The sequence below is a fragment of the Streptomyces sp. NPDC031379 genome, assembly GCF_055569615.1.
On sequence record NZ_JBVIIT010000015.1, the window covers coordinates 1 to 55,897 of the forward strand.

42 protein-coding genes are annotated in these 55,897 nt (G+C 70.8%); 14 read left to right on the top strand and 28 right to left on the bottom strand.

Going from position 1 to position 55,897, the window contains the following annotated elements; all coding sequences use genetic code 11:
* Positions 1 to 443: 443 nt before the first annotated feature.
* The 3 genes from ACZ5CW_RS21910 to thyX all read right to left on the bottom strand — a co-directional run bounded on the left by ACZ5CW_RS21910 (position 444) and on the right by thyX (position 4,137).
* Positions 444 to 2,129, bottom strand: coding sequence for a ribonuclease J (locus ACZ5CW_RS21910; protein ID WP_468603812.1), 1,686 nt, complete (start codon positions 2,127 to 2,129; stop codon positions 444 to 446).
* 156 nt (positions 2,130 to 2,285) lie between these two features.
* The gene (gene dapA, locus ACZ5CW_RS21915; RefSeq protein ID WP_468603814.1) at positions 2,286 to 3,185 is read right to left on the bottom strand and encodes a 4-hydroxy-tetrahydrodipicolinate synthase; all 900 of its coding nucleotides are present in this window, start codon (positions 3,183 to 3,185) and stop codon (positions 2,286 to 2,288) included.
* A 211-nt stretch (positions 3,186 to 3,396) separates the two neighbouring features.
* A complete protein-coding gene (gene thyX / locus ACZ5CW_RS21920) occupies positions 3,397 to 4,137 on the bottom strand; it encodes an FAD-dependent thymidylate synthase (protein ID WP_468603816.1) in 741 nt (246 codons plus the stop codon).
* 175 nt (positions 4,138 to 4,312) lie between these two features.
* On the opposite strand from thyX, the gene ACZ5CW_RS21925 reads away from it, so the two are divergent.
* Both ACZ5CW_RS21925 and ACZ5CW_RS21930 read left to right on the top strand, forming a co-directional pair.
* Positions 4,313 to 4,549, top strand: a complete 237-nt coding sequence (locus ACZ5CW_RS21925) for a hypothetical protein (protein WP_468603817.1) — start codon at positions 4,313 to 4,315, stop codon at positions 4,547 to 4,549.
* A 90-nt stretch (positions 4,550 to 4,639) separates the two neighbouring features.
* Positions 4,640 to 5,209 carry a hypothetical protein gene (locus ACZ5CW_RS21930; protein ID WP_468603819.1) on the top strand — a complete coding sequence of 190 codons (570 nt, stop codon included), beginning with the start codon at positions 4,640 to 4,642 and terminating at the stop codon, positions 5,207 to 5,209.
* Between the two features lie 178 nt (positions 5,210 to 5,387).
* Here ACZ5CW_RS21930 and ACZ5CW_RS21935 read toward each other — a convergent pair whose 3' ends face one another.
* The 5 genes from ACZ5CW_RS21935 to rpsO all read right to left on the bottom strand — a co-directional run bounded on the left by ACZ5CW_RS21935 (position 5,388) and on the right by rpsO (position 10,861).
* A complete protein-coding gene (locus tag ACZ5CW_RS21935) occupies positions 5,388 to 5,840 on the bottom strand; it encodes a hypothetical protein (RefSeq protein ID WP_468603821.1) in 453 nt (150 codons plus the stop codon).
* 25 nt (positions 5,841 to 5,865) lie between these two features.
* Positions 5,866 to 6,618 carry a 4-hydroxy-tetrahydrodipicolinate reductase gene (gene dapB / locus ACZ5CW_RS21940; protein WP_468603823.1) on the bottom strand — a complete coding sequence of 251 codons (753 nt, stop codon included), beginning with the start codon at positions 6,616 to 6,618 and terminating at the stop codon, positions 5,866 to 5,868.
* A gap of 43 nt (positions 6,619 to 6,661) precedes the next feature.
* The gene (locus ACZ5CW_RS21945) at positions 6,662 to 8,041 is read right to left on the bottom strand and encodes a M16 family metallopeptidase (RefSeq protein ID WP_468603825.1); all 1,380 of its coding nucleotides are present in this window, start codon (positions 8,039 to 8,041) and stop codon (positions 6,662 to 6,664) included.
* Positions 8,038 to 10,263, bottom strand: coding sequence for a polyribonucleotide nucleotidyltransferase (locus tag ACZ5CW_RS21950; RefSeq protein WP_468603827.1), 2,226 nt, complete (start codon positions 10,261 to 10,263; stop codon positions 8,038 to 8,040). The genes ACZ5CW_RS21945 and ACZ5CW_RS21950 overlap by 4 nt, the downstream gene beginning before the upstream one ends.
* Positions 10,264 to 10,573: 310 nt before the next feature.
* The gene (gene rpsO / locus ACZ5CW_RS21955) at positions 10,574 to 10,861 is read right to left on the bottom strand and encodes a 30S ribosomal protein S15 (RefSeq protein WP_361246393.1); all 288 of its coding nucleotides are present in this window, start codon (positions 10,859 to 10,861) and stop codon (positions 10,574 to 10,576) included.
* A 266-nt stretch (positions 10,862 to 11,127) separates the two neighbouring features.
* On the opposite strand from rpsO, the gene ACZ5CW_RS21960 reads away from it, so the two are divergent.
* Positions 11,128 to 11,421, top strand: a complete 294-nt coding sequence (locus tag ACZ5CW_RS21960) for a DUF397 domain-containing protein (RefSeq protein ID WP_468603829.1) — start codon at positions 11,128 to 11,130, stop codon at positions 11,419 to 11,421.
* A gap of 46 nt (positions 11,422 to 11,467) precedes the next feature.
* On the opposite strand, the gene eccD is transcribed toward ACZ5CW_RS21960, so the two are convergent.
* Positions 11,468 to 12,970 (bottom strand): type VII secretion integral membrane protein EccD, encoded by a 1,503-nt coding sequence (gene eccD / locus ACZ5CW_RS21965; protein WP_468604133.1) that lies wholly within the window; start codon positions 12,968 to 12,970, stop codon positions 11,468 to 11,470.
* 300 nt (positions 12,971 to 13,270) lie between these two features.
* Here eccD and eccCa point away from each other — a divergent pair, with 300 nt between their 5' ends.
* Positions 13,271 to 17,236 (top strand): type VII secretion protein EccCa, encoded by a 3,966-nt coding sequence (eccCa, locus tag ACZ5CW_RS21970; protein ID WP_468603831.1) that lies wholly within the window; start codon positions 13,271 to 13,273, stop codon positions 17,234 to 17,236.
* 114 nt (positions 17,237 to 17,350) lie between these two features.
* On the opposite strand, the gene ACZ5CW_RS21975 is transcribed toward eccCa, so the two are convergent.
* The 8 genes from ACZ5CW_RS21975 to ACZ5CW_RS22010 all read right to left on the bottom strand — a co-directional run bounded on the left by ACZ5CW_RS21975 (position 17,351) and on the right by ACZ5CW_RS22010 (position 27,160).
* Positions 17,351 to 19,444 (bottom strand): protein kinase domain-containing protein, encoded by a 2,094-nt coding sequence (locus tag ACZ5CW_RS21975; protein ID WP_468603833.1) that lies wholly within the window; start codon positions 19,442 to 19,444, stop codon positions 17,351 to 17,353.
* 33 nt (positions 19,445 to 19,477) lie between these two features.
* Complete coding sequence (locus ACZ5CW_RS21980) at positions 19,478 to 21,706, bottom strand: protein kinase domain-containing protein (RefSeq protein ID WP_468603835.1); 2,229 nt, start codon at positions 21,704 to 21,706, stop codon at positions 19,478 to 19,480.
* Positions 21,707 to 21,714: 8 nt separating this feature from the next.
* A complete protein-coding gene (locus ACZ5CW_RS21985; RefSeq protein WP_468603837.1) occupies positions 21,715 to 22,677 on the bottom strand; it encodes a protein kinase family protein in 963 nt (320 codons plus the stop codon).
* A 119-nt stretch (positions 22,678 to 22,796) separates the two neighbouring features.
* Entirely contained in the window at positions 22,797 to 23,099 is a 303-nt protein-coding gene (locus tag ACZ5CW_RS21990) for a WXG100 family type VII secretion target (RefSeq protein ID WP_468603839.1), read from the bottom strand.
* A 38-nt stretch (positions 23,100 to 23,137) separates the two neighbouring features.
* Positions 23,138 to 23,479 carry a WXG100 family type VII secretion target gene (locus ACZ5CW_RS21995; RefSeq protein ID WP_468604135.1) on the bottom strand — a complete coding sequence of 114 codons (342 nt, stop codon included), beginning with the start codon at positions 23,477 to 23,479 and terminating at the stop codon, positions 23,138 to 23,140.
* A 112-nt stretch (positions 23,480 to 23,591) separates the two neighbouring features.
* A complete protein-coding gene (locus ACZ5CW_RS22000) occupies positions 23,592 to 24,848 on the bottom strand; it encodes a S8 family serine peptidase (RefSeq protein ID WP_468603841.1) in 1,257 nt (418 codons plus the stop codon).
* Positions 24,849 to 24,899: 51 nt separating this feature from the next.
* A complete protein-coding gene (locus ACZ5CW_RS22005) occupies positions 24,900 to 26,714 on the bottom strand; it encodes a hypothetical protein (RefSeq protein WP_468603843.1) in 1,815 nt (604 codons plus the stop codon).
* Positions 26,711 to 27,160: a hypothetical protein gene (locus ACZ5CW_RS22010; RefSeq protein WP_468603845.1), complete on the bottom strand. Its 450-nt coding sequence runs from the start codon at positions 27,158 to 27,160 to the stop codon at positions 26,711 to 26,713. Before ACZ5CW_RS22010 ends, ACZ5CW_RS22005 begins: the two co-directional genes overlap by 4 nt.
* A gap of 433 nt (positions 27,161 to 27,593) precedes the next feature.
* Between ACZ5CW_RS22010 and ACZ5CW_RS22015 the strand changes: the two genes are divergently transcribed.
* From ACZ5CW_RS22015 to ACZ5CW_RS22030, 4 genes are all read left to right on the top strand, one after another.
* On the top strand, positions 27,594 to 28,112 hold the full coding sequence (locus ACZ5CW_RS22015) for a hypothetical protein (protein WP_468603847.1): 519 nt from the start codon (positions 27,594 to 27,596) through the stop codon (positions 28,110 to 28,112).
* Positions 28,113 to 28,181: 69 nt separating this feature from the next.
* On the top strand, positions 28,182 to 30,509 hold the full coding sequence (locus ACZ5CW_RS22020; RefSeq protein ID WP_468603849.1) for a hypothetical protein: 2,328 nt from the start codon (positions 28,182 to 28,184) through the stop codon (positions 30,507 to 30,509).
* Positions 30,510 to 30,513: 4 nt separating this feature from the next.
* Positions 30,514 to 31,137, top strand: a complete 624-nt coding sequence (locus tag ACZ5CW_RS22025; protein ID WP_468603851.1) for a hypothetical protein — start codon at positions 30,514 to 30,516, stop codon at positions 31,135 to 31,137.
* A 215-nt stretch (positions 31,138 to 31,352) separates the two neighbouring features.
* Positions 31,353 to 31,868, top strand: a complete 516-nt coding sequence (locus ACZ5CW_RS22030) for a hypothetical protein (protein ID WP_468603853.1) — start codon at positions 31,353 to 31,355, stop codon at positions 31,866 to 31,868.
* A gap of 96 nt (positions 31,869 to 31,964) precedes the next feature.
* Here ACZ5CW_RS22030 and mycP read toward each other — a convergent pair whose 3' ends face one another.
* Complete coding sequence (gene mycP / locus ACZ5CW_RS22035; RefSeq protein WP_468603855.1) at positions 31,965 to 33,206, bottom strand: type VII secretion-associated serine protease mycosin; 1,242 nt, start codon at positions 33,204 to 33,206, stop codon at positions 31,965 to 31,967.
* 11 nt (positions 33,207 to 33,217) lie between these two features.
* Positions 33,218 to 34,750, bottom strand: coding sequence for a type VII secretion protein EccB (eccB, locus tag ACZ5CW_RS22040; protein WP_468603857.1), 1,533 nt, complete (start codon positions 34,748 to 34,750; stop codon positions 33,218 to 33,220).
* Positions 34,751 to 34,947: 197 nt separating this feature from the next.
* On the opposite strand from eccB, the gene eccE reads away from it, so the two are divergent.
* From eccE to ACZ5CW_RS22055, 3 genes are all read left to right on the top strand, one after another.
* Positions 34,948 to 36,285, top strand: coding sequence for a type VII secretion protein EccE (gene eccE / locus ACZ5CW_RS22045; RefSeq protein ID WP_468603859.1), 1,338 nt, complete (start codon positions 34,948 to 34,950; stop codon positions 36,283 to 36,285).
* Complete coding sequence (locus tag ACZ5CW_RS22050; RefSeq protein WP_468603861.1) at positions 36,282 to 37,064, top strand: hypothetical protein; 783 nt, start codon at positions 36,282 to 36,284, stop codon at positions 37,062 to 37,064. The genes eccE and ACZ5CW_RS22050 overlap by 4 nt, the downstream gene beginning before the upstream one ends.
* Positions 37,065 to 37,431: 367 nt before the next feature.
* The gene (locus ACZ5CW_RS22055) at positions 37,432 to 40,776 is read left to right on the top strand and encodes an SCO5717 family growth-regulating ATPase (protein ID WP_468604137.1); all 3,345 of its coding nucleotides are present in this window, start codon (positions 37,432 to 37,434) and stop codon (positions 40,774 to 40,776) included.
* Between the two features lie 96 nt (positions 40,777 to 40,872).
* On the opposite strand, the gene ACZ5CW_RS22060 is transcribed toward ACZ5CW_RS22055, so the two are convergent.
* The 9 genes from ACZ5CW_RS22060 to rimP all read right to left on the bottom strand — a co-directional run bounded on the left by ACZ5CW_RS22060 (position 40,873) and on the right by rimP (position 53,231).
* Positions 40,873 to 41,820 carry a bifunctional riboflavin kinase/FAD synthetase gene (locus tag ACZ5CW_RS22060; protein ID WP_468603863.1) on the bottom strand — a complete coding sequence of 316 codons (948 nt, stop codon included), beginning with the start codon at positions 41,818 to 41,820 and terminating at the stop codon, positions 40,873 to 40,875.
* A gap of 136 nt (positions 41,821 to 41,956) precedes the next feature.
* The gene (locus ACZ5CW_RS22065; RefSeq protein WP_468603865.1) at positions 41,957 to 45,781 is read right to left on the bottom strand and encodes a trypsin-like peptidase domain-containing protein; all 3,825 of its coding nucleotides are present in this window, start codon (positions 45,779 to 45,781) and stop codon (positions 41,957 to 41,959) included.
* Between the two features lie 264 nt (positions 45,782 to 46,045).
* Complete coding sequence (gene truB / locus ACZ5CW_RS22070) at positions 46,046 to 46,951, bottom strand: tRNA pseudouridine(55) synthase TruB (RefSeq protein ID WP_468603867.1); 906 nt, start codon at positions 46,949 to 46,951, stop codon at positions 46,046 to 46,048.
* On the bottom strand, positions 46,948 to 47,418 hold the full coding sequence (gene rbfA / locus ACZ5CW_RS22075) for a 30S ribosome-binding factor RbfA (protein WP_468603869.1): 471 nt from the start codon (positions 47,416 to 47,418) through the stop codon (positions 46,948 to 46,950). The genes truB and rbfA overlap by 4 nt, the downstream gene beginning before the upstream one ends.
* Before the next feature lie 120 nt (positions 47,419 to 47,538).
* The gene (locus ACZ5CW_RS22080) at positions 47,539 to 47,832 is read right to left on the bottom strand and encodes a DUF503 domain-containing protein (RefSeq protein ID WP_468603871.1); all 294 of its coding nucleotides are present in this window, start codon (positions 47,830 to 47,832) and stop codon (positions 47,539 to 47,541) included.
* 256 nt (positions 47,833 to 48,088) lie between these two features.
* On the bottom strand, positions 48,089 to 51,169 hold the full coding sequence (infB, locus tag ACZ5CW_RS22085; protein ID WP_468603873.1) for a translation initiation factor IF-2: 3,081 nt from the start codon (positions 51,167 to 51,169) through the stop codon (positions 48,089 to 48,091).
* A gap of 145 nt (positions 51,170 to 51,314) precedes the next feature.
* Positions 51,315 to 51,611 (bottom strand): YlxR family protein, encoded by a 297-nt coding sequence (locus ACZ5CW_RS22090; RefSeq protein ID WP_468603875.1) that lies wholly within the window; start codon positions 51,609 to 51,611, stop codon positions 51,315 to 51,317.
* Positions 51,612 to 51,732: 121 nt separating this feature from the next.
* Positions 51,733 to 52,719, bottom strand: coding sequence for a transcription termination factor NusA (gene nusA, locus ACZ5CW_RS22095; RefSeq protein WP_468603877.1), 987 nt, complete (start codon positions 52,717 to 52,719; stop codon positions 51,733 to 51,735).
* 2 nt (positions 52,720 to 52,721) lie between these two features.
* Positions 52,722 to 53,231, bottom strand: coding sequence for a ribosome maturation factor RimP (gene rimP, locus ACZ5CW_RS22100; protein WP_468603879.1), 510 nt, complete (start codon positions 53,229 to 53,231; stop codon positions 52,722 to 52,724).
* A gap of 216 nt (positions 53,232 to 53,447) precedes the next feature.
* Between rimP and ACZ5CW_RS22105 the strand changes: the two genes are divergently transcribed.
* The 3 genes from ACZ5CW_RS22105 (at position 53,448) to ACZ5CW_RS22115 (ending at position 55,658) form a co-directional block, all read left to right on the top strand.
* On the top strand, positions 53,448 to 53,951 hold the full coding sequence (locus ACZ5CW_RS22105) for a hypothetical protein (RefSeq protein WP_468603881.1): 504 nt from the start codon (positions 53,448 to 53,450) through the stop codon (positions 53,949 to 53,951).
* Positions 53,952 to 54,021: 70 nt separating this feature from the next.
* Complete coding sequence (locus tag ACZ5CW_RS22110; RefSeq protein WP_468603883.1) at positions 54,022 to 54,516, top strand: ferritin-like domain-containing protein; 495 nt, start codon at positions 54,022 to 54,024, stop codon at positions 54,514 to 54,516.
* Between the two features lie 233 nt (positions 54,517 to 54,749).
* Positions 54,750 to 55,658, top strand: coding sequence for an aminoglycoside phosphotransferase family protein (locus ACZ5CW_RS22115; RefSeq protein ID WP_468603885.1), 909 nt, complete (start codon positions 54,750 to 54,752; stop codon positions 55,656 to 55,658).
* The last annotated feature ends 239 nt before the right edge of the window (positions 55,659 to 55,897 follow it).

Below are 55,897 nucleotides of genomic sequence, written 5' to 3' on the forward strand. Positions count from 1 at the left end.
TCCCCTCGCACTCAGCGTCCTCGCTGTGTTTTTTCAAAGGAACCTCGACCATCGGATTGTTCCGACGGACGGGGTATCAACATATCTGGCGTTGATTTTTGGCACGCTGTTGAGTTCTCAAGGAACGGTCGCTTCCTTTGTACTCACCCTCTCGGGCTTTCCTCCGGGCTTCCCTTCGGTGTTTCCGACTCTATCAGATCTTTTCTCGATCCGATTTCCTCGGTGCTTTCCAGGTTCCCGCTCTCGCGGTTTCCTTTCCGGCGGTTCCGACTTTATCAGAAGTTCTGAGTCGGTTTTCCCGCCCCTCCGGGGCACCTGTTGTCCAGCACGTGAAGTACTGGGGTTCCCGGTCGGGCAGAGCCGTAAACGTACTGGAGCGGGGCGCCCCGATGCAAATCGAGGGCCCCGCTCCGTGTTCGCGCGGACGAGCGGTCGTTGGACCGTCAGACCTCCACGACCACCGGGAGGATCATCGGCCTGCGGCGATAGGTGTCCGAGACCCACTTGCCGAGGGTGCGGCGGATGAGCTGCTGGAGCTGGTGCGGCTCCACGACCCCGTCCTGGGCGGACCGCTCCAGGACCTCCGTGATCTTCGGGAGGACGGCGGTGAAGGCCGAGTCCTCGATGCCGGAGCCACGGGCCTGGACGTGCGGGCCACCCGTGATCTTGCCGGTGGAGGAGTCCACGACCACGAAGACCGAGATGATGCCCTCGTCGCCGAGGATCTTGCGGTCCTTGAGCGCCGGCTCGCCGACATCGCCGACGGAGAGACCGTCGACGTAGACGTAACCGGCCTGGACCTTGCCGGAGATCTTGGCCTTGCCCTCGATCAGGTCCACCGCCACGCCGTCCTCGGCGATGACGATCCGGTCGTGCGGGACACCCGTCAGGGCGCCCAGCTCCGCGTTGGCGCGCAGGTGGCGCCACTCGCCGTGGACCGGCATCAGGTTCTTCGGACGGCAGATGTTGTAGAAGTACAGCAACTCGCCCGCGGACGCGTGGCCGGAAACGTGCACCTTGGCGTTGCCCTTGTGGACGACGTTGGCGCCCCAGCGGGTCAGGCCGTTGATCACGCGGTAGACCGCGTTCTCGTTCCCGGGGATCAGCGAGGACGCCAGGATGACCGTGTCGCCGTCGACGATGCGGATCTGGTGGTCGCGGTTGGCCATGCGGGACAGGGCCGCCATCGGCTCGCCCTGGGAGCCCGTGCAGACCAGGACCACCTCGTGGTCGGGCAGGTCGTCCAGCGTCTTGACGTCGACCACCAGGCCCGGCGGGACCTTCAGGTAGCCGAGGTCCCGGGCGATGCCCATGTTGCGGACCATGGAACGGCCGACGAAGGCGACCCGGCGGCCGTACTCGTGGGCGGCGTCCAGAATCTGCTGGATGCGGTGGACGTGGCTGGCGAAGCTCGCCACGATGATCCGCTTGCGGGCGCCCGCGAAGACCTGGCGCAGGACGTTGGAGATGTCCCGCTCGGGCGGGACGAAGCCCGGGACCTCGGCGTTCGTCGAGTCGGCGAGGAGCAGGTCGATGCCTTCCTCGCTCAGCCGCGCGAACGCGTGGAGGTCGGTGAGGCGGTTGTCCAGCGGGAGCTGGTCCATCTTGAAGTCGCCGGTGTGCACGACCATGCCGGCGGGGGTGCGGATCGCGACCGCGAGGGCGTCCGGGATGGAGTGGTTGACCGCGACGAACTCGCAGTCGAAGGGGCCGATGCGCTCACGGTTCCCCTCCGCCACCTCCAGCGTGTACGGGCGGATCCGGTGCTCCTGGAGCTTGGCCTCGATCAGGGCGAGGGTCAGCTTGGAGCCGATCAGCGGGATGTCCGGCTTCTCGCGGAGCAGGAAGGGGACACCGCCGATGTGGTCCTCGTGGCCGTGCGTGAGGACGATGCCCTCGATGTCGTCGAGGCGGTCCCGGATGGACGAGAAGTCCGGCAGGATCAGGTCGATTCCGGGCTGCTCCTCCTCGGGGAAGAGCACTCCGCAGTCGACGATCAGCAGACGGCCGCCGTACTCGAAGACCGTCATGTTTCGGCCGATCTCGCCGAGACCGCCGAGCGGGGTGACCCGCAGGCCGCCCGCGGGGAGCGGCGGAGGCGTGCCGAGTTCAGGATGCGGATGACTCAAAAGACTCTCCTCACCACACGCGCCACGTACCGGTACGGCACGTGGCGCGCATGACGTTCGTGCAGAAGCAGTTGTCGTTGTGGGGTGCGGGCGCCGGTGGCCCGCTGTGTTCAGTTGTTCTTCGGTTGTGGGGTTCGGGTGGTGCCAAGTCTGTTGTCAGAGCTGTACCCCGCCTGCAGCAAGATCGATCTTGAGCTGGGCGATCTCCTCGGGTGAGCACTCCACCATGGGCGCGCGCAGGGGACCGGCGGGCAGACCCTGGAGGGCGAGGGCGGCCTTGGTGGTCATGACGCCCTGGGTGCGGAACATGCCGGTGTAGACCGGGAGCAGCTTCTGGTGGATCTCGGTGGCCTTGACGACGTCACCGGAGGTGTACGCGTCGACGAGGGCGCGCAGGTCGGGGGTGACGACGTGCCCGACGACCGAGACGAAGCCGACCGCGCCCACGGAGAGCAGGGGCAGGTTCAGCATGTCGTCGCCGGAGTACCAGGCGAGGCCGGACTGTGCGATGGCCCAGCCGGCGCGGCCGAGGTCGCCCTTGGCGTCCTTGTTGGCGACGATCCGGGGGTGCTCGGCGAGGCGGACGAGCGTCTCGGTGTTGATCGGGACGCCGCTGCGGCCGGGGATGTCGTAGAGCATGACCGGCAGGCCGGTGGCGTCGGCGATGGTGGTGAAGTGCCGGTACAGGCCCTCCTGCGGGGGCTTGTTGTAGTACGGCGTGACGACCAGGAGGCCGTGGGCGCCGACGCGCTCGGCTTCACGGGCCAGCTCGATGCTGTGGCGGGTGTCGTTGGTTCCGACACCGGCCACCACGTGGGCTCGGTCGCCGACCGCCTCCAGTACGGCTCGTACGAGGTCCGATTTCTCCGCGTCGCTGGTGGTGGGGGACTCGCCGGTGGTGCCGTTGATGATCAGGCCGTCGTTGCCTGCGTCCACCAGGTGGGCGGCGAGCCGCTGCGCGCCGTCGAGGTCGAGTGCGCCGTCCGCCGTGAAGGGCGTGACCATGGCGGTGAGGACCCGCCCGAAGGGGGTCTGCGGAGTGGAGGTCGGAGCCATGGGTAACACGCTACTCGGTGCTCCATGCGTGGTCTGCCCGTGGGGTGCCAGGAAAGTCAGGACAAATGAGGAACCCGGCACTGCCTGCTCGGGGGTTCAAGCAGTGCCGGGTCCGTTTGATCAGGCTAGATGAACTTCTCTAAATGCCGCAATACGGACACTTCGCCAGGCTGACCCGTACATCCGTTCCGGGTGGGGGAACAGGGCTTCGTTACGGGGCCACACGCCCGTTCGCGTTGAAGGCGGCGTAGGTCAGCGGCATGAGCTTCGCCCACTCCGCCTCCATCTTCTCGCCCACCATCTCGATCTCCCGCTGCGGGAAGGACGGCACCTTGGCCAGCTCGTGCTGGGTGCGCAGGCCGAGGAAGTGCATGAGCGAGCGGGCGTTGCAGGTGGCGTACATCGAGGAGTACAGGCCGACGGGGAGGACCGAACGGGCGACCTCACGCGCGATGCCCTGCGCGAGCAGGTCCTGGTAGGTCCGGTAGGCCTGGCGGTACGACTCCTCCATGGCGCTCCCGAGCAGGCCGTGCTGCTCCTCGGTGCCCTCCACGAAGACGTACTTGCCCGGCCGGCCCTGCTGGACGAGCTTGCGGTCGGCGTCGGGCACGTAGAAGACCGGCTGCAGCTCCCGGTAGCGGCCGGACTCCTCGTTGTACGACCAGCCGACCCGGTGCCGCATGAACTCGCGGAAGACGAAGATCGGGGCGCTGATGAAGAAGGTCATCGAGTTGTGCTCGAACGGGCTGCCGTGCCGGTCGCGCATCAGGAAGTTGATCAGACCCTTGGAACGCTCCGGGTCCTTGTCCAACTCCTCCAGGGACTGCTCCCCGATGGTCGACACACGGGCCGCGAAGAGCACGTCGGAGTCGGCCGCGCTGTGCTTGACCAGTTCGACGGTGACGTCGCCGCGCAGATCGATCTTGAACTCGTCGTCCGGGGTGCGGGTCACAAGGGTCCTTCCATCACTTCAGGGGTTCGCGCCCACTGTATCCGGGCACCCGCCGCCCACCCGAACGGCAACCTCGCCGCACGAGTTTTCACGACATGGGCACCTTTTGTGTCACTAGAGCGTCTGTACCGGTGAGGACCTCACATTCGATCCCCGAGAGGAGAAGTGCTTCCCCATGTTCCGTCGGCGCGAGCCCGTACCCTTCGCCTTCCTGGCCGAGGCGGACCGGTTCCGCAGCAATGTCACTCCCCCGCCCCGCCGGCGCGCGTCCATCGGTGAGATGACCGGGCGCTGGCTGTTGGGCCTGACCCTCGTCGCCGGGCTGGTCGGCGCCCTGATCCTGGCCATGCCGGCCCTGTCCACGCCGTCCAGTACGCCGGTGCAGCAGTCACAGGCGTCCCAGGGGCACTGACCCTTCCGGACGCCCACGGCTGGTGAGCGGCATCCGGGCCGGATAGCCTCACCGGGCACAGCCCACGCGAGGACCGAGTGAGGACCAGCCGTGCCCCTGCCCTTTCTGACGGCCGACCGCACCTTCGAGGCGGCATCCGAGAGCGCGCTGCCGTACGACGACCGGGAGCGCTGGCGCCGCCCGTACCGGCCCGGCCCCTGGCGTGTGGCCACGGCCGCTCTGTGGCTGCTGCTCGCCTCGTTCGTGCTGTTCGCGGCGGTCCTGATCGCCCTGAGCGGCTCGGTGTCCTCCTCCGGCTCCTCCTCCGCCGGGGTGATCCTCGGCCTGGGTCTGGCCGTCATCGCCGGTGCGCTGCGGCTGCTGCGCATGGGGGTGTGGGTGAGCGGGAGCGGGCTGCGCCAGGTCGGTTTCCTGGTGACGCGTACGGTGCCGTGGGCGCGGGTCGCCTCCGTACGGACGGTGCAGCAGCCGGTGCGCTGGCTGGGGCTGCCGCGCACGGTGCAGGGGCAGGCACTGGTACTCGTCCGCAAGGACCGGCGCGCCGAGGACCCGGCGCCCCTGATGACCACGCACGATCTGGATTTCCTGGGCCGTCCGGTGGGCTTCGACCGGGCGGCGGACACGGTGGAGGCGTGGGCCGCGGAGTACCGGCGCAGCTGACCCGCCCCGGATACGGCGAAGGGGCCGGCTGCGATGTGCGGACCGGCCCCTTCCGCGTATCGGTCGGGTGCCCCGTACAGCTCCGCCCCGTGGCGTGTAGGGCTGCGGCGGCGCGTGAGACCGCGCCGGCGCGCTCGTACGGCCGGCTCGTACGGGCGGCTCGTACCGCTGGGCGTGGCTAGGCCTGGACCGTCCTGCCGTCGTGCAGGGCGATGGCGCGCTGCATCGCCTTGCGGGCGCGCGGGGTGTCGCGGGCGTCGTGGTAGGCGACGGCGAGCCGGAACCAGCAGCGCCAGTCGTCGGGGGACGCCTCGGTCTCGGCCTTGCGCTTGGCGAAGACCTCGTCGGCCGAGTCACGGTCGATACGGCCGCTCGCGGTGCGCTGCAACTCGTCGGGGGGCAGGCCGCCCTCGGCGTCGAGTTCGGCGGCGAGCTGGTTGGCCCTGCGGACGAACTGCGTGTTCTTCCACAGGAACCACAGGCCGATGACCGGCAGGATCAGCACCGCCACACCGAAGGTGACGGTGAGGACCGTGCCGGACTGGATGAGCATGACGCCGCGGCTGCCGACCAGGACGAAGTAGAAGACGAGGACGGCGGCCGTGACGAGGTAGGTGATCTTCGCGCGCATGACGTGTTCGGGCTCGGCTCGGTTCTCAGCTCAGGTCCAGGAAGTGCTCCAGGCCGACGGTCAGGCCCGGAGTGGTCACCACCCGACGGGCGCCGAGCAGGATGCCCGGCATGAAGCTGCTGTGGTGCAGGGAGTCGTGTCGGATGGTCAGGGTCTCGCCCTCGCCGCCGAGCAGGACCTCCTGGTGGGCCAGGAGACCGCGCAGCCGGACGGCGTGCACCGGGACCCCCTCGACGCTGGCGCCCCGCGCGCCGTCCAGGGCCGTGACCGTGGCGTCCGGCGCCGGAGCCGTGCCGGCCGCCCGGCGCGCCTCGGCGATGAGCTGGGCCGTGCGGGTGGCCGTACCGCTCGGGGCGTCCACCTTGTTCGGGTGGTGCAGCTCGACGACCTCGACCGACTCGAAGTACGGCGCGGCGATCTGCGCGAACTTCATCGTCAGGACGGCGCCGATGGAGAAGTTCGGCGCGATGAGCACGCCGGTCTCCGGGGACTGGGCGAGCCAGCCCTTCAGCTGCGCGAGGCGCTCCTCGGTCCAGCCCGTCGTACCGACGACCGCGTGGATGCCGTGGCGCACGCAGAAGTCGAGGTTGCCCATGACGGAGGCGGGGGTGGTCAGTTCGACGGCGACCTGGGCGCCGGTCTCCGCCAGCGTCTCCAGCTTGTCGCCCCGGCCGAGGACGGCGACGAGTTCCATGTCCTCGGCGGCCTCGACCGCCTTGACCGCCTCGGACCCGATCCGGCCCTTGGCACCGAGGACCGCCACGCGCAGCTTGCTCATGTTTGCTTCCTTACCGACTTACCGAATCCGACGACGGAGGGGTTCAGGCGACAGCATCGTGCAGCCGCGCCGCCTGTTTGTCCTTCAGCGGGCCGATGACCGACAGCGACGGGCGCTGTCCCAGGATGTCGCGGGCGACCGAGCGGACCTCGTCCGGGGTGACCGCCGCTATCCGGGCCAGCATGTCGTCCACCGACATCTGCTCACCCCAGCACAGCTCACTCTTGCCGATGCGGTTCATCAGCGCGCCGGTGTCCTCGAGTCCGAGGACCGTGGAGCCCTGGAGCTGGCCGATGGCGCGGCCTATCTCGTCGTCTGAGAGGCCGTTGGCGGCGACGTGGTCGAGTTCGTCCCGGCAGATCCTCAGCACGTCGTGCACCTGGCTCGGGCGGCAGCCGGCGTACACGCCGAACAGGCCGCAGTCGGCGAAGCCGGAGGTGTACGAGTACACGCTGTAGGCGAGGCCGCGCTTCTCCCGGACCTCCTGGAAGAGGCGCGAGGACATGCCGCCGCCGAGGGCGGTGTTGAGCACGCCCATGGCCCAGCGGCGGTCGTCGGTGCGGGCGAGGCCCGGCATGCCGAGGACGACGTGCGCCTGCTCGGTCTTGCGGGCGAGCAGGTCGACCTGGCCGGTCGTGCGGATCTTGCGGTGGCCGTCGCGCGGGGCGACGGGCCGCGCGTCCATGGTCTTGAAGGCGTCCGCCTTCTCGAAGGCCGCGCGGACCTGTCGTACGACCTTGTTGTGGTCGATGTTGCCGGCGCAGGCGACCACGAGGTGCGTCGGGTCGTAGTGCTTATTGTAGAAGCGGCGGATGCGGTCGGCGGTGAGGGCGTTGACCGTGTCGACGGTGCCGAGGACCGGGCGGCCGAGGGCGTTGTTGCCGAACATGGTGTGCGCGAACAGGTCGTGCACGCAGTCGCCCGGGTCGTCCTCGGTCATGGCGATCTCTTCGAGGATCGCGCCGCGCTCGACGTTGACGTCCTCTTCGAGGATGAGCGAGCCGGTCAGCATGTCGCAGACGACGTCGATGGCGAGCGGCAGGTCGGTGTCGAGCACGCGCGCGTAGTAGCACGTGTACTCCTTGGCCGTGAACGCGTTCATCTCGCCGCCGACCGCGTCGAGGGCGGCGGAGATGTCCAGCGCGCTGCGCCTCGAGGTGCCCTTGAAGAGCAGGTGCTCCAGGTAGTGCGTGGCGCCGTTCAGGGCGGGGGTCTCGTCGCGGGAGCCCACGTGCGCCCAGATGCCGAAGGTCGCCGAGCGCACCGAGGGCAGGGTCTCGGTGACGATGCGCAGGCCGCCCGGGAGGGTGGTCTTGCGGACCGTGCCGATGCCGTTGGTCCCCTTGATGAGGGTTTGGGTACGGGCAACGGCCCGCGCCTCCGAAGAGGTGCGGGCCGTCGCCTTGGAGCTACGGGACGTCACTGGTCGGCGTCGTCCTTCTTCGTCTCGTCGGAAGAGCCTTCCTCGCCCTCGATCACCGGAACGAGGGAGAGCTTGCCGCGGGAGTCGATCTCGGCGATCTCGACCTGGACCTTCTGGCCCACACCGAGGACGTCCTCGACGTTCTCCACGCGCTTGCCGCCGGCGAGCTTGCGGATCTGCGAGATGTGCAGCAGACCGTCCTTGCCGGGCAGCAGGGAGACGAACGCACCGAAGGTGGTCGTCTTCACGACCGTACCGAGGTAGCGCTCGCCGACCTCGGGCATCGTCGGGTTGGCGATGCCGTTGATCGTGGCGCGGGCGGCCTCGGCGGAGGGGCCGTCGGCGGCACCGATGTAGATCGTGCCGTCGTCCTCGATCGTGATCTCGGCGCCGGTGTCCTCCTGGATCTGGTTGATCATCTTGCCCTTGGGGCCGATGACCTCACCGATCTTGTCGACCGGGATCTTGACGGTGATGATCCGCGGGGCGTGCGGGCTCATCTCGTCGGGCCGGTCGATGGCCTCCATCATCACGTCGAGGATGTGCAGGCGGGCGTCGCGGGCCTGCTTGAGGGCCGCGGCCAGGACGGAGGCCGGGATGCCGTCCAGCTTGGTGTCGAGCTGGAGGGCGGTGACGAACTCCTTGGTGCCGGCGACCTTGAAGTCCATGTCGCCGAAGGCGTCCTCCGCACCGAGGATGTCGGTGAGGGTGACGTAGTGCGTCTCGCCCTCGATCTCCTGGGAGATCAGGCCCATGGCGATACCGGCGACCGGGGCCTTCAGGGGCACACCGGCGTTCAGCAGCGACATGGTGGAGGCGCAGACCGAGCCCATGGACGTCGAGCCGTTGGAGCTGAGCGCCTCGGAGACCTGGCGGATCGCGTAGGGGAACTCCTCGCGCGTCGGCAGGACCGGCACGAGGGCGCGCTCGGCGAGGGCGCCGTGGCCGATCTCGCGGCGCTTCGGGGAGCCGACGCGGCCGGTCTCACCGGTGGAGTACGGCGGGAAGTTGTAGTTGTGCATGTAGCGCTTGCGGGTCACCGGGGAGAGGGTGTCCAGCTGCTGCTCCATGCGGAGCATGTTGAGGGTGGTGACGCCCAGGATCTGGGTCTCGCCACGCTCGAACACCGCGGAACCGTGCACCCGCGGGATGGCCTCGACCTCGGCGGCCAGCGTGCGGATGTCGGTGACACCGCGGCCGTCGATGCGCTTCTTCTCCTTGATCACGCGCTCACGGACCAGCTGCTTGGTGAGCGAGCGGTACGCGGCGGAGATCTCCTTCTCGCGGCCCTCGAACTCCGGCAGGAGCTTCTCGGCGGCGAGCGCCTTGACGCGGTCCAGCTCGGACTCGCGCTCCTGCTTGCCGGCGATGGTGAGCGCCTGGGCCAGCTCGGGGCGGACGGCCGCCGTCAGGGCCTCGAGGACGTCGTCCTGGTAGTCCAGGAAGATCGGGAACTCGGCGGTCGGCTTGGCGGCCTTGGCGGCGAGGTCGGCCTGGGCGCGGCACAGCACCTTGATGAAGGGCTTCGCGGCCTCGAGACCGGCGGCGACGACCTCCTCGGTCGGCGCCTCGGAGCCGCCCTCGACCAGCTTGATGGTCTTCTCGGTGGCCTCGGCCTCGACCATCATGATCGCGACGTCGCCGTCCTCCAGGACGCGGCCCGCGACCACCATGTCGAAGACGGCGTCCTCGAGCTCGGTGTGCGTCGGGAAGGCGACCCACTGGCCGCGGATCAGCGCGACGCGGACGCCGCCGATCGGGCCGGAGAAGGGCAGGCCGGCCAGCTGCGTGGACGCGGACGCGGCGTTGATCGCCACGACGTCGTACAGGTGGTCGGGGTTGAGCGCCATGATCGTGGCGACGACCTGGATCTCGTTGCGCAGGCCCTTCTTGAAGGACGGGCGCAGCGGGCGGTCGATCAGACGGCAGGTGAGGATCGCGTCCTCGGAGGGGCGGCCCTCACGGCGGAAGAAGGAACCGGGGATCTTCCCGGCCGCGTACATGCGCTCCTCGACGTCGACCGTCAGCGGGAAGAAGTCGAGCTGGTCCTTCGGGTTCTTGGAGGCGGTGGTGGCCGACAGCACCATGGTGTCGTCGTCCAGGTACGCCACGGCGGAGCCGGCGGCCTGCTTGGCCAGGCGGCCCGTCTCGAAGCGGATGGTACGGGTGCCGAAGGCGCCATTGTCGATGACGGCCTCGGCGTAGTGGGTCTCGTTCTCCACTAGCGTTTTCTCCTCGTCTTCGTCCCTCGGCTGCCCGTGTGGCAGGGGGACGGTTGCGGAGAAGCGCTCCGGGCTGTGCGGGCCGGTCTTCGATCGAAGCACCCGGGGCTCGCTTCCCCCGGGGGCCACTACCGAGGACCGGCGGCGGCGAGGTGCGCTTCTCCTCGTTCTCAGTCCTACGTGTTCCGTGTCGTGCGTATTGCGTTGTGCTACCACACTACAAAGCGTGTGTGACACTCCGCACGTTTCCGCACGTACGGCAAAGGGAGCGGCCCCCGATCGTCCCGGGAACCGCTCCCTTCACGGCGTCTTACTTGGCGCCCGCCGCACCACGGCGGATGCCGAGGCGGTCGACCAGCGTACGGAAGCGCTGGATGTCCTTCTTCGCCAGGTACTGCAGCAGGCGACGGCGCTGACCGACCAGGATCAGCAGGCCACGGCGGGAGTGGTGGTCGTGCTTGTGGGTCTTGAGGTGCTCCGTCAGGTCGGAGATCCGACGGGAGAGCAGAGCGACCTGGACCTCGGGGGAGCCGGTGTCACCCTCCTTGGCACCGAACTCGGCGATGATCTGCTTCTTCGTAGCGGCGTCGAGCGACACGCGTACTCCTCATAGTCTGTGACTGGCCCACGAGTGCCCCTGGTCTACGTCTCAGGGGAGCTTCCGTGACTCGGGAGGCCGGGATCCGCTGGGCGCGGCCTCCAGAGCACTGGGCTCCGGGGGTGCGTACACAAACGGCCGTCGACCAGAGTACCAGGCAGTGGCGGGCACCCTCGCCTTGATTCCGGAACGCCACGGGCCCGAGGGGGGCGGCCACTAGGGTGAGCCTGCTGATCGTACGCACGTCGGGAAGGGGTCGCCGCGGCATGGCGGAGACGGAAGCGGAACTCAGGGCGCGCAAGGACCGGGAGCGGGACGAGCTGTACGCGCTCGACATCTCCGGTGCCGAGTGGCAGAGCGCGCCGGGCACGGAGGAGCACGAGGAGCGGGTCGAGATCGCGTACCTGCCCGGGGGCGCCGTGGCGATGCGTTCCTCCCTCGACCCCGGCACCGTGCTGCGGTACACGGAGGCGGAGTGGCGGGCGTTCGTGCTGGGGGCTCGGGACGGGGAGTTCGATCTTGAGCCGGGGAAAGCCGGTGGGGGGATGGGGGCGGAGTGAGTGGCGGCAGGAAGCCCCGGCTCATTCCGGGCCGGGGCTTCTTGCGTCACTTGCTCGTCATCGACCGCGCGGTCGCGTACACGTCGAAGACCGCGAGGGTGAGCGGGATCAGCGTCAGCAGGACGAAGCCCTCGCAGATCTCCAGGAAGCGGCCCCAGAACGGGGTCAGCCCACCGCGCGGCAGGATGAGACCCAGCGCCGTCACGAGGGCGGTGGCCGCGGCGATGACCGCGATCAGCCAGATGGTGCGGATGTCCAGGTCGGTGCGGTCGCCGGATAGCGCCGCGAGCATCACGTGCCGCGGCGGGTTGAGGGCGAGGCCCAGGCCGAGCAGGACGAGGGAACCGAGACCGGCGGCCAGGACGGGCGCGACCTGGGCCGTGTAGCGGAAGAGGCCGGCGCGCATCAGCATCGCCACGCCGGTGGCGAGGGCGAGCAGCTGGGCCCAGATGTCGTCGGAGAAGCCCAGTACGGCCGAGGCTCCGACGGCGAGGAGCGCACAGCCGCCGACCAGGCCGACGAGGAGTTCGTGGCCGCGCCGGGCCTGCGCCTCGATGCGCTCGGTGTCCACGGGCTCGGCCGCGGCGGACTCGTTGCCGTAGGCGGAGCGGGAGGCGCCGCTGCTGGGGTTCTCGAAGCCGATCGGCAGCCGGGCGAAACGCATCGACATGCCGGGCAGGAAGGCGAGGGCGCCGACGGCGACGGGCGCGCACAGGCCGGCCATCTCGGTGGGGGCCCAGTCGGTGAGGGTGGCGACGAAGACGACGACCAGGGCGATGGCCGAGGCGAAGACGAAGGCCACGAAGGGGCCGTCGCCGTGCGGCGAGCACAGGGTGAGGATCAGCGCGGCGACGAGGACGGCCGCGCATGCCAGCAGAAACTGCAGTCTGCCGATGCCCTCCCCGCCGTTCAGGGGCAGCAGTCCGCTGCCCGCGACACCGATGTTGGGCAGTGCGCCGAGGCCGAGGGCGACGGCCGAACCGCGGTCGTCGTAGACACGGGCGCGGACCGCGGAGAGCACGACCAGGAGGACGCCGGTGACGGCGGCGAGGATGCCGGCCAGGCCGTGCATGTCGTGGCGCGGGTCGGCGGTCCAGGCGACGAATGCGAGCAGCGCCGGCAGTACTCCGCCGCCGACGAGACCCGCGGCTCGGGTCAACTCGCCGCTCCACAGCTTGTGCTGTGCGGTGACGGCGGAGGCGACGGCCTCGGCGACGTCGTCGAAGACGGCCGGCGGCAGGGACTCGGCGAACGGGCGCAGGGTGAGGAGTTCACCGTCGAGAATGCGCTGCGCGGCGAAGGAGCGGGCGCTGTCCAGGACGGTGCCGTCGGTGCGGACGAGGTGGTAGCCGACCGGGGCGCCCGCCTCGGAGCTTTGCTGGGACAGCCGGAGGATCTCCGGATAGAGGTCGGCGACCGGGACGTCGTCAGGCAGTGCGACGTCGATACGGCTGTCCGGCGCGACGATGGTGACCCGGCAGAAGCCGAGTCCGGTGCCGGACCCGGAAGGGGCTCCCGTCCCGGGTCCGCCGGTGGCGGCGGCCGTCATGCTCACCTGCTGCTCCCCCTCAGTGGTGGTGGTGCGTCTATGTCGTGAAGGTCTCGTGCCGGTTCGCGCCACGCACGGCGGCACGGGTGCCGTGGGGCCGGATTTCGAGGCTCTCCCGCTCCGACATCGGGCGGGTTGACCCGGTTTGCCCAGCCTGCTCGGCGTGTGCTCACGCGAACATCCGGCACCCTACCGCTCACCCGTGTTCCGTGAACTCAGTAGGATCACGCGGCGGCCTGCGCCCGCCGGACACGGGGCGGTGGGCGGAAAGCCTGGGTCGGGCAAGGGAATTGGTGAGCGGTGAGCCAGATTGTCGTCAAGCGCCCTGCTAGGGCGCTGCCGTCCGAAGTGCCCACGGAAGAGGTCGTTGTCCAGCCACCGCCCGAATTGCCGCGGGGGCCCCAGGAGAGCGTGCTGATGCAGCTCCTGCCCACGCTGGGCATGGGCGGCTCGGTGGTGTTCTTCTTCACGAACGGTCAGCCGTTCATGAAGATCATGGGCATGATCATGATCGCGTCGACGGTGGCGATGTCCATCGCGATGGTGGTCCGCTTCCGCCGCGGCTCGCAGGGCCAGTTGGCCGACATGCGGCGCGACTACCTCAGTTATCTGTCGCAGACGCGCAAGTCCGCCATGGAGACGGCGAAGGCCCAACGGGACGCGCAGTACTACCTGCACCCCTCCCCCGAGCAGCTGTGGGCGCTCGTCGCCGAGGGCAGCCGGGTGTGGGAACGGCGGCCGGGGGACGAGGACTTCGCGCATGTGCGCATCGGCCTGGGCCCGCAGCCGCTGGCCACCCCGCTCATCGCCCCGGAGACCGGGCCGGTCGAGCAGCTGGAGCCGCTGACCGCGGGCGCGATGCAGCGGTTCCTCGCCACGCACAACACCGTCGGCGACCTGCCGATGGCGGTGTCGCTGCGCGCCTTCTACCACGTCACGGTGAGCGGTGAACCGCAGTCCGTACGGGCCTCGGCGCGCGCCCTGGTCGGCTCACTGGCCTCGCTGCACTCCCCCGAGGATCTGGTCATCGCGGTGGCCGCGGGGCGGGAGGCGCTGCCGCACTGGGAGTGGGTCAAGTGGCTGCCGCACGTGCAGGCGTCCAAAGAGGTGGACGGCGCGGGTTCCCGCCGGCTGATCAGTCCCGACCCTCGCGAGCTGGAGGACCTGCTCGCCGCCCGGCTGACGGGCCGCCCGCGCTTCCATCCCGGCGCCGCGCCCCTGCTGGACGAGCCGCACATCGTGCTCGTCCTGGACGACCTGTCGTTGCTGCCGGACTCGGTGCTCGCCAACCCCGAGGGACTGCAGGGCGTCACGGTGGTCGAGGTGGTGGCGGGTGAACTCACCACAGCGGGCGGCGACCTGTCCGTCGTCGTACAGCCCGGTGCCCTCCGCCTGGACTCCGGGCACGGCATGGTCTACGAGGGCGCCCCGGAGTCCCTGTCGTACGAGTCCGCCGAGGCGCTGGCCCGGCAACTGGCACCGCTGCGCATGGCGTCGGGTGGCGACGACGATCAACCACTGCTCGCCAACCTGGAGTTCACGGACCTGCTCGGCCTCGGCGACGCTGCGTCCGTCGACACCAAGCGGACCTGGCGGCCGCGTGCCCTCGCGGAACGGCTGCGGGTGCCGATCGGTCTCGGCGAGGACGGCCGCCCCGTCATGCTGGACCTGAAGGAAGCCGCCCAGGAGGGCATGGGCCCGCACGGACTGTGCGTCGGCGCGACGGGCTCCGGCAAGTCGGAGCTGCTGCGCACCCTGGTGCTGGGCCTCGCCGTCACGCACTCCTCGGAGACCCTGAACTTCGTCCTCGCGGACTTCAAGGGCGGTGCGACCTTCGCCGGCATGGCACAGATGCCGCACGTGGCAGCGGTCATCACCAACCTGGCCGACGACCTCACCCTGGTCGACCGCATGGGTGACTCGATCCGCGGTGAGCTGAACCGCCGCCAGGAAATGCTCCGCGACGCGGGCAACTACGCCAACATCCACGACTACGAGAAGGCGCGCGCGGCCGGTGCCCCGCTGCAGCCCATCCCCTCCCTGGTCCTGGTGATCGACGAGTTCAGCGAGCTGCTGACCGCGAAGCCGGACTTCATCGAGATGTTCGTGCAGATCGGCCGCATCGGCCGATCCCTGGGCGTGCACCTGCTGCTGGCCTCGCAGCGGCTGGAAGAGGGCCGCCTGAGGGGCCTGGAGACCTATCTGTCGTACCGCATCGGTCTGCGCACCTTCTCCGCGGCGGAGTCCCGCGCGGCGCTCGGTGTCCCCGACGCCTACGAACTCCCCAACGTCCCCGGCTCCGGTTTCCTGAAGTACGGCACGGACGAGATGGTCCGCTTCAAGGCGGCGTACGTCTCCGGGGTCTACCGCTCGGGTACGCAGCGCGCGGCACTGGGCGGCGGGCCGCTGCCGGTGGACCGACGGCCTGCGCTGTTCACGGCCACCGAGGTACCGGTGCAGTACACGGCCATCCCGCAGCAGCGCCAGGAGCCCCAGCCCCAAGTGGACGAGGCGCTGGCCGACACCGTCCTCGACGTCATCGTTCGACGGCTCGAGGCGCAGGGCCCGGCGGCCCACCAGGTGTGGCTGCCGCCGTTGGAGAGCCCCCCGTCACTGGACGCCCTGCTGCCCGGACTGGCCGCGGTGGAGGGACGCGGGCTGACCCAGCCCGGCTACGAGAGCGCGGGCCGCCTGATCGTGCCGGCCGGTCTGGTCGACAAGCCGTACGAGCAGCGCCGTGACCGCCTGATGCTCGACTTCTCGGGCGCGGCGGGCCACATGCAGATCATCGGCGGCCCGCAGTCCGGCAAGTCCACATTCCTGCGCACGCTGATCTGTTCCTTCGCTCTCACACACACGCCGCACGAGGTGCAGTTCTACGGCCTGGACTTCGGTGGCGGCGGCATGGCGGCGCTGGACGGCCTGCCGCATGTCGGCGGTATCGCCTCCCGTCTGGATCCGGAACGCGTCCGGCGTACCGTGTCCGAGGTCTACGGCGTCCTGACCCGTCGCGAGGAGTACTTCCGCTCTGCCGGCATCGCCTCGATCGCCGACTACCGTGCGCGCCGCGCCCGAGGCGAGATCTCGGTGACGGACCAGCCCTGGGGGGACGTCTTCCTGGTCGTCGACGGCTGGGGCAACTTCCGCACGGACTACGAGGCCCTGGAATCCGCGGTCCTGGACATGGCCGCCCGTGGTCTCGGCTACGGCATCCACGTCGTCATCACGGCGTCGCGCTCGATGGAGGTCCGCGCGAACCTGAAGGACCATCTGATGAACCGCCTGGAGCTGCGCCTGGGTGACGTCATGGACTCGGAGATCGACCGCAAGGTGGCGGCGAACGTGCCCACCGGCGTTCCGGGCCGTGGTCTGTCCCCCCAGAAGCTGCACTTCATGGCGGCGGTCCCACGCATCGACGGCCTCACCTCCGACACCGACCTGGCCGAGGCCACGGCAGCGCTGAGCACCGAGGTCGGCCGTCACTGGCAGGCACCAGGCGCCCCCAAGGTACGGCTGCTGCCGCGCCAGCTGGAGGCTCTCCAGCTGCCGCCGGGCGACCGCTTCCCGAACCGTGGCGTCGCCTTCGCGCTGGACGAGGAGAACCTGGAGCCGGTGTTCCTGGACTTCGAGCAGGACCCGTTCTTCCTGATCTTCGGCGAGAGCGAGTCCGGCAAGTCCAACCTGCTGCGGTTGCTGATCAAGCAGCTGACGCTGCAGTACGGGGGCGACGAGGCGAAGTTCTTCGTCGTCGACAACCGCCGCTCGTTGCTGGACATCACCCCGGCCAGTCACCTGGCGGAGTACATCCCCATGTCCAGCCAGATGGACCATCACATGGTGGCGCTGGCCGACCTGATGCAGCGCCGTACCCCGACCGCCGACGTCACCGCGCAGCAGCTGCGGGACCGGAGCTGGTGGCGCGGCCCGCAGGTGTTCGTGGTCGTCGACGACTACGACCTCGTCTCCACGTCCAGCGGCAACCCGCTCAGCGGCCTGACCGAGATGCTGCCCTTCGCCCGTGACGTCGGCGTCCGCTTCATCATCGCCCGTTCCTCCGCGGGCGCGGGCCGCGCCTCGTACGAGCCCTTCATGCAGCGCATGAAGGAACTCGGCGCCCAGGGCATCGTCCTGGCGGGCGACCCGGCGGAGGGCGACATCCTCAACGGCGTCCGGCCCCGGCCGATGCCTGCGGGGCGGGGCGTCTTCGTGTCCCGGAAGCGGGGGAAGCCGTTGGTTCAGACCGGCTTGGTGGATGTGGAGTACTGAGGCGCGTTGGCGGCGGCGGACCTGGTGTCCGCCGCCTCGGCCGGACACGGCGGCGGGTTCGGCCGCCGCCGTGTCCTGAGGGCTCCCCTCAAAGAGGCGAGACCGGTTCAGGCGTCAGAACACCGGGAAGGCGTACAGGGAATCCCCGGCTCTGACGAAGGCTCGGTTGCCGGCGGTCGCGAGGCTGAGGTCGTTGCCGGCCAGGGCGATTTTGTAGGACCAGACCTCGTCGCCGTCCTCGAGACCCAGGGTGTGCACGGTGACTCCGTTCTTGTCGTCGATCACCCATGCTCCGCTGCCCTGGACGAGGACGGGAGACTCCTGTCCGCCCTCCATCGAGAACCACACCTGCCGGCCGTTGCGGAGGTCGTGCCGTACGGCGTTGCCGCCGACGGAGGCGTACACCGAGTCACCGAAGACGCTCGGGCGACTGTATTCCGGTGGATCCGCGTATTTGTTCGTCTCCTGCCACAGTTCCTTGCCGTCCGAGATCCTGCGCGCGGAGAGCGATTTGCCGTTGAGGTAGACGACGCCGTCCCGTGCGGCCGGGACGAGAGCACGCTTCCTCGCCTGGTTGTACAAGGTCCACGTGACACGTCCGGTCCTCCCGTTCACGGCGAGGGCGTGCCCTGTGGTGGTCGAGAGGACGAGCGTTCCGCGGTCCGCCACGGCGCCTCGGGGGTAGAGAGCGGTCCGGAAATCCTTCGGCAGCGACACGGTCCAGCGGACCTTCGCATCGGAGCGGCCCACCGCACGCAGCCGGTGGTCCCGGGTCACGAGGTATACCGCCTCCGCGTCGGCGGCCAGCAGCGCCTTGGCGTCGGCCTTCGCCGTCCACTTGGGCTCACCGGTGGACGGGACGAAGGTGTGCAGCGTCCCCTGCTTGTCGGCGGCCGCGACCAGGCGGTCGGACAGCGAAACGTAGCGGCTCGTCATCTGCATGTCCGAAGCGGCCCAGCGGCGCTTGCCGTCCACGACGTTGAAGGCCGCGAGGCCGCCCGACATGTCACCGGCGACGATGACGTCCCGTATCGGGAGCGGCGCCGGCGACCCGGTTCCCACCAGGCCGTCGTGGGCCCAGAGCGGCTTGGGGGAGCCGCCGACGATGAAGTCACCGTCGTCGGCGGAGAGAATGCGTGCCGCCGGTGTCTTCGCGGCGGCCGGGATGGTGAACGGGTCCTTCGTCCTTTGGCCGCCGCCTCCGCCGCGCAGCAGCCACCACCCTGTGCCGCCGCCACCCGCGACCAGCAGCGCACCACCGGCCGCAACGCCGGTGATCAGCCCGCGCCGGGACGGTCCGGTACCGGTCTGCGTCGTCGACAGCGGTGCGGAAAGCTCCCGTACCTCGCGCTCCCGCTCCTTGATCGCGTCGGCCACGGGTCCGCGTCTCCACACCGCGTCGGCCTTCTTGGGGGCTGCGAACGCGGTGGCGATCTGCTCCGGAGTGGGCCGGACCGCCGCGTCCTTGGCCAGGCAGGGCGCGATCAGCGCATGCTGGTCGGGGGTGACGCCCTGCCAGTTGGGTTCGCCGTGGACGACCTCGTACTGGACGGCGGCCACGTGCGCGCCCTCGAACGCGCGGTGTGCGGTGGCCGCGTAGACGAGGACGGCGCCGAGCGAGAACACGTCGGCGGCGGGAGCGACGCGCCGGCCCAGCACCTGTTCGGGCGCGCCGTACCCCGGGGTGACCGGGATCTGGCCGGTGGTGGTCAGGGTGAGGCCGTGTTCGGGGCGGGCGATGCCGAAGTCGATGACCCTCGGGCCGGCCGCGGTGAGCACGATGTTCGGCGGCTTGAGGTCGCGGTGGACGAAGCCGGCGGCGTGGATGTCGCGCAGGGTACGGGCGATCGAGGCGGCCAGGGCGCGCAGCCTCACGTCGTCGAGCGGGCCGTGCCGGTCCACGATCTGGTCGAGGGTGGGCCCCGCAAGGAACTCGGTGGCGATCCAGGGCCGTCCGCCCTCGGTCTGGGCTCCCAGCACCGCCGCCACACCGGGGCTGCGGACGGCCTGCGCAGCCAGCGCCTCGCGCACGAACCGCTGGGCGAGACCGGTGTCGTGGGCGAGTTCGGGCCGCAGCACCTTGACGGCGGCGACGGTCCCGGTCTGGTCCTGGCCGACGTACACCTTGCCCATGCCGCCCTCGCCCAGCACGCCGAGCAACCGGTACGGGCCGAGGCGGATGGGGTCACCGGTCCCCAGGGGTCTCATCGCTGATCGCTTTCTCTTCTCATCACCGGCACCTCACCGCAGCGGGAAGGCCGCGAGGAAGTGACCGCCGAGCGCGATGGTCAGCTCGGCCTTGTCGTGTGCCATGAAGCGGTCGCCGGTCGTCTTGTAGGAGTGGGCCGGGGTACGGGAGGACAGGTCGATGCCCCACAGCCGGGACCCCCGCTTGCTGTACGCGTAGCCGGTGCCGATGACGGGCGCGGCCTTCAGGTCCGCCTTCGCGCCCTGGCCGCCCTTCTCCTGCCATCTGGCACGGCCGCTCGACGGGTCGAAGGCGATGAGTCCGAGCCCCTGCTCGACGGCGTAGAGAGTGCCGTCCTTGACCACCGGAAGACCGTACGTACGCCCCGGCCGCTCGGACTTGGAGTCCCATACCGTCCTGCCGTCACTGAGCCGCAGGGCCCTGAGCCGGCCGGCGCCCACATAGAGATGCCGCTCGTCGGCGGCCAGCGGCAGGCGGACCCGGTCCGGTTTGATTCCGTCGAGTTCGTGGTCCCAGCGAACGGCACCGGTGCGGTTGTCGCGTACGACCGCGTGCACGCTGCCGTCGTTCGCCTCCTGGAACGCCACGAGGTGATGTCCCACCACCCCGGCAGCGACGAAGTACAGGTTCCGGGCGCCCTGGCGTCGCGCGGGCAGCGGCGTCTTCCACAGCCGCCTGCCCGTGTCGATGTCCACAGCGAGGAGGTACCAGGACTGGGAGGCGAGGAAGCCGTCGAGGGTGAACTTGCCCTTGCCCGCCACCACATAGGCGACTCCGTCGGCGACACAGACCATCTGGGTCTCCGTGAGGGCGCCGTTGAGGTCCTCCAACTGCGCGAAGGGCTTCTTGGCCTTGCCGGTGAAGAGGTCCACCGAGGACAAGGCCAGGGGGTACGACTTGGCATCCTTGTAGGGGACGCCGTCGAGGATGGACGCCACTCGGATGAGGCGATCACCGTCGGAGGCCGTCTGCCAGACCACTTCGTCCACGTCCGACGCCCACTGCTTCTGCCCCGTCTGCGCGAGGACACCGGTCAGGCCGTCCCCCGCCACCAGCGCCACCAGGTTCGCGGCGGGATTCAGTTGTGCGGGGAGGTATCCCAACGGCCACTGGACCCAGCCGGGGTCCGGGTCCGCGACCTGGATCTGCCACAGGGAGTCCAGATCCTTCTTCGGCAGCAGGCTGTTGCTGGGCCCGGGATGGGGCTGTGGTTGCGCGCCTCCGGTCGCCTCGTACAGGGCCCATGCTCCGCCCCCTGCGGCCGCCACCGCCGCTGCCGCGCCCGCTCCGGTGAGCAGCAGTCGCCGACGCGACCATCGCGTGGGCTCCGTCGCCGAGGCCGTCTCCGGCTCGTCGACCGGCGCGGGCAGCCGCTGCGGCGTGACCTGCCAGACCTCGGTCGCCCGCCGTCCGATGTCGGCCAGCAGCGCTTCCGGCAGATGATCCGCGAACTCGCCTGCACCGTCGTGCAGTTGAACGCCGAGCCAACCGGTCGTCGGACGCCGGAACGGATTCTTGTCCAGGCACTGCGCGAGGACCGGTACGAGACTGCCGGGTACGCCGCTCAGATCCGGCTCGGCGTACTGCACCCGGTAGAGCAGGTCCGCTGCCTGACCATGCCCGAAGGGCGGATGCCCGGTGGCGGCGAAGACGAGCAGACCGGCGAGGGCGAAGACGTCACCCGCGGCCGAGTGCTCCTGTCCGCCCGCCTGTTCCGGCGACATGAAGGCGGGGGTTCCGACCGCGACCCCGACCCGGGTGAGGTGCTCGTCCCCGGCCGCGCGGGCGATGCCGAAGTCGATGACCTTCGGACCGTAGGCGGTGATGAGGATGTTGGAGGGCTTGAGGTCGCGATGGACGACATCGGATGCGTGCAACTGGCCCAGCGCCCCGCACAGCGCCGCGCCTAGCGCCCGTACGGACCCCTCAGGCAGCGCACCGAACAGCTGGACAGCCTCGTCGAGGGGTGGCCCGAGCACGTACTCGGTGGCGAACCAGGGCGTCTCGGCCCGCGGGTCCGCGTCCACGACACCGGCGCCGAACCGCTCGCCCACGACCCGGGCCGCGTCGGTCTCCAGCCGGAACCGGGTGCGGAAGGCCGGGTCGGAGGCGATGCGGGCGTGCATCGTCTTCAGTGCGACGGTACGACCGCCGGGGGTGCGGGCGAGGTAGACGGTGCCCATGCCGCCGCTGCCGAGGCGGGCGACAGGCCGGTACGGGCCGAAGGCATGAGGATCGTCATGGATGAGGGGGGAAGGCATGACCGTCGTCAGTTCTGGCTGTGGGAGGGGTGGACGGGAGCGGGCCCGACGATGATCTCCGCGGTGAGGACGGTCGCCGACTGATGGGCGAGGGCGGCGATCACCCGGCCCGGTAGCCAGCCGGGGACGAGCAGAGCGGTGGAGCGGGTTTCCCCGCCGGTGCCGGGCGCAGTCGGGTCGCCCGCCAACACGTCCAGTACCTCGGCGAGCTGCGGTCGATCACCGGGATCGCGCGAGAGACACCGGGTGATGATCGAACGGAAGGGCGCCGGGAGTTCGTCGCGCTCCGGAGTCGTGTGACCGGTCGCCGCGTAGGCGAGGGTCGCGCCGAGGGCGTACACATCACCGAGGGGACGCGGGCGTCCACCGGAAGCCTGCTCCGGCGGCAGGCTGCCCGGCTCGAGACCCGGCAGTCCGGAGCGGGGCGTGTCGTCCGCAGCGACCGCGCGTACCGCGCCGAAGCAGGAGAGGCGAGGTCCGTCGGCGGCGAGCAGGACGGCCGCGGGTGACACCCCGGCGAACGTCAAGCTCTGCCCGTGGACGATCGTGAGTGTTTCGGCGAGAGCCACGCCGAGCGCGCGTACCGTCCGTTCGGGCAGTGGGCCGCCATGTACCGCGAGGGCGGTCGGCAGCGGTAGGACGGGCAGGTAGGGGCGGGCGTACCAGGCGGGCTCGCCCGGGCCGGCGAGGGCCGTGGCCGGCGCGGCGCAGGGGCCGAGGAGGTAGCGGGAGGCGTCGGCTTCCGCCAGGAAACGCTGGGGATCGGTGCCCGACTGCGGGAGGGAGAGCAGAACGGTGTGCCGGCCGTCGGCGCTGCGGGCGATGTACCGCCGTTCGGGAACGGGGACCTTGGTGCGGGGGTCGTCCAGCGCGGTGATCAGGGTGTACGGGCCCAGTTGCCGCCGCGGTCCCGCGGCTCTGCCCGGTCCTCCCCCGGCGGCCACGCCTGTGGCACCACCTGTGGCGTGCATTCCCTGTCCCGATTCTTCGTTCTTCTGTGGCCGTCCGTCCAGGCAAGACAGGGGGTGGGCACCTCCCGTGCGTGCCCACCCCGCTGCTGCGTCCTGCCTGTCAGCTCTGTCTGCGAGCCTTACATGAAGTAGCTGGCGGCCTTACGGTCGCCGCCCTGGTAGTCACCGCCGGCCGCGTGCACGACCTTGCCGATCTGGACCAGGGCCTCGTGGATGCCCTTGGCCTCGCGGTCCCAGGCGGCCTGGTTCTCGGTGTACGCGTTGTGGGCCTCGCCCTCCCACATGCTGGCGACGCCGGCGACCTTCTGCTTGATGGCCTCGAGGCCCTCTTCGAGCCGACGCGCGTGGTTGGCCAGCTGGGTGGCGGTCTCGTCGAGGCTGCCGTACGAGACTTCGAGTTCGCCGCTGTTGTTGACGCCCATGATTGCTCCGTTGCTGAGAAGTGGTGGCCTGGCGGGGATCAGTAGCTGGACAGCGCCGAGTGCGCGCCACCGAGGTCGACGTCGATGCTCTGGACCTGCGAGCGGATCTCGTCTTCCGTGCCGTCCTTGATCTTGCGAGTGGTGCTCATGGCCTCGATGAACTTGGCGAGGATGTTGCCGATCCGGACCATGCGCTCGTTGATCTCGGTCTGCTTGGTGTTGAAGGCACCGGCACCGATGCCCTTCCAGTTGCCCTCGAGGCTGTCGATGAGGGCCTGCAGCTCCTTGAGCTGGCCCTTGATGCCCTCGAAACGGTGCAGAAGCTCCTTTTCGAGGACGATGATGTCCTTGTCACTTACCTTCTGGCGCTGAGTCGCCATTTCCATGCCTTTCTTTGTGAACTGACCTTGCCGAGCGCTGAATTCAGGGTCAGCACGGTTGGCAAGCGGGCTTCTGCTCACTCGGCGAATGAACAGGTATGCGGGAGACCGCTCAGGCGTTACGGCGTGCGCGCAGCACGGCGAAACCGGCGCCTCCGATGACTAGTACGGCGGCTACGGCACCGATGATCACCCAGGTCTGGGTGTCGCTGCCGGAGTCGGCGTCCTTCGCCGCGGCGGAGGTGGGGCCACTGGAGGAGCCACCCTCCTTTGCCGGCGCGCCGGAAGAGGGCGCTACCGAGAGGCTCGGCGTGGCCGTGACGTCCTCGTCCGGATCCGTTCCGTTCTCGGCGGCGAGGGGGTCCCTGTTGGCCGGGCCCGGATCGATGTCCTTGTTGATCAGCACCCGGCGCGGGCGCATCAGGCCGTAGCCGAGGTACTTGCTGGGGTCGTCCTTCGCCCAGGAGCGGCCGGCGGTGTCGATGAAGCTCCGGAGGACCTGGTTGGCCGTCCAGTCGGGGTGCGCGGACCAGACGAGGGCGGCGGAGGCGGAGGCGATGGCGGAGGCGGGGCTGGTTCCCTGCGTGGTGCAGTACCGGGTGAACTTGTTGTCACACCAGCCCGGAATGTCGAGGCCCGGTGCCGAGAGGTCCACGTAGTTTCCGTACGAGGAGAACTTGCCGACCTTACCGGCCTTGTCGACGGCGGCCACACCGACAGCGTAGGGATCGCTGGCCGGATAGCTGCGCTTGTTTCCCTTGTCCCCTTCATTACCGATAGCGGCGAAGAGCAACTTGCCCTTGGAGGCGGCATACTTAATGGCGTCCTCCTCCTCGGAGCTGTAGTACTCGCTCCCGAAGGACATGTTGATGATCTTGGCGTCGCTGTCAGCGGCAGCCCTGATCGCCTTCTCGGTGGAGATTTCCTTCGCCTGATCGCCCGCGTCTTTCGACCCAGGCAGCGAAATGTTGATCGGGATGATCTTCGCTCCCGGGGCAAGCCCCTTCATGCCACCGCCTGCTCCGGTGCCGGCGATGATCTCGGCCATCGATGTGCCATGGCCGTCAGAGTCCCGGGTCGCGTGGTAGGCCGCAGATTTCGGCACCTCGTCAACCAGCACCTGTCCTTTGAGAGAAGAGGTCGCCGGGTTCACCCCGCTATCGATGACAGCAACCTTCACCCCCTTTCCGGTGCTGTGCTTCCACATCTCGTCGGCGCCCATCGCGTCCAGATACCACTGCTTGGACTGAACATCCGAGGCCGCGGCTCCGGGGGCCAGCCCTGTCGACGCGATGACCAGCGTGCCCAGTGCCGAGCACACGGCAGACAGCCTTCTCGCGTTGCGCCTCGTCAGGAGGACAGTCCTCATGCCGCGTCGGCCGGTCCCTGGCTTCATGCCTGTGTACGTCCTCGCTCGTGTTCAGTCGCTCTTCTGTGGCACATCACGCCGCCGCTGAGACGGGCGGTGCTGTTCGGTCTCGGCGGCCCCACCGGCGCGGCCGGTCTCGCCGCCCGCACTCTGTCGACCGCCCACCGCACCGCGGCCGACCCCCGTGGCGCCGCCCTCGGAGCCCTTGAGCGGGGAACCGGGCGCGTTGCGAGGTGCGCCGATCACACCCTCGGGGTTGCTCGCCGAGCGCAGTACCGCCTGGCCCGCACCGGGTTCCGCCTTGGCCATAGGGGCACCTACGACTCCGCGCTGCCCGAGAGCGCCCTTCGACGGCGTCGAAGAGGCCGGTTCCTCGGCGCCGACGACCATACCGCGCGGTACACGGGGATTGGCCGTACCACCAGAGGAACGACCCGTCACGGGCTTGCCGCCCACGACACCGTTGCGCACCGGACCGGAGGGACCCGTCGCTCCGGTACGTCCGCCAGACGTGTTGGTCGTTCTCGGCGTCGGCGTCCCGCCGGTGACAGGGCGCCCTACCGGCGAGCGGCCAGACTGAGCGGAGCGCCCGCCCTGGACGGGGCCCCGGGCACCCGGCTGACCCGCCGGGGTCGTGCGTCCCATGGCCCGAGCGGGCTGTCCCATCGGGCCCTGCGGCCCGCGCCCGCCGGCGACGGTGCGCCCCGGCTGGCCAGCGGGACCCTGCGGCACTCGGCCGCTTCCGGTGCCCGAAGGGCCGGTGCGTCCCTGCGCGGTGACGGGCAGCCGGCTGGTCGGCCCATAGCTGGGGTTACGACCGGCGGTCGGCGTGAGGGGAGGCGCCATCGGCCCCGGGGGCAGCGGGGGCGTCTGCCCTCCGCCGGTGGTCGGCAGCGTGGGCGCCGGGGTGCTGGGCGGTGTGGCAGGCGCCTGGGGAGGCAGGGTGGTTGTGGTGTTGATTTCCGTGCCGACCTCGTGGCCGGAGGGCGCCGTGGGCTCATGGACGTCCTTGAGGGGCGGTACGTGCCCGCCGCCCCCGGGTCCGTTCGAGGTAGCCGTCCCGTGGTGGCTCTCCGCCGTACTTTCGTGGCTTCCCGCCGCACTTCCCCGGACGGCGGTCGGAGTGGACGAGGACGATCCCGAATCGTCCCACCTCCTGTCGTCAGTGAACCCGCGCGGCTTGGGCACCCCCACATCCGGAATCGCCGTGTACGGCTGCGGGTCGGTATCCATCGCCGCCCCCAAGGCGGTAGCGGACACCGAATAGAACGACGCCAACCGGTTCACCTGGTTGATCGCCTCTTGCCGGTGCTTCTCGACCGCCACCGCAGCCGCATAGTCCGCATTGCTCTCGACCTGCTTGGTCTTGGGCAGCTCATGGGGGCGCTTCTGCTCGCCGGCCGGCCTGGGGTCCCGGGGCGGCATGGAGTTGCGCACGGAGGCCAGACCCGTGGCGGCAGCCGAGATCTCGGTGGCGGCGACATCGGCGAAAGTCGCCAGTCCCTTGGTCCACTTGACGAGGCCGTCGGTCCACTTGTGGAAAGCCTCGGCGCCATCGCCTTCCCAGTCGACGCCGGCGAGGTGGGTCTCCAGATCCGTCGCCGCGTCGTGGATGGCCGTACGGGCATCCCACAGGGCCTTGCTGGCCGTCTCCAGGTGCTCGGGGTTCGAGTGCTTGACCAGGTCGATCATCGCGTTGAGATCGTGGTCCTCGAAGTCGGTCCTGCCAAGGGACAGAGCCGCTCCGATCGGCGTACCCCTGAACCCGTTCTGCAGACGACTGAGCGCGTTGACCACGCCGACCTGGCGGTTCGCCTGCTGGACGTCGTCCTTGTACTCCGGCTTCTGCTGCCAGTTGTCGCTCACTGGAAGGTCTCCCCCACGGACGTGTGGCCGTTGTTGCGCTCAGGAACCTTGGCGGGCTTCTCCTTGGGTTGCGTCGCCTTCCGGTGCTCCTCGTCGAGATGCGCCCGGATCGCCCAGAACCGGCGTCGCACCTCGTCCTCGGTCCCGTCGTACGTGACATCGGCCGCATGCGACGCGAGCGTCAAAGCCTCGATCTGCAGGCCCAGGTTCTTCGACAGCGAGGTGAGGCGCTCGTGCACCTGCTCGTACTTGCCGTGCAGCTCGGTCGCCTCACTGAAGGGGATGTTCGAGCCGCTGAACGAGCCCGCGCTGAGCCTGTGCTCCGCAAGCCTGGACGGACTGCCTGGAGCACCTTCGAAGGCTGTCAGCGCGTCGTCCACTTTCTTCTTGAACTTCGACAGCGCATCGATCCCACGCCTCATGCCCGAGCCGCCACCGTTGGCCACTGCGACCCCTTCCCCGTTTCCCCGTTGGTACAGCTGGACAGACCAGGCGGCACACAGCCGCACCCCCGATCTATCGCCGACCACTGTAGTCACTGTGTAAATCGCGGCCAACTGAACTCTGCGACGGTTCAGTTGCAATGGCGTCCCGAAGTGACCGGCTCGCGACCACCGAAGACCGACAAGGCGGTCAATAACGACAGAAGGGGCCCGCCATCTGCGCAGAAGCTTCACACGTGCATGGTCGACGGGACGCCGAAGGCACCCTGGGTCAAATCTTTGCGACCACAAAACCTCATCCGGGGTACCGGGGCGCGCCTCCGCTGAATTTTCACGTCTGGCAAACCACGCATAGCAGACATGGTGCAAATTTTCCTCAGTCTGGGTTGCTAACTTGGCCCGGCATCGGTGTATCCGCGGGGGAAGGGACCCTTCCATGGCATGGGACGAGTGGGAGCAACTCAAGGCGCAGGCCGCCGAGGGGCAGTCGGCACACATGCAGCTCAACCATGTCGACCCTGGCGGCGGCACCTACGGGCCCTACGTCACACCCAGCAAGACCGGTGACCTCAAGGTGGGGCACGCCGACCTGGTCAAGATCGGCAGCGCCGCGCACCATCTCTACGACCAGCTCTGGGACAAGGCCCGCGTGGCGACCCCCAGCAGCGACTCCGCGGCCGGAGACCTTTCCAAGCAGGGCTTCGCGCTCGGTACCGGGCTCCAGCACGTCTCCAACCGCTGGGAAGAGCAGCTGAAGTCCCTGATGGACGCCTGCGCGCAGATCTCGAACCACATGCAGGTCACCAAGGCCGTGCACTCGAACGACGAGAACTACATCGCGCGACAGATGAGCAGCATCGACGCGCTGGACGCCGGGTTCGACGAGCGGGTCGGGGCGCCGGGCAAGAAGAACTCCGTCTACGGCGACAAGGACAAGAGCGAGAAGAAGGAGTAGCGGCGTCGGGGACACGACGAAGCCACAGTCCGCACCCGACACCGCCACTCGCGAGGACGACGACACCGCATGGACTTCAACGCTCTGTTCCACGCCAACTTCAAGTTGCTCGACGACGCCGTCACCGACTGGTCGACGCTCGTCAAGCACCTCGCGGACCTGAAGAAGGACGCCGAGGACGGACTGCACAAGGCTGCCCTCAAGGCGGACTGGGCCGGGGTGAACGCCCAGGTCTCCAGGGAGTTCATCGGCAAGACGGCCGGCGAGTTCGGCGATGCCCACACGCAGGCCACCAGCATCCACAACATCCTGCGGGACACCCGGGACGAGCTGAAGAAGTACCACCAGCAGCTGACGGACGCCGTCTCACGCGGGCAGAAGCAGCACCTGACCGTCGTCGACACCGGCAGTGGCAAGTTCACGGTCATGGGCAACACACGGCCGGACTGGTCCTCGGACCCCAGCGGCAACACGAGCGCGACCGACCAGAAGGACGTCGACAGTCTCCGCAACGAGATCCAGGGCATCCTCAGCAAGGCCACCGAGAGCGACACCACTGCCAGGGACGTCCTCAAGGCGATCGTCGACCAGACCGCGATGGGCTTCTCCGATGCCGGCTACAAGGACCGGGATTCCGCGGCGCTAGCCGTCAAGGAGGCAGACGAACTGGCGAAGCTCGCGAAGAAGGACCCCTCCAAGCTGTCGGTCGAGGACTTCGACCGGATCAACGAGGGCCTGAAGAAGTACGCGAACGACCCGCTGTTCGCCGAGCGTTTCGCCACCGACCTCGGGCCGCAGAAGACCCTGGAGTTCTGGACCGGGATCAGTGATCCCCACAGCGGCAACTACGAGTTGGGGCGGAAGCGTCTCGACCAGTTCGACGACCTCCAGCGGAACCTGGGCCTGACGCTGGCCAACGCCACTCAAAGCGATTCCACGGACATGGCCGCGTGGAAGCGCAAGATGATCGACATCGGTGACGAGCCGCTCCGAGGCGACCGGGGTGGCCCCATGGGCTTCCAGGTCATGAGCAACCTCATGCGGACCGGTGACTATGACGACCAGTTCCTGAAGGACTACGGAACCCAGCTCATGGCCACCGAGCGGAAGCTGACCGGCAGCGGCGAGCACGACAACCTGATGTGGCGGCTCACGGGCGCGAGTTCGTGGCTGAACCGCATCGGTGACGACAGCGGCAACGATCCACTCACCGGCTATCTCAAGGGGCTGTCCAACAGCCCGGACGCGGCCACCGACTTCTTCAACCAGCAGTACGTCTCCAAGGACGACGAGGACAACCCCTTCGAGCGGGACACGGACGGCAACGGCAAGAAGGGCAAGGTGTCCCTGTCGAACTTCCAGTACCTGTTCGAGGAGCGGGACTGGCCCAAGGAGACGGACTCCCACGGGGACGACCTCGTCACGGGCCAGAACAACCTCGCCCTGGCTCTGGAGGCCGCCACGACGGGGCACCCGGCCGGCGAGATGCCCACGGCGGACACCCCGCCGCACGACGCGGGCCAGGCGAAGCTGGTGGAGAGCCTCTTCCAATCGGTGTCCGAGAAGCCGGATCGGCTGACCGGCCACAGCTACATGTCGGACAGCATGGGTCAGATCGCCGCCGAGTACATGCCCGATATCCACCGAGGGCTGCACGCGGGCGGCGCCAGCGAGAAGACGCTGTTCCCCGTGGCGGGTACGGCGGCCAATCTCGGCGAGCGGGACATCACGAGGTTCCTGTACTCCGTCGGGCAGAACCCGGAAGGCTACGCCGCGGTCAACCTCGGTCAGCACAGCTACACGGCGCAGCTCATGCAGCATCACTTCGCGGATCCGTCGGCGTACGTCGAGGACCCCTCCTTCTCCAAGGCCGACAACCTGAAGCAGGGCGCCGACCACATCGCTCGCACGGCGGGCGAGATCGAGGGACTCATCGGCGCCGGCCGCGCCTACCAGGGTGAACTGGATGGCGGCGCGAAGGACGCCGAGTACAACGCCGCGATCGAGAGCGCCGGAAGCTGGGGCGGCACGGCCATCGGCATCGGCATCGGGATGGCCACGGAGCCGATGACCGGTCCCGGCGGCGCCATCATCGGTGACGTGGCTGGTACAGCAGCCGAGGAAATCATCGGCAAGATCACCGAAGGGGCCATGCGAGACAGTTCCGGGGAGATCATTTACCGCAATGGTGAGAGCTTCCAGGACACTTCCGACTCGACCTACAAGATGGTGGAGCTCGCCGCCCAGAAGGCAGGCCAGAACTCCGGTCACCGCTATCCGATGATCGAGGCATCGGTGGCCACTTCCGCGCAGGACGGGTTCGACACCTCCGGCCGCCTGGTCCACCAGTACCTCGACGGTGAGGGAATTCCCCGGCAACTCGACACGGAAGACTGAGACGTTGGCATCCACTCGTACGAGATCCCTGCTCGCCGCAGGAACGGCGCTGTTGCTCTGCCTCGTCGGAGGTGTCCTTTACGCATGGGGACTTCCGCCCTTCGAAGAGGAGAAGGGCGAGATCAAGGCGTCCGAGGTGTGCAGGACGCTGGGCGACTCGTCCGGCAGCGCCGCCGCATTGAAGAGCGTCGTGCCCGACAAGTCGTCGTACTCGTTCGACGACGACATCACGGATCCGCGCATCGATGACGCGGATCGCACGTACGACACGTCTTGCTTCGTCAACGGCGGCGGGAAGATGCTTGTCGCGGCTCGGGCTCAGATGCTGCAGTACGAGAACGCCGACAGTTGGGTGCAGGAAGTGGTCACCCAGTTCGCTCCGGCTTCCTCCCTTGTTTCCTTCGACGCCGGGGACAAAGCGGTCACGTCGACCAAGGTTGCCGGTATCTATGTCCCGTGCCGTCGAAAGGGCGCCGGGGAACACCTGAGCGTGGTCGTGGAACTCAAGCAGCACGGCAATGCCACGGAGACGGAACTGCGTGACGGCCTGGCCTCCCTCGCCCGGAACGCAGCCCTGTTCGCACATCAGAGGGCGAAGTGCGATGCACCGTCCAAGGTGACGGGATGAGCCTGGGCTCTCGGGCCTCGGTGGCACCGCCGCCATGACACGGGTCTCAACCATCTACACATTTGCCATTGGGCGGTGCCATGAATGTTCGTAAGGCGGCCCTGGCTGCCGCAACCTCTCTTGCGCTGCTGAGCGGATGCGGGAGCGGGGGCTCCGGGGAACCTGCCGCACTCGACGCCGGTCAGGCGCGGGCAGTACTGCCAGATGCCGCATCCATGCCCGGCTGGGAAACCACCTTGGAGCCGGTCGCCTACTCGTTGGAGAAGGCCAAGGCGATGGGGCCCGCTCGGTGCTACGGACGGGGCGCAACGGATTCCTGTGCGCACGTCCTTTTCGCCGGCGCCTCGGGCTTTCACCGGCAGCACGGGCCGCTCATCTCCTTCCTCCTCCAGACATACCGTGACGAGGACACGGCCCAGGACGCCTACGGAGTCGTCTGGAAGGCATGGAGGCAGCGGGTTCCGGAACCGAAGGCCATGACGGTCGGAAAACTCGGTGATCAGCGCAATGCCGTCGTCGGGCTGAGTTCGTCGGCGGTCGAGGGATCGAAAGGACTGATGATGCTCGTGCGAGTGGGCAGCGTCCTCATGTTGTCCACAGCCGAATCGGGTTCGCACGTCGACATGCGGGATTCCTACCTCACTCGCTTCGCCCGCGTCTTCGCGCAGCGTGCCGAAGAAGCCGAGGCCGACAGGACGCCTTCGGCCGGGAACAGCGCGTCCTCGAGCTGAGCGGCGGGAGCAGCCGGGCGCCGCATCCGTCGTCGCTCCCTCACCGCATGGTCGCGGTGAGGGAGACGTGCGGGAGGCCGGTGACGGCCGGGGACTTCAGGTGCGGCCCGCCACGGCCCGGCGCCTGCGTCGGGCGTCGCGCAGGGCCACCGCTCCCCCGCCCAGGCCCGCTACGAGGACCGCCACGGCTACGGCCACGTAGGTGGCGATACGCGCGGTGCGCTCTTGGGGGGTTTCGCCGAGGGTGAGTTCGGCGGGCGTCGGGGCCTCCGCATGGGTGAGACCCGCGTCGGAGTGGGGGGACTCGATCGGGTGATCGTCCTCCGTCAACGCGCGGACCGGGTCCACCACGCCCCAGCCGACCAGGCGGTCATGGCCCGAGATGGAACGCTCCGCCGTCTGCTCGATCTGGGCCGCGACCTGTCGGGCCGTCCACCGGGGGTGCTTGGCCTTGATCAGCGCGGCCACTCCGGCCACGTACGGCGCGGAAAAGCTGGTGCCGTTGTCGGTGCAGTGGCCGCCCTTGGGGACGGTCGAGATCATGTCGACCCCGGGGGCGGCGACGCCGACGAAGTCACCCGACTGAGAGAAGGCCGCGCGTTCGTTGTTGCGGTCGGACGCGGCGACGGCGAGGACCCCGGCGTAGGAGGCGGGATAGGTCTTCTTGACGTTGCCACCGAGGCCGTCGTTGCCCGCCGAGGCGACCACGACGATGTTGTGCGCGAGGGCTTCGTCGATCGCGTTGTGCAGGTCCGGTGCGTCCACAGCGTTCGCCGTGTCCTGGGAGATGTTGATGACCTGGGCCTTGGCCCTGATCGCGTGCTTGATCGCGTCGGCGAGGGTGTCGGCCGTGCCGTGGCCCTCGGCGTCGTTCTGCTTGATCGGGATGATGGTGGCCTCGGGAGCGAGGCCGACGAAGCCCGTGCCCTTCATGGGGCGAGCGGCGATGATGCCCGCCACGCGGGTGCCGTGGCCGACCGTGTCCGTCGTCCCGTACTTGTTGCCGCGCTCGATCGGCTGGCCCTTCTTGTCCTTGGACGGCAGGAGGTTCGTGCCCAGGGACGCGTCGACGGCCTTGGCGAGCTGCGGGTTGGCCGTGTCGACGCCCGTGTCGATCACGGCCACCCGCACGTTCTTGCCCTTCGACTGGCTCCACAGCTCGTCCAGGTTGACGCGCTGCAGGGCCCAGGGAGTGCCGGCGTACTTGTGGTTCTCCTTGGAGAACGTGCACTGGTCGGAGGCGGAGTCCGCCGTGGCCACCGGCGCCGACAGCACAGTGGCCAGCAGGCCGGCCGAGATCGTCGCCAGCGTCGTACGGGTGCGGAACGTGGAGGGCATCGTCGTACCCCTCAGGAGGCCTGCGGCTGGCGTGCCGCGGCGGTCGACAGACGGGGGCCCGTCGGCAGGAACTCCGACCAGGGCGCGGGGATAGGTGCCGGATTCACGTCGGCGTAGCCGAGGCGGGTCTGCGCCAGCTTGGCTTCCTGCTGGAGCTGCTTGCGCTGCTTGGCGGAGACGCCGATGCCCTTGTCGTCGGTGGCGCTGTCGTCGTTGGACTGCAGGGCGTAGCGCAGGCCGGTGTCGGTGACGAGGAAGACCGGGCCCACCTTGGTCGCCTCGCCCTGGTACTGACGGTAGAGCTGGCCGGAGCCCGCGGTGACGTAGCCACTGGAGGAACCGGTGGGCAGGACGGCCGGGAACTCGGCACCCGCCCAGGTGCTCAGGGTGGTCTCGCCGTCGTCGGGGTCGACGTGGAGCAGGACGTTGCAGACGGTGTTGCGGCTGCCGTCGGCGGTGGACGGGGCATTGACCGCGCTGGGCTCCTCGGTCGGCCACGTGTATTCGGTGGCGAACGGCTTGCCCGGTTGGTCGATGGCACCCGCGCTGACCTCCAGCGGGTGCCCGGCCTGGCCGAGCTTCACGAGGTCCTTGCTGACCAGGAGCAGCTGGGCGACGAAGTCGGAGACGGGGGCGACCCGGCCGGGCAGCACCACGTAGTACTGCTCCTTGCCGTTGACCGGCGCCCTGAGGACCATGCCGACGCGGTTGGCCTGCTCGGCCAGCTGGCCGGGGGCGTTCGCCGCGGTGCCCGGTGTGCCGGTGACGGGCGGAAAGCTGATCTGGTCACCCGGGTGCAGGGTCGCGATCCACTCCTTGGTCACCTGCTGGGGCTTGCGGTCCCGGCCCACGAGGGTCTGCAGCAGGAGCGGGTCGGCGGGGTCTACCGGGTACGCCCGGCCGGTCGCGTCGACGACGTACTGCTTCTTTTCCGGCGTGGCGACGTAGAGGAGTTCACCTCCGTGCAGTTTCTCCTTCGCGCCCTGCAGCTTGTGCTGGTCGCGCTCGGCCAGGACGAAAGTGGCCTTCTGGATGGAGTTGCCGGAACCGGTCGGGCGTTCGCAGACGGCCCACTGCTTGGCCGCGCCGGCCTCCTTGCCGGAGGGCAGCCGGTCGGGAGCGTAGGGGATCCCGATGGTGACGCCGTGCGGGATCTTTCCGTTGTCGAGGATCGATTCGTCGACGGTGACGACGTCGACGTCGCTCTGAGTGTCGAGGACCAGCTTGGCGGACGCCATGTTGAGGACCGGGTGGAGCTGGGTCTTGTGATCCGTCTTCAGCACCACGTACCGGGTGGTGGACTTGCTGGCGATGATCACCTTCTGTCCCGGACTGTCCCACCCTTGCGGGGCCGTCGGTTTGAACATGCCCCAGGCGCCGAAGGCCGCCAGGACGACCACGCCGACGATCGCGCCTGGCAGGATGGCGCGCAGCGGCCGGGGCGCCCCCTCGTCCGAGGCATCCGGTGATGACTGCACGAACGACGCGAGCATGCGCCGCTTCGCGAAGGTGTAGGCGTTGAGTTGGTCCCGCCGAGATGCCATCTGTGCCTGTTTCTCCCCGTGTCTCACGCAGAGCGCGCCCGGGGACCACGCTCCCCCGCCCTCCGTTGTCGGACCCGGCCCCTACTATGCCTGGTACGGAGCGGGTCTCGTGGAGCGGGTAGGGTACCTGGGCCCTCAAGGGCCTTGTTCAGTGGCCTGGTTCCAGCGAGTTGTGAGCAAATCGGGGGGATGGAGTGATGGCTTCCGGGACGCGGACGCGAGCGCGCGGCCGGTCGGCGGCACGAGGTCGCGCGGCGGGGGACGCGCCGGCTCCGAGCGGAGCGCCCGCTCAGCGCGGCGCCGCACAGCAGTCGGTCACGCTCGGCCTCAGGCCCCGGCCGGGTCAGGCGGGTTCGTTCCGTTTGCAACGGCTCGTGCTGGTGGAGCTGGCGGCCGCCGTGCTGCTCGTCGGCTGGGCCCTCGGGATGACGGCGCTGGTACCGGCCGCGGTCGTCGCCGTGACACTGGTGCTGCTGGCCTTCGTACGGCGGCGCGGCCGCTCCCTGCCTGAGTGGCTCGCCACCGCACGGGAGTTGCGGGCGCGCCAGAAGCGGGCCGCCAACACCCCGATACCGCCGGGCACCGAGCCCGGGCTGGTCCCGGCGGTGGAGTGCGAGCCCGCCCTGCGCACCCACTCCTACGGCTCGCGCGACCGGCGGCCGGTCGGCATCGTCGGGGACGGCACCTTCGTCACCGCTGTGCTCCAGGTGGAGGCCGACGCGACGGCACTGCGGGCCGAGCGGAGCCGGCAGCCGCTGCCGCTGGGGCTGGTACGCGACGCCCTGGAGGTGGACGGGATCCGGCTGGAGTCGGCCCAGATCGTGCTGCACACCCAGCCCGCGCCCGCCCTGCACCTGCCGCAGCAGTCCGTGGCCGTCGCCAACTATCTGCCGCTGCAGGAGCAGACCGGAGCCCCGGCCGTACGCATCACCTGGATCGCGCTCAAGCTGGACCCCGAGCTGTGCGCAGAAGCCGTGGCCGCGCGCGGGGGTGGACTGCTGGGAGCGCAGAAGTGCGTCGTGCGGGCCGCGGACCACCTGGCGAGCCGGCTGACCGGGGCCGGTTTCCGGGCGCGGGTGCTCGACGAGGAGGAGCTGATCGCCGCGCTCGCCACCTCGGCCTGTGCCAATCCGCTGGTCACCGCCGAGGCGGGGCGCAGTGAGGCGCGGGAGCGGCGGACGGAGGAGTCGGGGCGCAGCTGGCGCTGCGACAACCGGCGGCACACGACCTACTGGGTCAGGCGATGGCCCCAGCTGGGCGGCGCACGGGGCGAATCGCTGCCCCAGTTCGTCGCCCGGGTCACGGCGATACCGGCCCTGGCCACCACCTTCAGTCTGACTCTCGCGCGTGGGGAGCGGCAGGACGTTTCGCTCTGCGGGCACTTGCGGGTGACCGGGCGGAGCGACGACGAACTGGTTGCGGCCCGACGTGCATTGGAAGGCGCGGCACGGCAGTCCGGTGCCGGCCTCGCCCGTCTCGACCGTGAGCAACTGCCCGGCATGCTGGCCACACTGCCCCTCGGAGGTGCGCGGTGACGACGATTCCGACGACTTCCGCGGCGCCGGGCGCGCAAGGCGCGCAGGACCCGTCCGGTCTGCGCCGGATGGGCGAGCGGCTGCGACAGGGTCTCGGCCTGATCGGGCCCCGGCACGGGCGGCACGGACTGTCCGGGGAACAACTGGACGCACTGGCCCTGCCCATCGGCGACGACGGGGTGGTGGCCGGCGTCGACGCCGAGGGACAGCCGGCGGTGCTGGGCATCAACCGGCCTACGCCGTACGACGTCGTGCTGATCGGCGGTCTGTGGACCGCACAGGTGCTGGCACTGCGCTCGGCGGCCACGGGAGCCCGCGTCGCCGTGGAGACCGGACGGCCGCAGGCCTGGATGCAGATGGTGCACGCCATGGGCGGCGGCCAGAACGGCCTGTCCGTGTACGACGTCGGGCGGGTGCCCCCGCAGGGTGCCTCCGCCGGTACGCCTGTGCTGGTCGTGCGGGACTGCGGTATGCGCCCCCCGCGGGGCAGAGTGGTGTCCGGGCCCTGGCAGTCGGTGCTGACGCTGCTGCCGTATCTCAGCCCGGTGGCACCCCGGCTGCTGCGGCAGGCCCGGCTCGCCGGCATCCAGCGGGTCTCCCCGGACGAGGCAGCCGAACTGGGGCGCACCATGGGACTGTCGCGAACCGAGGTGGAGTCGCTGCCGGCACTGCCCGACGGAGTCACGCTGTGGTGCACCGATCGTGACCGGCAGTACGTGCTGACACAACCCACCGATGCCGAGATCGGATTGTTGGGCACGCCGCGCCGGATGGACTGAACTGGGCCTTCCCGTCCGCTTTGTTCGCGATCGGTTCGCTTCGGGTTCGTCACATGTCTCCCGTTTTTCTGCTGATTTTTTTGGTCAGGCTCGAGGTGGCAGGGGGGTTCCGGGCGTGTGGTGACCCGGTGTGCGCCTGCTGAGAGGTGGGCGGGCCTGCCGAGGTGTGGCTCGTGGTGATTAGGCTGGGAGCGGGCGCGATGGCAGAACCCGTGGACCGGGTGTCGGTGTCCCAGGGGGAGGACCGCTGAACCGGCCTGCCCCGAACGACCACGGACGACTCGGAACGACACGACATGGTCGCCCCGGCACGGCATGAGGGTGCTCGACCACACCAGGAGGAATTGTGAGCAGCGATCGGGACGGGATGCGCGGGGGCTGGGCCACACCCGGCGATGACCAGCCCGACGCGGAGGCCGTCGAGACGACCGGCGAGTTCACCATCGACTACGCTCCCCCGGCCTGGTACACGCAGAACGCGTCCGGGACGTCGGGCTCCGCCGGTCCGGCGGCGGCACCAGGGGGCGTGGGCGGTTTCACCGGGCCCAATGCCTCCGGCGCTCCGGGCGAGTCGGGCGCTCCGTCTGCTTCCGGGGTTCCTCCGTTCCCTTCGAACGCACCGGTTCCCGGGGCGACTCCGCCACCGCCCACCGCCCAGCCGTCCGGCACTCCGCCGCAGGGGACACCGTTCACTCCGCCACAGGGCACCCCGTTCACTCCACCGCAGGGGACGCCGTTCACACCGTCCCAGGAGGCTCCCTTCAGCCCGCCGCCTCCCCCGGTGCCGGCGGAGGGCGCCCCCTTCGCCCCGCCCGCCCCGCAGCCCGCTCCGCCGGTCGGCAACCCCGTCCCGATGCCGCAGCTGCCTGAAGGCTTCGAGCCGCAGCAGCCGCAGCCGGCCCAACAGGCCGGGCCGGAAGGTAGGGCCGCTTCGGGCATGCCCGAGACGGAGACGAGCAACGGGGACCTGGAGAGCGGGGCGACCATGCGGTTCTCCGCCGTCGCCCTGAAGCGCGAGATGGCCGAGATCGCCGAGCGCGCCGCTGCAGCGGAGCAGTCGGGCGGGTCTGATGCGTCCGGTGCCTCTGGTGCACTGGGTGGCGAGGGTTCCGCTGAGGGTGCGGATCCGGGTGACGGGGATGCCGAGGACCTCGCTGGTGCCAAGCGCACCGATGCCGAGGGCGTCTCTGCTGTCTCCGGTGTCGTCGGTGACGAGGCCGGGGAGGCGGGGCCCGAGAGCACGTCGGAGGCCGCCGCAGCGCCGGACGAGGCCGTCGAGGGCGCCGAGGACAATGCCGGGGAGTCCGGTGACGGAGCTTCCGGGCAGGACGGTTCGGCACCGGATGACGCCGACGACGACGTTTCCGAAGCCGGTCGCAACGCGGAGCAGGCCGGAGCCACGGCGGAGGGCAACGCCGTATCCGACACCGGGGAGACCACCCCGCAGGAGGGCTCCGCCCAGGACGCGCAGGCCGACGCGCCGGAGTCCGCGGACGCCGTGGCGTCGGACGCCGCGGCGCAGGACCCGGCGCCTCAGAGCAGCGCGCCTCAGCCGGGCGCTCCGGAGCATGGCGGCTCGGAGACCAGCGCACAGCAGGTCGGCGCCGGACAGAGCGGCACCCCGCAGGCAGCCGTCCCGCCCGCCCCCCAGGACGCCCAGCCCGGCTGGACCCCTCCCCCGGCCCCGCAGAGCGGTGTGCCGCCGTTGCCGCCTTCGTATCAGCCCGCTGCCCCGGCGCCCGCGGCTCAGTGGCCCGCGCAGGCCGGGCCGATGCCCGGTCAGGCGCAGCCGGCGGCTGCGCAGGGTCCTGCCGGTGTGCCCGGTCAGCAGCAGCCGTTCCAGCCGCAGGCCCCGCAGCCCGCGCCCGCGGCCTGGGACCAGGCGCACGGAGCGAACCAGCCGAACCAGCCCGGCGGGCCCACCCCGCCGGCGCCGCCGCAGGCCGGTGGGTATGAGTTCCCGCAGCCCCCGGCACCGCAGCCCGTCCCCAACGCCCAGCCGCAGGCGCAGCCCCAGCCCGGTGGGTACGGGTTCCCGCAGCCTCCGGCGCCCCAGCCGACCCCCGGTGGCTACGGCTTCCCGCAGGCCGGTGCCCCCAACCCGCAGGGCCCGGAGGGGGGTTACGGGTTCCCGCAGCCCCAGGCGACGCAACCGCAGCCGCAGCCTGGTGGTTACGGTTTCCCGCAGAACCCACAGAACCCGCAGAACCCGCAGGCTCCCGCCGACCCCGAGGCCGCCCAGGCCGCCCAGGCCGCGCAGGCCACCCAGGCCGCCCAGCCGCAGCCTCCGCACGCTCCGGTCGACCCGCGGTCCGGGGCCGCGTGGCCGCAGCCCATACAGCACGACCACCGGCAGCCGACCAACCCCGGTGCCGCGCCGCTGGGTTACACCGCCGCCGTGGAGCTTTCCTCGGACCGGCTGCTGAACAACAAGCGGCAGAAGGCGAAGAGCGGACGGCCCGCGGCAGCCTCGTCCCGGTTCAAGCTGGGCGGGAAGAAGGAGGAGGCCGAGCGGCAGCGGAAGCTGGAGCTGATCCGTACGCCGGTGCTGTCCTGCTACCGGATCGCCGTCATCAGCCTCAAGGGCGGCGTCGGCAAGACGACCACGACCACCGCGCTCGGGTCCACCCTCGCCACGGAGCGGCAGGACAAGATCCTCGCCATCGACGCCAACCCGGACGCCGGTACGCTCGGGCGGCGGGTGCGCCGGGAGACGGGGGCCACCATCCGTGACCTCGTTCAGGCGATCCCGTACCTGAACTCGTACATGGACATCCGCCGGTTCACCTCCCAGGCGCCCTCCGGTCTGGAGATCATCGCCAACGACGTGGACCCGGCCGTCTCGACGACGTTCAACGACGAGGACTACCGGCGCGCGATCGACGTGCTCGGCCGGCAGTACCCGGTCATCCTCACCGACTCGGGCACCGGTCTGCTGTACAGTGCCATGCGCGGCGTGCTCGACCTCGCCGACCAGCTCATCATCATCTCCACGCCCTCCGTGGACGGCGCGAGCAGCGCCAGCACGACTCTGGACTGGCTGTCCGCGCACGGGTACGCCGACCTGGTCTCACGGTCGATCACCGTCATCTCCGGGGTCCGCGAGACCGGCAAGATGATCAAGGTCGATGACATCGTGACGCACTTCGAGACCCGCTGCCGCGGTGTGATCGTGGTGCCGTTCGACGAGCATCTGGCCGCCGGTGCCGAGGTCGACCTCGACATGATGCGGCCCAAGGTGCGGGAGGCGTACTTCAACCTCGCCGCCATGGTCGCCGAGGACTTCGTACGGCATCAGCAGGCGCACGGGCTGTGGACCAGCGACGGCAACCCGCCGCCGGTGGCCGCCCCGCCGATGCCCGGCCAGCCGATGCCGGGCCAGCCGTATGCGCAGGGTCAGCCGGCGCCGGGCCAGCAGCCGTATCCGCAGGGTCAGCCGGCGCCGGGGCAGCAGCCGTATCCCCAGGGTCAGCAGCCGTACCCGCCGCAGCAGGCTCAGCCGTATCCGCAGGCCCAGCAGCCCTATCCGCCGCAGCAGGGACAGCCCTATCCGCCGCAGGCCGCTCCCGGCCAGCCTTACCCGCCACAGCAGCAGCCACAGCAGGGTCAGGGTCAGGCTTATCCGGCTCAGGGCGGCTACCCGCAGCAGCCGGGTCAGCCTCAGGCCCAGCCGCCCCAGGCTCCGCCGCAGCAGGCTCCGCCGCAGCAGTAGGGCGGCACGACGAAGGGCGGCCGGTGCTCAGCGCACCGGCCGCCCTTTCGTGTCGTGGAGCCGTAGAGGTGTCGTAGAGGTGGGGAGCCGTGCGGGCTATGCCTCCGCCGCCACGATCTCCCGGCATCGCTTCACGTCCACGGCCATCTGCTCCAGCAGGGCCTCCAGGGACTCGAACTTCGCCTGGCCGCGCACGTACGCGAGGAAGTCGACGGCGACGTGCAGGCCGTACAGATCGAGGCCGACGCGGTCGATCGCGTACGCCTCCACCGTGCGCTCGGTGCCGTCGAACTGCGGGTTCGTGCCGACGGAGATCGCGGCCGGCATGGCCTCGCCCTCGACGTGCAGGTAGCCGGCGTACACGCCGTCGGCCGGGATCGCGGTGTGCGGGAGCGTCTCCACGTTGGCCGTCGGGAAGCCCAGCTCGCGGCCACGCTGGGCGCCGCGCACGACGACGCCCTCCACCCGGTGCGGGCGGCCCAGGATCTCGCGGGCGCCCTCGACGTCGCCCTCGGCGACCAGACGGCGGGTCAGGGTCGAGGAGAACGGCTCGCCGCCGCCCGCCGCACCCGAGACGTACAGGTCGACGACCTCGACCTCGAAGTCGTAGATCTTGCCCTGCTCGGCGAGGTAGTCGACGTTGCCGGCCGCCTTGTGGCCGAAGCGGAAGTTCGGGCCCTCCACGGCCGCCTTGGCGTGCAGCTTGTCCACCAGGACCTTCACGACGAAGTCGGCGGGCGAGAGCTTCGAGAACTCGGTGGTGAAGGGGAGGATGAGCACCGCGTCCACACCCAGGTCGGCCATCAGCTCGGCGCGGCGGTGGTGCGGCGCGAGCAGGGGCGGGTGGCTGCCGGGGCGCACGACCTCGCTGGGGTGCGGGTCGAAGGTGACGACGACGGCCGGGACGCCCAGTTCGCGGGCGCGGTCGACGGCGTGCTTGATGATCAGCTGGTGGCCGCGGTGGACGCCGTCGTAGGAACCGATGGTGACGACGCTGCGCCCCCAGTCCTGGGGGATGTCCTCCAAGCCACGCCAGCGCTGCACTGTGACCGCTCCTCGAACCCGTGTCCGTGTCTACCTTTGCCTCTTGTGCAGGTCTAAGGGTGCCATGCCGGGTGCTCCCGTCCCGCATCGGCATGGGGATGGGGGCTGTGACGGGGCGCACGTTCTCGTCGGCGGCTCACGCCGGTACGCGTACGCCCGCCAGATTCTCGAGCATGCGGCGGGTGCTGGGGCCCACCACGGCGGCCCAGTCGTCCGGGGCGTCCGTCAGCCAGCGGGCCATGAGCGCGGCGAAGCCGGGCACGTGGCGGCCCAGGTCGACCAGGCCCCGGTCGAAACGGGTGGCGCCCTCGGGGGTGCGGACGAGGAGCAGGCCGGTGCGGTGGACGAGACCGCGGGCCTCCTCTTCCCGGCGGCAACCGTGGGCGGCGTCTTCCCGGTGACAACCGTGGTCGGCGTTCTCCCGGTGACGACCGTGATCGGTCTCCTCCCGACGGCAACCGTGATCGGTTTCCTCCCGACGACAACCGTGGTAGGCCGCGCCGTGCAGGACGGCGTCCAGGACCGACGCCTCCCGCTCGTGCGTGAACAGGAACTCCAGGAGTTCGCGGCGCAGCGGGCGGGAGGTCGGGGTGCCGGCGGCGGCGAGGACGGTGGCGAGGGCCGCCCGGACCTGTTCGGGGCCGCCGTCGAGCAGGCCGGTGACGAGGGGCAGCAGGACCGGGCGGGCGGTGGGTCCCTGTTCCAGGCTGCGGTCGACGTAGGCGGCGACGTGCCCGGCCGTCTCCGGGCGTAGCCGCACGGCCTCCCGGACGAGGGCGGCGCTGCGCCGGGCCAGGGCCGGGGTGGTGACGTCGGCGAGGGTGCGCAGGGCCTCCCCGGCGTCCGGGCCGCGCAGGCGGGCGCGGAAGGCTTCCATGACCGGTTCCGGGTGGGTGGTCAGGGCGGGGACCAGGGCGCTCGGCGGGAAGTGCGGGTCGCCGTCGGCGAAGTGGCGCAGGGCCGCGGCGAGGTGCCGGTCACGGGTGTGCGGGTCGCGGACCAGCAGGGCCAGGGCACCGCCGTGCAGGGTGCAGTCGGCGGGGCGGCCGAGCAGGGCGAGGGCGGCGTAGCGCAGCAGCTCGCGGTCGGCCGCCGAGCGGACGTACGGGGCCGCGCGCAGCCCGAACGCCATCGCCGCGACCCGGCGGGCGGGGCGCTCGTCGTGCGCCCAGCGGTCCACGGCCCGGCAGAGCGCGGACGGCTCGTCCTCGGCGAGGGTGCTGAGCAGCTCGTCGGCGCGCCGGTGCGCGCTCGCCACCAGCACCTCGGTCAGCTCGTCCAGGGCGCCGTGCCGGTGGGTGTGCAGCAGGGCCTGCGCGGCGGTGGCCACGGTGGCGTGCGGGCTCGCGGGCAGCGGTCGCTCGTCGTCGAACCAGTGCGTCAGCTGCCGCTGCACGGCGGCGGGCCGGGCGGCGAGCAGCCGGGCGGCGGCGTCGAGGTACCGGTCGCCCGGCGCCGGCCGTGCCAGGTCCGCGAGGACGAGCCGGCGCAGCAGGTCGAGCCGCTCGGCGTCGCGGACGGGCACGGCGGCCCAGAAGGCGGGTTCGAACTCGGGTGGTACGGGCCGCTGTTCGCGGCGCCAGGCGACGATGCGGTCGGCGAGCGGGCGCAGCACCTCGGTGTACGGCGTGGCGTCCGGCACCTGGAGCAGGGTGCGGGCGAGCAGCCGGGCGGCCCACCAGGAGCCGGGGTCGCGGTCCAGGGCTTCGGTCAACTCCTGCAGACGGAACACGAGTTGCCGCGTGCCGTGCTGCCGGGCGAGGAGGAGCAGGGCCTGGACGACCGGCCCGACGCGGTGGTGCGGGACGGGAACGGAACCGGACGCGCCGGCGTCGCGGGGGCGGTGGACCAGGGCGCGCAGGGCCTCGTCCAGATCGAGGTGCATGCCCTGGATCCAGTCGGCCAGTTCCTCGTGGGCGAAGCGGTAGCCGCTGCCGGCCGGGACGAGGAGGCCTTCGGTGAGGACGGCGGAGGCCCAGCCGGTGCCGCCGCCGAGCCGGGCCGGGGCGGGCCCCCAGGGGAACAATGCCTCGAACGCACCCCGGTCCAGTTCGCCCTGGCCGGGCCCGAGGCTGCGTCGGGCCGCCTCGTGCACCTGTCCGGCCACCCGCGCCGCGAGCCGTCGTACGGCCGTGCCGCGCAGACGGTTCTCGGCGGCGAGGCGGACCGCGATGCGCAGGCACATCAGATCGAGGTGGGCGGCGAACACCTCGTGCCGGTCGACGGGTCCGGCGGCAGCCGGGGCGTCCGGGACGGCGGCGCGGACCTCGGACAGCAGGCGCAGGGTGAGCGGGTGCCGGGCGTCGCACTCGGCGAGGGCACCGTCGGGGATGCCGTAGCGGGCACGGGCCCGGCGAGCCTCGTCGGCGGTGAGGTCGGAGAGCCGCACACAGGGGGGTGGTGAGTCGTCGCGACCGGCCGGTGCGGCGGAGAGGTGAGCCGGGTCCGCGTGACCCGTCGGTGTGGGAGCGAGGGCCGAGAGGTGGAGCGCGCCGATGTGACCGGCTGTGGTGGAGGGCGGGTCCTCGGCGTCGGGCGGTGTGGGGCGCGGGTCCGTGTGACCGATCGGGGTGTGCAGCAGGCCGGGTGGGAACCCGGTGCCGGCCCGTTCCCAGTACTCCTCCCGGCAGGCCACCACCAGCCGGGTCCCGGTCTCCCGCAGCCAGGCCGCGGTGCCCCTGGTCCACTCGGGCAGCCGGTGGGCGAGGACGGGGGGCATCTCCTCGGGACCGTCGAGGAGGAGCAGCAGCGGGCGACCGGTGCGGGCGGCGAGGCGGGCCAGGCGTTCGGGGGTGAGGTCGCCGAGGTCCTCGGGGTGAACGCAGCGGGAGGCTGCGACGATCCGGGCGGCACGCTCCAGCGCGCGGCGGGCCGCGTCGGCCACGGAGTCGTCGCCGTCCTCGAGGTCGGCACCGCGCAGCCACAGCGTGGGGGCGGGCCGCTCGCTGCGGGCCCGGCGGGCGGCGAGGGCCGCGAGTTCCGTCGTACGGCCGCTGCCAGGAGCGCCGACCAGGCCGAGCACCGTCCGGTCGCCGTCGGTGAACCCGGTCAACTCCTGTGCCGCATCGGCCCGTTCGACGGGTTCCACCGTGCCGGCGTGGATGCCGTGCGGGCCGTCCTGGGCCACCGATGTGGCGGTCAGCTCCAGGATGCCGGCCAGGTTCAGGTCGGCGCCGTAGGCCGGGACGGTGGCGGCGTTGCGGGCGAGCAGGTCGGCGAGGGGGCCGTCGGCGGGCCGCAGCGGGACCGCGAAGCCCGCGTCGCGCTGGGCGGTGTGCAGGGCGGTGCCGAGCACGCCGACGACCGCGCCGGTACGGGCGTCGACCACCGGTCCTCCGGCCGCCCCGCCGCCGAGCCGGAGCGCGTCCCGGCCGGCGGTGCCGATCGCCAGCTCCAGGGCGTCGTCGAGGAGGTGGAAACGGTCCGTGGCGGTGTACGACACCTGGGTGGCGGCCAGCACGCGGGCCTCGCGCCAGCAGCCCGCGGCGATCCGTACGTAGGTACCGGCGTCGATCCGCTCCCGCACGGTCAGCGGCAGCGGCTCCACGTCCAGGCCCTTGGTGCGCACGAGGGCCAGGTCCAGTCGGGGCAGCGGGGTGACGGCGTCGGCGCCGACGACGCAGGTGCGGTCGCCGGCCGCGTGCAGCACCAGCCGGGGCAGGCCGTCGACCGCTTCGTGGCTGGTGAGAAGGGTGCCTTCGTGGTCGGCGAGGAAGCCGACGCCGCGGGGGCGGCCGGCGAGGTCGCGGATCCGGACGAGGACGGTGTCGTCCGGGCAGAGGGGCGGGCAGGGGGCGTCACCGGTGGAAGGCGGCACACGCGCCTCGTCCCGCCGGCCACCGCCGGCCGCCGTCCACGCGCTGTCGCCCGTCACCCAGGCGGTCTCCCGCGTATCGTCCCCCCGCGTACCGTCCGCCCTCAGGCGGCGGACTCCTTCGGTGTGCGGGTCCTGTTCCGCCATGGCCGTACCTCCCCGCCCGTACCGCGTGCCCGGTTTCGACGGTAGGCGCGCGATGATCGGCGGGACAGATCGCCTGGCGAACGCGCCCCCTTCCGCTCCCCCGGTTCACTCCGAGCGCCTGCCCGGACGGGTGAATAGGCGCGGGCCGTTGGATAACCCTAGGGATGGGGGAACCGAGGGGGGACCGTGGAGCGGCGGCAGGGTTCCGTGGCCGGCCGCCGCTCCACGGGCAAGCGCCGATGGGCGTGCCCCTGGTGGGGTGTCTCAGCCGAAGACGGCCAGGCTCTTCGCCTTGCCCTTGTGCTGCTCGACGAGCGCGAGGAAGCGGTCCTCGGGGTCGAACACGGCGACGGGGCCGGAGCCCGCGTACTCGTCGGGCATCTCCAGACGGACGCCGTTGAGCAGCAGGCGGGAGCGCTTGGCGTCCACGTCCCAGCGTGGGAACGCGGCCGCGGCGGCCTCGGCGATCGGCATCACGGTCAGCTCCTTCTGGAGCTGGTCCAGCGTCTTCGCCGAGTCGATCTTGTACGGGCCGACGCGCGTCCTGCGCAGCGCGGTGAGGTGACCGCCGACGCCCAGGTCGGCACCCAGGTCACGGGCGAGGGCGCGGATGTAGGTGCCGGAGGAGCAGACCACCGAGACCACCAGGTCGAGCACGGCGGTGCCGTCCTCGGCGACCGCGTCCCGGACGTCGTACACCCTGAAGGAGGAGACGGTCACCGGCCGGGCGGGGATCTCGAAGTCCTCGCCCTCGCGGGCCCGCTTGTACGACCGTACGCCGTCGATCTTGATGGCGCTGACCTTGGACGGCACCTGCATGATGTCGCCGCTCAGCTTGGCGATGCCCGCGTCGATGGCCTCCCGGGTCACCTTGGAGGCGTCGGTGGACGAGGTGATCTCGCCCTCGGCGTCGTCGGTGACGGTGTTCTGGCCCAGGCGGACGGTGCCCAGGTACTCCTTCTCGGTGAGCGCGAGGTGTCCGAGGAGTTTGGTGGCGCGCTCGACCCCGAGGACCAGGACACCGGTCGCCATCGGATCGAGGGTGCCGGCGTGGCCGACGCGGCGGGTCCTCGCGATCCCGCGCATCTTGGCGACCACGTCGTGCGAAGTGAAGCCCGACGGCTTGTCGACGATGACGAGGCCGTCGGGCGTGGTGTGCTTCTGGGTCATTCCGCGGCGTCGCCGTCCGTGTCGGTCGTGTCGTCCGCCTCGTCGTCGGCCGGCTTGCGGTACGGGTCGGCGCCGCCCGCGTACGCCGCCCCCGCGGAGGCCTCGCGGACCTTCGCGTCGGACTGCCTCGCCTTGTCGAGGAGGTCCTCGATGGTCCGGGCGGTGTCCGGCAGGGCGTCTGCCACGAAGGTCAGGGTCGGCGTGAACTTCACACCGGCCGCGCGGCCGACCTCGGAGCGCAGGATGCCCTTGGCGCTCTCCAGGCCCGCGGCAGCGGCCTGCCGCTCCTCGTCGTCCCCGTAGACCGTGTAGAAGACGGTCGCCTCCCGCAGGTCACCCGTGACCCGGGTGTCCGTGATGGTGACGTGCGAGCCGAGCCGCGGGTCCTTGATCCCGCGCTGCAGCTTCTGGGCCACCACCTCCCGGATGAGGTCCGCCAGCCTTTTCGCCCGCGCGTTGTCGGCCACTGGTCCAGCTCCCGTTCTTTCTTTCTTCTTGCGTTCTGTGGTCTGGTCGTCGGCTGCCGTTGCCGCCGGTCGTCCGCCGGTCGTCCGTCGGACGCGCACCGGCCGTCCGCCGGCCGCCGGTCAGTCGTCCTCGCCGTGGAAGCGGCGTCGGACCGACAGCAGCTCCACCTCCGGGCGTCCGGCGACCAGCCGTTCGCACCGGTCCAGCACGTCGGTGAGGTGCGTCGTGTCGCCGGAGACCGCGGCGAGGCCGATGATCGCTCGCCGGTGGAGGTTCATGTGGTCCACCTCGGCCGCGCTCACGGCGTACTTCCGCTGGAGTTCGGCGACGATCGGGCGGACGACGGAGCGCTTCTCCTTCAGCGAGTGGACGTCGCCGAGGAGGAGGTCGAAGGACAGAGTCCCCACGTACATGTGTGAGCCGGTTCACCCGCCGGTACGGGATCGATGGCCCCGGGTCCGTGTGGGCCGGGGACATCAAGAACGGTACCGCGTAGCTGCCGGTGGCTCGACAGGGTTTCGGCACCGTGGGCCACGGTCGCCGCCCGGGGCGCTCCGCCCCGGACCCCTGTTTCCCACCCGTCCGCCCGGGTCGGGCGGGCAGGTGGGCAAAAGGGCCGCTGGCCGACGGAACCGAGGTCCCGTCGGCCAGCTTCGGAAACCGTGGCTGTTACACCCGCGGCTTCTCGCGCATCTCGTACGTCGCGATGACGTCGTCGACCTTGATGTCGTTGAAGTTTCCGAGGTTGATACCACCCTCGTAGCCTTCGCGGATCTCGGTGACGTCGTCCTTGAAGCGACGCAGGCCATCGATGTTGAGGTTCTCCGCGACCACCTTGCCGTCGCGGATGAGGCGCGCCTTGGTGTTGCGCTTGACCTCGCCCGAGCGGATGAGGACACCGGCGATGTTGCCCAGCTTGGACGACTTGAAGACCTCGCGGATCTCCGCCGTACCCAGCTCGACCTCTTCGTACTCCGGCTTGAGCATGCCCTTGAGGGCCGCCTCGATCTCCTCGATCGCCTGGTAGATGACCGAGTAGTAGCGGACGTCCACGCCCTCGCGCTCGGCCATCTGCGCCGCGCGGCCTGCCGCACGGACGTTGAAGCCGATCACGATGGCGTCCGAGCCCATCGCCAGGTCGATGTCCGACTCCGTGACCGCACCGACGCCGCGGTGCAGGACGCGGATGTCGACCTCTTCGCCGACGTCCAGCTGGAGCAGGGACGACTCGAGCGCCTCGACGGAACCAGAAGCGTCACCCTTGATGATGAGGTTGAGCTGCTGGACCTCGCCGGCCTTGAGCACCTTGTCCAGGTCCTCGAGGGAGACGCGGCGCGTGCGCTTGGCGAACGCGGCGTTGCGCTCACGGGCGGCGCGCTTCTCGGCGATCTGACGGGCCGTACGGTCCTCGTCGACCACCAGGAAGTTGTCACCCGCACCCGGGACGTTGGTCAGGCCGAGGACCTGGACCGGCGTCGACGGGCCCGCTTCGGCCACGTTGTTGCCGTTGTCGTCGAGCATGGCGCGCACGCGACCGTAGGCGTCGCCCACGACCATCGTGTCGCCGACCCGCAGCGTGCCTCGCTGGACGAGGACCGTCGCCACGGCACCACGGCCGCGGTCGAGACGGGACTCGATCGAGATGCCCTGCGCGTCCTGGTTCGGGTTGGCCCGCAGGTCGAGCGAGGCGTCGGCCGTGAGGATCACGGCCTCCAGCAGCGAGTCGATGTGCAGACCCTGCTTGGCGGAGATGTCGACGAACATGGTGTCGCCGCCGTACTCCTCGGCCACCAGGCCGTACTCGGTCAGCTGACCGCGCACCTTGGTCGGGTCGGCACCCTCGACGTCGATCTTGTTGACCGCGACGACGATCGGCACGTCGGCCGCCTTCGCGTGGTTGAGCGCCTCGACCGTCTGCGGCATGACGCCGTCGTTGGCCGCGACGACCAGGATCGCGATGTCGGTCGACTTCGCACCACGGGCACGCATGGCGGTGAACGCCTCGTGACCCGGGGTGTCGATGAAGGTGATCTTGCGCTCTTCGTCGTTGACCTCGGTCGCGACCTGGTAGGCACCGATGTGCTGGGTGATGCCACCGGCCTCGCCCGCGATGACGTTCGTCTTGCGGATGGCGTCGAGCAGGCGGGTCTTACCGTGGTCGACGTGACCCATGACGGTCACGACCGGCGGACGGACGACCAGGTCCTCCTCGGAGCCCTCGTCCTCGCCGAACTCGATGTCGAAGGACTCGAGCAGCTCGCGGTCCTCCTCCTCGGGGCTGACGATCTGAACCGTGTAGTTCATCTCGTCGGCGAGGAGCTGCAGGGTCTCGTCGGAGACGGACTGCGTGGCCGTGACCATCTCGCCGAGGTTCATCATGACCGCGACGAGGGACGCCGGGTTGGCGTTGATCTTCTCCGCGAAGTCGGTGAGCGACGCGCCGCGGGAGAGACGGATGGTCTCGCCGCCGCCGCGCGGCAGCATCACGCCGCCGACGCTCGGGGCCTGCATGGCCTCGTACTCCTGGCGCCTCTGCCGCTTCGACTTGCGGCCGCGACGCGCGGGACCACCGGGACGGCCGAAGGCGCCCTGCGTGCCACCACGGCCACCCGGACCACCGGGACGACCGCCGAAGCCGGGACGGCCACCGCCGCCACCACCGGGACCACCGGGACGGCCGGCGAAGCCGCCGCCACCGCCGGCGCCACCACCGGGACGACCGGCGAAGCCGCCGCCGCCACCACCGGGACGACCGGCGAAGCCGCCGCCACCCGGACGACCGCCGCCACCACCGGGACGACCGCCGCCACCGGGACCGCGGCCGCCGCCGGGGCCACCGCCGGGACGCGGGCCGGCAGCGGGACGCTGCGGCATCATGCCCGGGTTCGGACGCGGACCGGCCGGGCCGGGACGCGGGCCGCCCTGCGGACGGGGCATGCCGGCCGGCGACGGACGGGGACCGCCCGGAGCCTGCGGACGCGGACCGCCGCCCTGGGCGCCGGGCGCCTGCGGACGGGGACCGGCGCCGGGGGCACCGGGGCCGCCGGGACGCGGGCCGCCACCCTGCGGACGGGGCGCCTGGGGGCGCGCCATGCCGGCGTTGCCGCCGGAGGTGAAGGGGTTGTTGCCCGGGCGCGGACCGGCCGGACGGGCACCCGGACGCGGGGCCTGACCACCGGGACGCTGGCCACCCTGACCCGGGCGGGGCGCCTGGCCCTGGCCGGGAGCCGGACGAGTACCGCCGGGCTTCGGGGCACCGGGACGGCCACCGGGACGCGGACCCTGGGCGGCCGGAGCCTGCGGGGTCTGCGCGGCCGGGGCGGCCGGCGGAGCGGTGAACTCCGGGGCGGCCGGGGCCGGGCGCGGCGCGGGCTTGGGACCCGGCACCGGACGCGGGCCGGGGGCCTGCGCGGGCGCCGAGGGGGCCGACGGGGCGGCCGGCTGCTGGGCAGCCGGAGCCACCGGAGCCGTCGGGGGCTTGGGGGCCGCCGGCTTCGGGGCAGCCGGACGGGCCGCCTGCGCCGGAGAGGGCGCGGCGGGCTTGGGGGCAGCCTTGCGCGGGGCGGGCTTACCGGCGGACTTGCCGTTGCCACCGCCCTGGAAGGCGTCGGTCAGCTTGCGTACAACCGGCGCTTCGATGGTCGAAGACGCCGAACGGACGAATTCACCGAGTTCCTGGAGCTTGGCCATGACGACCTTGCTCTCGACACCGAACTCCTTGGCGAGTTCGTAGACCCGGACCTTAGCCACTTCGCTCCTTTGAGGTCCGGGTTGAAGCCGGACCGTCGCTAGTTCATGGGCGTACTCATCGCGTACTCATCGAGTGCTCATCGCAATCTCGACCTGCTTTCGACTCGCGAGGTACCAGGCCGCACGGGGTTCCGTACGGCTCGTCTTACGGTGTTGCCTGCTCGGCAACTGTTGTCCCCTCGACGTGTTGGCGCAACGCCTTTGTGTCGAGCGCTCCCGGGGCGCGCAGTGCCCGCGAGAACGCCCGGCGGCGTACCGCCTGGTCGAGACAGACCAGGGCGGGGTGTACATACGCACCCCGGCCGGGCAGCGTACCGCGAGGATCGGGGACGCACGCATCCTCGATCTTCACGATCCGCAGGAGATCGTTCTTGGCCGCCCGCTCCCGGCACCCCACACAGGTGCGTTCTGGGCATGCTCGGATGTGCGTCCGGCCAGACACGGTTAAGTCTACCTCCCCGTACCGACCTCACCCCTTTGGGGCAAAGATCGAACGGTTGTTGTCGTAATCGAAGCGACCTACGGCCGGGATCTATTCCCCGGGGCCCTTCCGGACCCGGGTTCTACTCCCCGGTCTGCTCGGTGTCGGGCCGGATGTCGATGCGCCATCCGGTGAGGCGGGCCGCGAGGCGGGCGTTCTGGCCCTCCTTGCCGATCGCCAGCGACAGCTGGTAGTCCGGCACGGTCACCCGCGCGGAGCGGGCGGCCATGTCCACGACCTCCACCTTGCTCACCCGAGCGGGTGACAAGGCGTTCGCGACCATCTCGGCCGGATCGTCCGACCAGTCGACGATGTCGATCTTCTCGCCGTTCAGCTCGCCCATCACGTTGCGCACGCGGCCGCCCATGGGGCCGATGCAGGCGCCCTTGGCGTTCAGACCCGAACGGGTGGACCGTACGGCGATCTTGGTGCGGTGACCGGCCTCACGGGCGATGGCCGCGATCTCCACCGATCCGTCGGCGATCTCCGGCACCTCCAGGGCGAAGAGCTTCTTCACCAGGTTGGGGTGCGTACGGGAGAGGGTCACGGAGGGACCGCGGACGCCCTTGGCGACCCGGACGACGTAACTGCGCAGCCGCATGCCGTGCGGGTAGGTCTCGCCGGGCACCTGCTCCTGCACCGGCAGGATGGCCTCGAGCTTGCCGATGTCCACGAGCACGTTCTTCGGGTCGCGGCCCTGCTGGACCACGCCGGTGACGATGTCGCCCTCGCGGCCGGCGTACTCGCCGAGCGTCGCGTCGTCCTCGGCGTCACGCAGCCGCTGCAGGATCACCTGCTTGGCGGTGGTCGCCGCGATCCGGCCGAAGCCGGACGGGGTGTCGTCGAACTCGCGGACCTCCTGGCCCTCCTCGAGGTCCTCCGGGTCCTCCTTCGCCCACACGGTCACATGCCCGGTCTCCCGGTTGAGCTCCACGCGCGCGTGCCGGCGGCTTCCCTCGGTGCGGTGGTAGGCGATGAGGAGGGCCGACTCGATCGCTTCGACCAGCAGGTCGAAGGAGATCTCCTTCTCCCGAACCAAGCCCCGCAGGGCGCTCATGTCGATGTCCACGGCTACGCCTCCTCCTCTTCCTTCATGTCCTTCTTGTCCTTGCGGTTGAACTCGACCTGCACGCGCGCCCTGTCGATCTCCGGGAAGCCGAGCCGGCGGGTGGTGGCCTTGCGGCCCTTCACCCCCGGCACCTCCACCTCGAGGCCCTCGTCGTCGACCTTCTGGATGCGCGCGACCAGCTCGCCGCCCTCGGTCAGCTGGAACTTCACGAGCCGGTCGGTGGCGCGCACGAAGTGCCGGTGCTCGGTGAGGAGGCGCTCAGCGCCGGGGGTTCCGACCTCCAGGTCGTACGCGTCGTCGCCCATCGCGTCGGACTCGTCGAGCTTCGCCGAGAGCGCGCGGCTCACATCGGCGATCCGGTCCAGGTCGGCTCCGGTGTCGGAGTCGACGGTCACGCGCAGCACCCGCTTGCGTCCGACGGAGTCCACGGTGATCTCTTCGAGATCCAGCCCCTGGGAGGTGACGAGCGGTTCGAGCAGCTCTCGCAGCCTCTCGCTCTGGGTGGTGCTCATCCGGGTGACTCCTCGGCCGCGTGTGCTGTTGTGGGATGGGTCGCGTGTCTGGTCAAAGGGTATCCGGTCGCGGGCAGTGTTGCCGTCCACCTGTGTACGGGCGGTGCCGGTGAGTGGTGTGCGAGGGGTGCGCGGGTACGGTGATCACGGGCGTGCCGCCCGCCGGCTGTTCTTCCTCCGTTGTCCCCTCCGTACGAGTTCCCGAGGACGTCTGCAGTGCCGTACCCCTCCTCGCTCCGCACCCCCTCGGGGCCGCGCAGAAGAACCCTGCTCGCCTCGGCCGCCGGCGCCGCCCTGCTGGCGGGCTGTACGGCCGATCCGGACTCCGGCGCCGACGGCCCGTCGGCCAGCGACCGGGCACGCGCGCGTGCGGCCCGGGACAGCGCGGGGCTGCTGGAGCGGTACGACGCCGTGCTCGCCGCCCATCCGACGCTGGCGGAGCGGCTGCGGCCGCTGCGCGCCGCGGTGGCGGCGCACGCGGAGGCGTTCGGCGGCGGGACGGCCCCGAAGTCGCCGTCTCCCACGGCCACGGCGTCCCCGCCGGCCGTGCCCGCCACCGAGAAGGACGCCCTCGCCGATCTCGCCGGCGCCGAGCGGGCCCTCGCCGACCGGCGGGCGAAGGCCCTGCTGGACCTGCCGGGCGAGCTGGCCCGGCTGATGGCGTCGGTGGCCGCGGCCGGGGCGGCGCACGCGTTCCTGCTGAGGGAGGGGACCAGGTGAGCGCCGGGGCACGGCACCGCGAGGGCACACCGGGAGCGGCGCACGCCGTGGCACCGACGGAGGGGCGGAAGTGAGCGAGAAGGCGGGCAAGGCCGAGCTGACCGCGCTGCAGGCGGCGCTGGCGGCGGAACACGCGGCGGTGTACGGGTACGGCGTCGTGGGTGGCCGGATCGGCGAACGGGGTCGCACCGACGCACGGGCGGCGTACGACGCCCACCGGGCGCGCCGGGACGCGCTGGTGCGCGAGGTGCGCGAGCTGGGCGGGGAGCCGGCCGCCGCGAGCGCCGCCTACGCGCTGCCGTTCCCGGTGCCGGACGCGGCGGCCGCGGTGCGGCTGGCCGCCGGGCTGGAGGAGCGGGTGGCCGGGGTCTATTCGGACCTGGTGCGGGCCTCGACGGGCGCGCGGCGCGGCGCGGCGGCCGCGGCGCTGCGGGAGGCCGCGGTGCGGGCGGTGCGCTGGAGCGGGGAGGGCGTAGCCTTCCCTGGGCTCGCCGAGCGGTCCTCCGACGGGGGAACCGGTGCCGCCGGTACGACCCCCTCGGCCTCCGCTTCGGTGTCCCCTTAGGACCCGTACGACAGGAGCGGACCGCGGTAGGCCCTCGGCAGGACCCCGGCACACCCGGCCGGCGGGGGCCCGGACGGCACCCCGGGCCCGGACCCCGGTACCAGCCCCGCACGAACCGGCACGGCTCGGGCGGCATCGCCGCCGCGGCTCCGAGGCGGCATCGCCGCCGCGGCTCCGACGACAGCCCGGCAGGGAGCCGGGCAGGACTTCGACAGGAAGGGAACGACTCGCGCATGGTTTTCGAACCGCCGCAGCGCCTGGTACGGGCGCTCGGTGAGACCGCACCGGCCGGGGACGACTGGCTGGCGCGGCTGCCCGAGGCGGCCGGGCGGGCCGTCGCCCGGCGCGAGTTGACCGTCGAGCGGGTCCAGGTGCCGGGCGGCCGCAGCAGCCTGGTGGTGCTGGTCCGGCGGGCGGACGGCACCCCGGCGGTGCTGAAGCTGGCTCCGCCGCGGGCCAGGCCGGAGAGCGAACGTGCGGCGCTGGCGCACTGGGCCGGCCTGGGTGCCGTACAGCTGCTGGCAGCGGACCCCGAGGACGCGGCGGAGGGGGTGCTGCTGCTGGAGCGGCTGCACCCGGATGTGTCGGTGCGGTCGCTGCCGGAGGCGAAGGCGCTGCTGGAGGCGGCGGGCACGCTGCGCAGGCTGTGGGTCGAGCCGCCGGGCGATCACGTCTTCGAGACCGTCGCGGAGCGCACCGGGCGGCAGGCGGCGGCCATGCGGGCGGGCGCCGAGGCCGACCCCGAGACGGCGCCGCTGGTCGACGCGGCTCTCGCGGCCCGTGAGGAGCTGCTGGCCGCACCGCCGGAGCACCGGTTGCTGCACGGGACGTTCCGGCAGAGCAAGGTGCTCGCCGGGGAGCGGATGCCGTGGCTCGCGGTGGGCCCGGACCCGGTGGTCGGCGAGTCCGCGTTCGACCTGGCGCGGCTGGTGCGGGACCGGGTGGAGGACCTGATCGCCACGCCGTCCGGCCCGGCGACCACGCGGCGCCGCGTCAAGCGGCTCGCGGAGTCGCTGGAGGTGGATCAGGAGCGGCTGCGCGGCTGGACGCTGTTCCGGGCGGTGGAGTCGGGCGTGCGCGCCCTCCGGGTGGGGCGGCCGAAGGACGGGGAACTGCTGCTGGAGTTCGCGGGCTGGCTCTGACGCCGGTGCGGGGACAGGTGTGAGGCCGGCGGGCAGTTCACCCCTGTGGGCCGGCGGGGGCTGATCGCGCGGTTCCCCGCGGCCCGTCCCCGCGACCCCTTTTCCGGCTCGGCCCCGTTGTCGAGCCGGGTGCGGGGGGGGGGGGGGGGGGGGGGGGGGGGGGGGGGGGGGGGGGGGGGGGGGGGGGGTGGGGGGGGGGGGTTATTCGTGCTGAAGAAATGGTTGCCCCCCCCCCCCCT

Excerpts from the sequence above, each read along its gene's own strand:
- ACZ5CW_RS21975 (WP_468603833.1), bottom strand. The coding sequence starts at position 19,444 with ATGAGACCCCTGGGGACCGGTGACCCCATCCGCCTCGGCCCGTACCGG.
- ACZ5CW_RS22055 (WP_468604137.1), top strand. The coding sequence starts at position 37,432 with ATGCGCGGGGGCTGGGCCACACCCGGCGATGACCAGCCCGACGCGGAG.
- dapA (WP_468603814.1), bottom strand. The coding sequence starts at position 3,185 with ATGGCTCCGACCTCCACTCCGCAGACCCCCTTCGGGCGGGTCCTCACC.
- truB (WP_468603867.1), bottom strand. The coding sequence starts at position 46,951 with ATGACCCAGAAGCACACCACGCCCGACGGCCTCGTCATCGTCGACAAG.
- dapB (WP_468603823.1), bottom strand. The coding sequence starts at position 6,618 with ATGAGCAAGCTGCGCGTGGCGGTCCTCGGTGCCAAGGGCCGGATCGGG.
- eccE (WP_468603859.1), top strand. The coding sequence starts at position 34,948 with ATGGCTTCCGGGACGCGGACGCGAGCGCGCGGCCGGTCGGCGGCACGA.
- ACZ5CW_RS21990 (WP_468603839.1), bottom strand. The coding sequence starts at position 23,099 with ATGGGCGTCAACAACAGCGGCGAACTCGAAGTCTCGTACGGCAGCCTC.
- ACZ5CW_RS22030 (WP_468603853.1), top strand. The coding sequence starts at position 31,353 with ATGCCCGGCTGGGAAACCACCTTGGAGCCGGTCGCCTACTCGTTGGAG.
- ACZ5CW_RS22000 (WP_468603841.1), bottom strand. The coding sequence starts at position 24,848 with ATGAGGACTGTCCTCCTGACGAGGCGCAACGCGAGAAGGCTGTCTGCC.
- ACZ5CW_RS22065 (WP_468603865.1), bottom strand. The coding sequence starts at position 45,781 with ATGGCGGAACAGGACCCGCACACCGAAGGAGTCCGCCGCCTGAGGGCG.
- mycP (WP_468603855.1), bottom strand. The coding sequence starts at position 33,206 with ATGCCCTCCACGTTCCGCACCCGTACGACGCTGGCGACGATCTCGGCC.
- eccB (WP_468603857.1), bottom strand. The coding sequence starts at position 34,750 with ATGGCATCTCGGCGGGACCAACTCAACGCCTACACCTTCGCGAAGCGG.
- ACZ5CW_RS22015 (WP_468603847.1), top strand. The coding sequence starts at position 27,594 with ATGGCATGGGACGAGTGGGAGCAACTCAAGGCGCAGGCCGCCGAGGGG.
- ACZ5CW_RS22020 (WP_468603849.1), top strand. The coding sequence starts at position 28,182 with ATGGACTTCAACGCTCTGTTCCACGCCAACTTCAAGTTGCTCGACGAC.
- rimP (WP_468603879.1), bottom strand. The coding sequence starts at position 53,231 with ATGAGCACCACCCAGAGCGAGAGGCTGCGAGAGCTGCTCGAACCGCTC.
- ACZ5CW_RS21995 (WP_468604135.1), bottom strand. The coding sequence starts at position 23,479 with ATGGCGACTCAGCGCCAGAAGGTAAGTGACAAGGACATCATCGTCCTC.
- ACZ5CW_RS22115 (WP_468603885.1), top strand. The coding sequence starts at position 54,750 with ATGGTTTTCGAACCGCCGCAGCGCCTGGTACGGGCGCTCGGTGAGACC.
- ACZ5CW_RS21935 (WP_468603821.1), bottom strand. The coding sequence starts at position 5,840 with ATGCGCGCGAAGATCACCTACCTCGTCACGGCCGCCGTCCTCGTCTTC.
- ACZ5CW_RS21985 (WP_468603837.1), bottom strand. The coding sequence starts at position 22,677 with ATGCACGCCACAGGTGGTGCCACAGGCGTGGCCGCCGGGGGAGGACCG.
- ACZ5CW_RS21960 (WP_468603829.1), top strand. The coding sequence starts at position 11,128 with ATGGCGGAGACGGAAGCGGAACTCAGGGCGCGCAAGGACCGGGAGCGG.
- ACZ5CW_RS21925 (WP_468603817.1), top strand. The coding sequence starts at position 4,313 with ATGTTCCGTCGGCGCGAGCCCGTACCCTTCGCCTTCCTGGCCGAGGCG.
- ACZ5CW_RS22080 (WP_468603871.1), bottom strand. The coding sequence starts at position 47,832 with ATGTACGTGGGGACTCTGTCCTTCGACCTCCTCCTCGGCGACGTCCAC.
- ACZ5CW_RS21980 (WP_468603835.1), bottom strand. The coding sequence starts at position 21,706 with ATGCCTTCCCCCCTCATCCATGACGATCCTCATGCCTTCGGCCCGTAC.
- eccD (WP_468604133.1), bottom strand. The coding sequence starts at position 12,970 with ATGACGGCCGCCGCCACCGGCGGACCCGGGACGGGAGCCCCTTCCGGG.